This window comes from Streptomyces sp. NPDC002730 (assembly GCF_042888805.1).
In the GTDB taxonomy this organism is placed as follows: Bacteria; Actinomycetota; Actinomycetes; order Streptomycetales; family Streptomycetaceae; genus Streptomyces.
Window position 1 is genome coordinate 337545 of record NZ_JBIAQG010000010.1, and the last position, 57671, is coordinate 395215.

General features: G+C 70.5%; 43 protein-coding genes and 2 pseudogenes (2 of these 45 cut by a window edge). 18 read left to right on the plus strand and 27 right to left on the minus strand.

What is annotated here, in order from left to right; translation table 11 throughout:
- The 4 genes from ACFYXH_RS26340 to ACFYXH_RS26355 form a co-directional block, all read right to left on the minus strand.
- Nucleotides 1-396, minus strand: the 5' portion of a protein-coding gene (locus ACFYXH_RS26340) for an SDR family oxidoreductase (protein ID WP_389567588.1). The gene continues 366 nt to the left of window position 1, outside the view; 396 of the gene's 762 nt are visible here — the first part of the coding sequence; the start codon lies at nt 394-396; its stop codon lies off the left edge, out of view.
- Nucleotides 397-413: 17 nt separating this feature from the next.
- Nucleotides 414-1175, minus strand: coding sequence for a 3-oxoacyl-ACP reductase FabG (gene fabG, locus ACFYXH_RS26345; protein ID WP_389567590.1), 762 nt, complete (start codon nt 1173-1175; stop codon nt 414-416).
- Between the two features lie 187 nt (nt 1176-1362).
- Nucleotides 1363-1746, minus strand: a complete 384-nt coding sequence (locus ACFYXH_RS26350; RefSeq protein ID WP_327322141.1) for a DUF3037 domain-containing protein — start codon at nt 1744-1746, stop codon at nt 1363-1365.
- The gene (locus tag ACFYXH_RS26355; protein ID WP_389567593.1) at nt 1743-2594 is read right to left on the minus strand and encodes a HipA family kinase; all 852 of its coding nucleotides are present in this window, start codon (nt 2592-2594) and stop codon (nt 1743-1745) included. Before ACFYXH_RS26355 ends, ACFYXH_RS26350 begins: the two co-directional genes overlap by 4 nt.
- A gap of 555 nt (nt 2595-3149) precedes the next feature.
- Here ACFYXH_RS26355 and ACFYXH_RS26360 point away from each other — a divergent pair.
- The 5 genes from ACFYXH_RS26360 (at nt 3150) to ACFYXH_RS26380 (ending at nt 8130) form a co-directional block, all read left to right on the plus strand.
- Nucleotides 3150-3806, plus strand: a complete 657-nt coding sequence (locus tag ACFYXH_RS26360) for an isochorismatase family protein (RefSeq protein ID WP_389567596.1) — start codon at nt 3150-3152, stop codon at nt 3804-3806.
- A gap of 67 nt (nt 3807-3873) precedes the next feature.
- Nucleotides 3874-4908 carry an N-acetyl-gamma-glutamyl-phosphate reductase gene (gene argC, locus ACFYXH_RS26365; protein ID WP_389567598.1) on the plus strand — a complete coding sequence of 345 codons (1035 nt, stop codon included), beginning with the start codon at nt 3874-3876 and terminating at the stop codon, nt 4906-4908.
- Nucleotides 4905-6056: a bifunctional glutamate N-acetyltransferase/amino-acid acetyltransferase ArgJ gene (gene argJ / locus ACFYXH_RS26370; protein WP_389567600.1), complete on the plus strand. Its 1152-nt coding sequence runs from the start codon at nt 4905-4907 to the stop codon at nt 6054-6056. The genes argC and argJ overlap by 4 nt, the downstream gene beginning before the upstream one ends.
- A 29-nt stretch (nt 6057-6085) precedes the next feature.
- Nucleotides 6086-6949, plus strand: coding sequence for an acetylglutamate kinase (gene argB / locus ACFYXH_RS26375; protein WP_389567603.1), 864 nt, complete (start codon nt 6086-6088; stop codon nt 6947-6949).
- Nucleotides 6946-8130, plus strand: coding sequence for an acetylornithine transaminase (locus ACFYXH_RS26380; protein WP_389567605.1), 1185 nt, complete (start codon nt 6946-6948; stop codon nt 8128-8130). Before argB ends, ACFYXH_RS26380 begins: the two co-directional genes overlap by 4 nt.
- Nucleotides 8131-8194: 64 nt before the next feature.
- Here the strand turns inward: ACFYXH_RS26380 and ACFYXH_RS26385 are convergent, their stop codons facing one another.
- The 6 genes from ACFYXH_RS26385 to ACFYXH_RS26410 form a co-directional block, all read right to left on the minus strand.
- Nucleotides 8195-8719: a GNAT family N-acetyltransferase gene (locus ACFYXH_RS26385; RefSeq protein ID WP_389567607.1), complete on the minus strand. Its 525-nt coding sequence runs from the start codon at nt 8717-8719 to the stop codon at nt 8195-8197.
- Nucleotides 8720-9026: 307 nt separating this feature from the next.
- On the minus strand, nt 9027-9257 hold the full coding sequence (locus ACFYXH_RS26390; protein ID WP_389567610.1) for a hypothetical protein: 231 nt from the start codon (nt 9255-9257) through the stop codon (nt 9027-9029).
- Entirely contained in the window at nt 9254-10831 is a 1578-nt protein-coding gene (locus ACFYXH_RS26395) for an amidohydrolase (protein WP_389567613.1), read from the minus strand. The genes ACFYXH_RS26390 and ACFYXH_RS26395 overlap by 4 nt, the downstream gene beginning before the upstream one ends.
- 15 nt (nt 10832-10846) lie before the next feature.
- A complete protein-coding gene (locus tag ACFYXH_RS26400; RefSeq protein ID WP_389567616.1) occupies nt 10847-11695 on the minus strand; it encodes an ABC transporter ATP-binding protein in 849 nt (282 codons plus the stop codon).
- Complete coding sequence (locus tag ACFYXH_RS26405) at nt 11692-12681, minus strand: FecCD family ABC transporter permease (RefSeq protein WP_389567751.1); 990 nt, start codon at nt 12679-12681, stop codon at nt 11692-11694. Before ACFYXH_RS26405 ends, ACFYXH_RS26400 begins: the two co-directional genes overlap by 4 nt.
- Before the next feature lie 122 nt (nt 12682-12803).
- Complete coding sequence (locus ACFYXH_RS26410) at nt 12804-13877, minus strand: FecCD family ABC transporter permease (RefSeq protein ID WP_389567754.1); 1074 nt, start codon at nt 13875-13877, stop codon at nt 12804-12806.
- A gap of 271 nt (nt 13878-14148) precedes the next feature.
- On the opposite strand from ACFYXH_RS26410, the gene ACFYXH_RS26415 reads away from it, so the two are divergent.
- Together ACFYXH_RS26415 and ACFYXH_RS26420 are read left to right on the plus strand one after the other, a co-directional pair.
- On the plus strand, nt 14149-15846 hold the full coding sequence (locus ACFYXH_RS26415) for an ABC transporter ATP-binding protein (protein ID WP_389567619.1): 1698 nt from the start codon (nt 14149-14151) through the stop codon (nt 15844-15846).
- A gap of 41 nt (nt 15847-15887) precedes the next feature.
- Nucleotides 15888-17714: an ABC transporter ATP-binding protein gene (locus tag ACFYXH_RS26420; protein ID WP_389567621.1), complete on the plus strand. Its 1827-nt coding sequence runs from the start codon at nt 15888-15890 to the stop codon at nt 17712-17714.
- 224 nt (nt 17715-17938) lie between these two features.
- Here the strand turns inward: ACFYXH_RS26420 and ACFYXH_RS26425 are convergent.
- From ACFYXH_RS26425 to ACFYXH_RS26445, 5 genes and pseudogenes are all read right to left on the minus strand, one after another.
- Nucleotides 17939-18187, minus strand: a pseudogene (locus ACFYXH_RS26425) (amino acid permease); the annotation flags it as partial.
- Between the two features lie 161 nt (nt 18188-18348).
- The gene (locus ACFYXH_RS26430; protein WP_389567624.1) at nt 18349-18558 is read right to left on the minus strand and encodes an MbtH family protein; all 210 of its coding nucleotides are present in this window, start codon (nt 18556-18558) and stop codon (nt 18349-18351) included.
- Nucleotides 18555-32846 carry an amino acid adenylation domain-containing protein gene (locus tag ACFYXH_RS26435; protein WP_389567626.1) on the minus strand — a complete coding sequence of 4764 codons (14292 nt, stop codon included), beginning with the start codon at nt 32844-32846 and terminating at the stop codon, nt 18555-18557. The genes ACFYXH_RS26430 and ACFYXH_RS26435 overlap by 4 nt, the downstream gene beginning before the upstream one ends.
- Before the next feature lie 49 nt (nt 32847-32895).
- The gene (locus ACFYXH_RS26440) at nt 32896-33942 is read right to left on the minus strand and encodes an iron-siderophore ABC transporter substrate-binding protein (RefSeq protein ID WP_389567628.1); all 1047 of its coding nucleotides are present in this window, start codon (nt 33940-33942) and stop codon (nt 32896-32898) included.
- A 227-nt stretch (nt 33943-34169) separates the two neighbouring features.
- Nucleotides 34170-35522: a lysine N(6)-hydroxylase/L-ornithine N(5)-oxygenase family protein gene (locus ACFYXH_RS26445; RefSeq protein ID WP_389567630.1), complete on the minus strand. Its 1353-nt coding sequence runs from the start codon at nt 35520-35522 to the stop codon at nt 34170-34172.
- Nucleotides 35523-35772: 250 nt separating this feature from the next.
- Between ACFYXH_RS26445 and ACFYXH_RS26450 the strand changes: the two genes are divergently transcribed.
- Both ACFYXH_RS26450 and ACFYXH_RS26455 read left to right on the plus strand, forming a co-directional pair.
- A complete protein-coding gene (locus tag ACFYXH_RS26450; RefSeq protein ID WP_389567633.1) occupies nt 35773-36720 on the plus strand; it encodes a methionyl-tRNA formyltransferase in 948 nt (315 codons plus the stop codon).
- Nucleotides 36721-36742: 22 nt separating this feature from the next.
- Nucleotides 36743-36835: pseudogene (locus tag ACFYXH_RS26455) on the plus strand (amidinotransferase); the annotation flags it as partial.
- 323 nt (nt 36836-37158) lie between these two features.
- Here the strand turns inward: ACFYXH_RS26455 and ACFYXH_RS26460 are convergent.
- Both ACFYXH_RS26460 and ACFYXH_RS26465 read right to left on the minus strand, forming a co-directional pair.
- Nucleotides 37159-37401: a DUF2470 domain-containing protein gene (locus ACFYXH_RS26460; protein WP_389567635.1), complete on the minus strand. Its 243-nt coding sequence runs from the start codon at nt 37399-37401 to the stop codon at nt 37159-37161.
- Nucleotides 37314-37889: a hypothetical protein gene (locus ACFYXH_RS26465; protein WP_389567638.1), complete on the minus strand. Its 576-nt coding sequence runs from the start codon at nt 37887-37889 to the stop codon at nt 37314-37316. The genes ACFYXH_RS26460 and ACFYXH_RS26465 overlap by 88 nt, the downstream gene beginning before the upstream one ends.
- 205 nt (nt 37890-38094) lie before the next feature.
- Between ACFYXH_RS26465 and ACFYXH_RS26470 the strand changes: the two genes are divergently transcribed.
- Both ACFYXH_RS26470 and ACFYXH_RS26475 read left to right on the plus strand, forming a co-directional pair.
- Complete coding sequence (locus ACFYXH_RS26470) at nt 38095-40215, plus strand: prolyl oligopeptidase family serine peptidase (protein WP_389567640.1); 2121 nt, start codon at nt 38095-38097, stop codon at nt 40213-40215.
- Between the two features lie 71 nt (nt 40216-40286).
- Nucleotides 40287-40736, plus strand: coding sequence for a Rieske (2Fe-2S) protein (locus tag ACFYXH_RS26475; RefSeq protein WP_389567643.1), 450 nt, complete (start codon nt 40287-40289; stop codon nt 40734-40736).
- Here the strand turns inward: ACFYXH_RS26475 and ACFYXH_RS26480 are convergent.
- Nucleotides 40723-41373, minus strand: a complete 651-nt coding sequence (locus tag ACFYXH_RS26480) for a cysteine hydrolase (RefSeq protein WP_389567645.1) — start codon at nt 41371-41373, stop codon at nt 40723-40725. The two genes, ACFYXH_RS26475 and ACFYXH_RS26480, sit on opposite strands and share 14 nt — an antisense overlap.
- Nucleotides 41374-41505: 132 nt before the next feature.
- Between ACFYXH_RS26480 and ACFYXH_RS26485 the strand changes: the two genes are divergently transcribed.
- Nucleotides 41506-41973: a pyridoxamine 5'-phosphate oxidase family protein gene (locus ACFYXH_RS26485; protein ID WP_389567647.1), complete on the plus strand. Its 468-nt coding sequence runs from the start codon at nt 41506-41508 to the stop codon at nt 41971-41973.
- A gap of 52 nt (nt 41974-42025) precedes the next feature.
- Here ACFYXH_RS26485 and ACFYXH_RS26490 read toward each other — a convergent pair whose 3' ends face one another.
- A complete protein-coding gene (locus tag ACFYXH_RS26490; RefSeq protein WP_389567649.1) occupies nt 42026-42967 on the minus strand; it encodes a LysR family transcriptional regulator in 942 nt (313 codons plus the stop codon).
- A gap of 74 nt (nt 42968-43041) precedes the next feature.
- Here ACFYXH_RS26490 and ACFYXH_RS26495 point away from each other — a divergent pair, with 74 nt between their 5' ends.
- Nucleotides 43042-44010: a DMT family transporter gene (locus tag ACFYXH_RS26495; protein WP_389567757.1), complete on the plus strand. Its 969-nt coding sequence runs from the start codon at nt 43042-43044 to the stop codon at nt 44008-44010.
- Here ACFYXH_RS26495 and ACFYXH_RS26500 read toward each other — a convergent pair.
- Complete coding sequence (locus ACFYXH_RS26500) at nt 44001-45332, minus strand: aminotransferase class I/II-fold pyridoxal phosphate-dependent enzyme (protein ID WP_389567652.1); 1332 nt, start codon at nt 45330-45332, stop codon at nt 44001-44003. The two genes, ACFYXH_RS26495 and ACFYXH_RS26500, sit on opposite strands and share 10 nt — an antisense overlap.
- A 23-nt stretch (nt 45333-45355) precedes the next feature.
- Between ACFYXH_RS26500 and ACFYXH_RS26505 the strand changes: the two genes are divergently transcribed.
- Nucleotides 45356-46024 (plus strand): pyridoxamine 5'-phosphate oxidase family protein, encoded by a 669-nt coding sequence (locus tag ACFYXH_RS26505; protein ID WP_389567655.1) that lies wholly within the window; start codon nt 45356-45358, stop codon nt 46022-46024.
- 68 nt (nt 46025-46092) lie between these two features.
- Here ACFYXH_RS26505 and ACFYXH_RS26510 read toward each other — a convergent pair whose 3' ends face one another.
- From ACFYXH_RS26510 to ACFYXH_RS26520, 3 genes are all read right to left on the minus strand, one after another.
- Nucleotides 46093-47046 carry a DMT family transporter gene (locus ACFYXH_RS26510; protein WP_389567658.1) on the minus strand — a complete coding sequence of 318 codons (954 nt, stop codon included), beginning with the start codon at nt 47044-47046 and terminating at the stop codon, nt 46093-46095.
- 206 nt (nt 47047-47252) lie between these two features.
- Complete coding sequence (locus ACFYXH_RS26515) at nt 47253-48257, minus strand: DMT family transporter (protein WP_389567661.1); 1005 nt, start codon at nt 48255-48257, stop codon at nt 47253-47255.
- 31 nt (nt 48258-48288) lie between these two features.
- Nucleotides 48289-48834, minus strand: a complete 546-nt coding sequence (locus tag ACFYXH_RS26520) for a Clp protease N-terminal domain-containing protein (protein ID WP_389567664.1) — start codon at nt 48832-48834, stop codon at nt 48289-48291.
- Nucleotides 48835-49097: 263 nt separating this feature from the next.
- Between ACFYXH_RS26520 and ACFYXH_RS26525 the strand changes: the two genes are divergently transcribed.
- A complete protein-coding gene (locus ACFYXH_RS26525) occupies nt 49098-49526 on the plus strand; it encodes an SRPBCC family protein (RefSeq protein WP_389567667.1) in 429 nt (142 codons plus the stop codon).
- Nucleotides 49527-49583: 57 nt separating this feature from the next.
- Here the strand turns inward: ACFYXH_RS26525 and ACFYXH_RS26530 are convergent, their stop codons facing one another.
- On the minus strand, nt 49584-50192 hold the full coding sequence (locus ACFYXH_RS26530) for a PadR family transcriptional regulator (protein ID WP_389567669.1): 609 nt from the start codon (nt 50190-50192) through the stop codon (nt 49584-49586).
- A 138-nt stretch (nt 50193-50330) separates the two neighbouring features.
- Here ACFYXH_RS26530 and ACFYXH_RS26535 point away from each other — a divergent pair, with 138 nt between their 5' ends.
- On the plus strand, nt 50331-51152 hold the full coding sequence (locus ACFYXH_RS26535) for a PhzF family phenazine biosynthesis protein (protein WP_389567673.1): 822 nt from the start codon (nt 50331-50333) through the stop codon (nt 51150-51152).
- Between the two features lie 75 nt (nt 51153-51227).
- Here ACFYXH_RS26535 and ACFYXH_RS26540 read toward each other — a convergent pair whose 3' ends face one another.
- A complete protein-coding gene (locus tag ACFYXH_RS26540; RefSeq protein WP_389567759.1) occupies nt 51228-52028 on the minus strand; it encodes a CPBP family intramembrane glutamic endopeptidase in 801 nt (266 codons plus the stop codon).
- Between the two features lie 390 nt (nt 52029-52418).
- Nucleotides 52419-53930 (minus strand): glutamate-cysteine ligase family protein, encoded by a 1512-nt coding sequence (locus ACFYXH_RS26545; protein WP_385311500.1) that lies wholly within the window; start codon nt 53928-53930, stop codon nt 52419-52421.
- Between the two features lie 482 nt (nt 53931-54412).
- Here ACFYXH_RS26545 and ACFYXH_RS26550 point away from each other — a divergent pair, with 482 nt between their 5' ends.
- Together ACFYXH_RS26550 and ACFYXH_RS26555 are read left to right on the plus strand one after the other, a co-directional pair.
- Nucleotides 54413-55000: a hypothetical protein gene (locus tag ACFYXH_RS26550; protein WP_389567676.1), complete on the plus strand. Its 588-nt coding sequence runs from the start codon at nt 54413-54415 to the stop codon at nt 54998-55000.
- A gap of 286 nt (nt 55001-55286) precedes the next feature.
- Complete coding sequence (locus ACFYXH_RS26555) at nt 55287-55493, plus strand: DUF5999 family protein (protein WP_326648482.1); 207 nt, start codon at nt 55287-55289, stop codon at nt 55491-55493.
- A 72-nt stretch (nt 55494-55565) separates the two neighbouring features.
- Here ACFYXH_RS26555 and gcvP read toward each other — a convergent pair whose 3' ends face one another.
- Nucleotides 55566-57671 carry the 3' portion of an aminomethyl-transferring glycine dehydrogenase gene (gcvP, locus tag ACFYXH_RS26560; RefSeq protein WP_389567679.1) on the minus strand. Its footprint extends 780 nt past the window's final position, so only the last 2106 of its 2886 coding nucleotides appear in the window; its start codon lies off the right edge, out of view — the gene reads right to left on this strand; it ends in the stop codon at nt 55566-55568.

Consider the following 57671-nt stretch of genomic DNA (forward strand, 5'->3'; position numbering starts at 1 on the left):
CTGCCAGGCCTTCCAGGTCTGCTGCGCGAAGCCGAGCGCCGAGATCACATTGGTCTCGAAGACCTTGCGCGCCACATTCAGGTCGAGCTCGGCGATCGGGCCGAAGACCGGATTCGTGCCGGCGTTGTTGACCAGGAAGTCGACGCGGCCGAACGCCTCCATGGTGCGCGCGACGGCGGCCGCCTGGTGGGCCTCGTCATGGGCCTTGCCCGCGACGGCGATCACCCGGTCCGAGCCGAGCTGCTCCACGGCCTCCTTGAGCGCGTCCTCACCTCGGCCGGTGATGCACACCCGGTCGCCGCGGGCGACGAGCGCCTCCGCGATGCCGTAACCGATACCGCGGCTCGCGCCCGTGACCAGGGCGACCTTTCCGCTGTCCTGTACCTCTGCGGTCATGTTCGTCGTCTCCCGATTCAGTTGAGCGGTCCGCCGGCCACGTACATGACCTGGCCGGAGACAAAGCCGGCCTCCTCGCCCGTGAAGAAGGCGATGGCGTTGGCGATGTCCTCGGGCCATCCGACGCGCTGGACCGGGATCTGGGTGGCGGCGGCGGCCTGGAACTCCTCAAAGCCCATGCCGACGCGGGCGGCCGTCTGGGCCGTCATCTCGGTGACGATGAATCCGGGGGCGACGGCGTTGGCGGTGATGCCGAACTTGCCGAGCTCCTTGGCGAGGGTCTTGGTGAGGCCCTGCAGACCGGCCTTGACGGCGGAGTAGTTGGCCTGGCCGCGGTTGCCGAGCGCCGAGCTGGAGGAGAGCGAGACGATACGGCCGAATCCCGCGTCCACCATGTGCTTCTGACAGGCCTTGGCCATCAGGAACGCGCCCTTGAGGTGCACATTCATCACGATGTCCCAGTCGGACTCGCTCATCTTGAAGAGCAGGTTGTCGCGCAGCACCCCCGCGTTGTTGACGAGGATCGTGGGCGCGCCGAGCTCGGCGGCGACGCGCGCCACGGCGGCCTCCACCTGGGCGCTGTCGGACACGTCACAGCCGACCGCGAGGGCCTTGCCGCCCGCCGCGGTGATCTTCTCGACGGTGTCCTTGCAGGCCGCCTCGTCGAGGTCGAGCACGGCTACAGCGCGGCCTTCCGCCGCCAGCCGTACCGCGGTGGCGGCGCCAATCCCGCGCGCGCCCCCGGTCACGACGGCGACGCGCTGCTCGGTGGTGGACATGCTGGTTCTCCTCGCCCTGGAAACTCTGGAAACCCTCTGCCGTCGGCCCTCGATCGCTGAGCGACCGCTTAGTACCTTCAGCAGTCGAGACGCTAGAAGCCCTGGCACGCGGTGTCAACGGCACCGGGGACCAACGGCGCATGTCACATCCTGGCGAGCCGCCCCTCAGCACACCACTGGCACACCGTCAGCGCACCAGCAGGTCGAGCAGCCGCTCCACCTCGGCCTCTGGATCGGCCGTGAGTCCGGTGTGGACCGGGCCCGGCTGTACGACGGTGGAGCGCGGTGCGATCAGCCACCGGAATCGGCGTCCGGCATCGTCCCGCGCGGCCTGGCCCGCGTCCTCGCCGCCGCGGCAGACGCCCTCGACGGCGTGCAGCGCGGCACGCACACCGGTGACATCGGCGCGGGGGTCCAGCGCCTTGAGTTTCACCTCGTCCAGATGGGTACGGGCGGCCACGAAGGACTTGGCACGGCAGTAGACCACCACACCCGCGTTGAAGCATTCGCCGCGCTCGACGCGCGGCACCACGCGCAGCAGCGCGTACTCGAAGACATCGCGCTCACTCACTTGGCGCCGCCCCTGTCCTGCTTGGTGGCGTGCGGCCACGGCGTGAGGTGATCGGTCAGCCAGCCCGGGGCCTGCGAGGGCCTGTCCTTGGTCCGAGCATCCAGGCTGATGCGCGTGTGGATCGTCGCGGCGCGCGGCAGCAGCGCCTCGACATAGGCACGGCGCACCTCATCGGTGGACTCGAAGCCCGGCTCGTCGACCAGCCACTCGTCGGGGACGTCGGCGGCGACCTCGGTCAGCAGCTCCTCGGTGACGAGCGGAGCGAGCTCGGCGGCGGCCGTCGCGATATCGGGGCGGAAGGGAGCGAGGGCATGGTCCGAGGCGTCGTACGGCTTGGCGGCGGAGGCCTGGGCGCCCGGCCAGTTGTGATGCCAGATCATGGTGGCGCCGTGGTCGATGAGCCACAGGTCGCCGTGCCACACCAGCATGTTGGGATTGCGCCAGGAGCGGTCGACGTTGTTGATCAGCGCGTCGAACCAGACGACTCTGCCGGCCTCGGCCGCGTCCACCTCGTAGGCGAGCGGATCAAACCCGAGCGAACCGGGCAGGAAGTCCATCCCGAGGTTCAGCCCGCCGCTCGCCTTCAACAGCTCCTGCACCTCCTGGTCGGGCTCGCCGAGACCGATGACCGGGTCCAGCTGGATGCTGACCAGCTCGGGCACCCGCAGCCCGAGCCGACGCCCCAGCTGTCCGCAGATGACCTCGGCGACCAGCGTCTTGCGGCCCTGTCCCGCGCCGGTGAACTTCATGACGTAGGTGCCCAAATCGTCGGCCTCGACAATTCCAGGCAGTGATCCGCCCTCCCGTAGGGGTGTGACGTAGCGGGTCGCGGTGACTTCCGTGAGCATTTTCCCAGGTTATCGGGTCCAGCGCCCGGTCTTCACGAGTAACGGTGCGGGCCGCAGCCCACTCCGCCACCAGAACCTGGGATGAACAGTGGGGAGAATCCGGGGAGTTTCGGCTCCGAACCTCACTCTCCTGCTGCCCAGGGGACGTTCGATGGCCGGCACCCCCGGTTCCACGTCCAGCACGACCCGACGCCCAGCCCGCACACGGACGCACCACCTGAGTCAACACGGCAGGAGTCAGGCAGCTTTCATCTGCAGCGTGCGCAGTCGTACATGCCCCGGACACCGTGCAGCAATCGCGGGCGGGACATGGGTGACAGGGAGCGGTTGCGCGTGCTGGGTTACTGATGCGCGGCTTGACCGGGCAGTCAAGGCCGGCCCACGGAGGCTTAGGTTAGGCTAAGCTAACTGCCTGATCGGGGTGGATGGAGTCCTGCCTGGGGCCGCCGCGCCCTGCCCGCGCCAGGCCGCCGATTCAGGGGTTCGCATGGCACCGAGGCGACGCGCGCCCGTGGCCCGGACCAGGCGGACACGTCATCAGGGAGGAGATTGCCCATGGGCTTGCCGGTCATCGGCTCCTATCCCATGCCCGACCGCTCCGCGATCCCTCCGTCGTGCGTTCCCTGGACGATCGATCCGGCACGGGCCGCCTTGTTGGTCCATGACATGCAGAACCACTTCGTCCGGGCGTTTCCGGCGGGATGCTCCCCCGTGGTGGAGCTCGTCGACAACGTCGCCGCCCTGCGCGAACTCGCGGGCACGCTCGGCATGCCGGTCGTCTTCAGCGCCGAACCGGCTGCGCAGCCTCCCGACCAACGCGGACTGCTGACCGACATCTGGGGTCCGGGAATCGGCCCCGAGCCCGACGCCGCCGCGATCGTCCCGGCGCTGACTCCCCGGCCCGGCGAACATCTGCTGGCCAATGTGCGCCACAACGCCTTTCTCCGCAGCCATCTCGGCCGATTGCTGCGATCCACGGGCCGCGACCAGCTGATCGTCTGTGGTGTGTACGCGCATCTCGGCGTCCTGCTGACGGCGGCGGATGCCTTTATGAACGACATACAGCCCTTCGTCGTCGCCGACGCGGTGGCCGACATCTCCGCCGAGGAACACGCCATGGCGCTGCGGTGGGCCTCGCGCAGTGGCGTGGTGTCCACCACCGACGGACTGCTGCGCGACCTCCTGATCGGCAGGGCGGCACACGGCGCATGACGGTTCATCAGAATTCACGGCCGGGAATCGGCCGGGCGTCGAGCAGGCACGAGGAGAGACGGAGAACATGACGGTACGGGTCGCGGTGGCCGGAGCGAGCGGCTACGCAGGAGGGGAGATCCTGCGCCTGCTGGTGTCACATCCCGGCGTGGAGATCGGGGTGGTGGCCGCGCACAGCAGCGCGGGCCGCACGCTCGGAGAGGTACAGCCGCACCTGGCCGCGCTCGCGGACCGGCTACTCGTAGAGACCTCGGTCGCGTCGCTCGGCGGGCACGACGTGGTGTTCCTGGCCCTGCCACACGGCCAGTCGGCGGCGCTCGCGGAGCAGTTGGGCGCCGAAAAGCTGATCGTGGACTGCGGCGCGGACTTCCGGCTGCGCGATCCGGTCGACTGGGAGCGGTTCTACGGCTCCACCCATGCCGGCACCTGGCCTTACGGACTGCCCGAACTCCCGGGGGCGCGGGAAGAGCTGAAAGGCGCGACCCGGGTTGCCGTACCCGGCTGCTATCCGACCGCGGTGACCCTGGCGCTGTACCCGGCCTTCGCCGCGAGCCTCGTGGAGCCGGAGGCGGTGATCGTCGCGGCGAGCGGAGCCTCGGGAGCGGGCCGCGCGGCCAAACCCCATCTGCTCGGCTCCGAAGTGATGGGCGCGATGAGCCCGTACGGAGTCGGCGGCGGCCACCGGCACACACCGGAGTTGACGCAGAACCTGTCGCGAGTTGCGGGCGAGCGGGTGGCCGTGTCGTTCACGCCGACCCTGGCACCGATGGCCCGAGGCATCCTCGCCACCTGCTCGGCGCGCCTGCGTCCGGGAGCCGGCGCCGGTACCCGCGAGGTGCGGGCGGCGTACGAAGCCGCCTACGCCGACGAGCCGTTCGTCCGGCTGCTGCCGTCCGGGCAGTGGCCGTCGACCGCCGCCGTACTCGGCTCCAACACCACGCAGGTGCAGGTGGCGGTGGACGAGCAGACCGGTCGCCTGATCTCCGTGAGCGCGATCGACAACCTTACCAAGGGCACCGCGGGTGGCGCGGTGCAGAGCATGAATGTCGCCCTCGGCCTGCCGGAAGGGCTGGGCCTGCCCACGAATGGAGTGGCTCCGTGACCGTGACTGCTGCACAGGGATTCCTCGCGAGCGGTGTGGCCGCCGGGATCAAGGAGTCCGGTGATCCCGACCTGGCCCTGGTGGTGAACCGCGGTCCGTCGCGCGCGGCTGCCGGGGTGTTCACCTCCAACCGGGTCCAGGCCGCTCCGGTCCGCTGGTCCCGGCGGGTGCTGGCCGACGGCCGGATCTCCGGGGTCGTCCTCAACTCGGGTGGTGCCAACGCGTGTACGGGGCCTGCGGGCGCCGAGGACACGCGGGTGATGGCCGAGCACACAGCGCGGGCCGTGGGGGTGGGTCCGGACGAGATCGCGGTGTGTTCCACCGGACTCATCGGCGTCCCCCTGCCGATGGACCAGGTCACGGCGGGAATTGACGCTGCCGCCGGGCGGCTGTCGCCCGAGCGGGGCGTGGAGGCGGCCGTCGCGATCAGGACGACGGATTCGGTGCACAAGACGGCGGTGGTCGCCGGACCGGGCTGGACGGTGGGCGGTATGGCGAAGGGCGCCGGCATGCTCGCGCCCGGGCTGGCCACCATGCTCGTGGTGCTCACGACGGACGCCGATGTGACCGGGGCGGCGCTCGACTCCGCGCTGCGGGAGGCAGTCCGTACCACATTCGACCGGGTGGACTCGGACGGCTGCATGTCCACCAACGACACCGTGCTGCTGCTCGCGTCGGGCGCCTCCGGGGTCGCGCCCGATCCGGACGCCTTCGCCGAGGCGGTGCACAGCGTATGCCTGGATCTGGCACGGCAGTTGGTCGCGGACGCGGAGGGCGCCTCCAAGGAGATCGAGGTGGAGGTCATCGGCGCGGCGTCGGAGGGGGACGCCGTGACGGTGGGCCGGTCCGTGGCCAGGAACAATCTGCTCAAGTGCGCGCTGCACGGGGAGGACCCGAACTGGGGCCGGGTGCTGTCGGCGATCGGTACAACGTCCGCCGTGTTCGACCCCGACCGTCTGGATGTGGCCATCAACGGCGTCTGGGTGTGCCGGGACGGCGCGGCGGGCGAGTCCCGCGACAAGGTCGACCTGTCGGGGCGTCGGATCACGATCACGATCGATCTGCGCTCCGGTGACGCATCAGCGGTGATCTGGACCAATGACCTCACCGCCGAGTACGTCCACGAGAACAGCGCGTACAGCTCGTGAGCGGGGTCGCGGCAGAGGTCGCAGCACAGGTGAAGCCATGCGTCGCGCCCCACGCGCTGGAGGAGTTCCGGGGCCGGACGGTCGTGATCAAGTTCGGCGGCAACGCCATGGTGGACGAGGACCTGAAGCGGACCTTCGCCCAGGACATGGTGGCGCTGTGGCACGCGGGGCTGCGCCCTGTCGTCGTCCACGGCGGCGGGCCGCAGATCAGTGCGCTGCTGGGCCGGCTCGACCTGGAGGTCCGCTTCGAGGCGGGACTGCGGGTGACCACTCCGGAAATCATGGACGTGGTCCGGATGGTGCTGACGGGTCAGGTCCAGCGGGAGCTTGTCGGACTCATCAACAGCCATGGGCCGTTCGCGGTGGGGATGTCGGGCGAGGACGCGCACACCATGACGGCCGTGCGGCGGCCGGCCTGGGTGGACGGCGAGCCGGTGGACATCGGGCTGGTCGGCGACATCGTCGAGGTGAACCCGCACACCGTGCGGGCGCTGCTGGAGCAGGGCCGTATCCCGGTGGTCTCCCCCGTTGCGCGGGGCGCGGACGGCGAGGTCTACAACGTCAACGCCGATCTCGCGGCGGCGGCCATGGCGGTGGCCCTCGACGCAGAGAAGCTGCTGATGCTCACCGATGTCGAGGGGCTGTACGCGAACTGGCCGCACAGCACCGAGGTGATCGACCGCCTGACGGCGGATGAGCTGGAGAAAATGTTGCCGGAGCTGGCGGGCGGGATGCTCCCCAAGATGGAGGGATGCCTGCAGGCCGTTCGGGCGGGCGTGCCCATGGCACACGTGCTGGACGGCCGGGTGCCGCACACGCTGCTGCGGGGGGTCTTCACCGGCGACGACCACTCCGGCACCACCGTGGTTCCGGACGAGGAAGGCGACGCATGACCGCCGAGACAGCGGACCGCCCAGTTCTCACGGATCGCTGGCGTGCCGTGATGATGGACAACTACGGCACTCCGCCGCTGGCTCTGGTCAGGGGCGAGGGCAGCACCGTATGGGACGAGTCCGGGCGCGCGTACCTCGATTTCACCGGCGGGATCGCCGTGAACACGCTGGGACACGCCCACCCCACTGTGGTGTCGGCAGTGAGCGCCCAGATCGCCCGGCTGGGTCACGTCTCCAATCTGTACGTCTCCGAGCCTCCGGTCGCGCTGGCCGAACAGCTGTTGCGGCTGATGGGAAGGCCGGGACGGGTGTTCTTCTCGAACTCCGGGACGGAAGCGGTCGAGGCAGCGTTCAAGATCGCCCGACGGACGGGGCGGCCGCGTCTGGTCGCGACCCAGGGCGGCTTCCACGGCCGCACCATGGGCGCGCTCTCCCTCACGGGGCAACCCGCGAAACGTGGACCGTTCCTGCCGCTGCCGGGCGAGGTGTCCCATGTGCCGTTCGGTGACACGGCGGTGCTGCGGGCGGCGGTCACGCAGGAGACGGCGGCCGTCTTCATCGAGCCGGTGCAGGGTGAGGCCGGTGTGCTCCCGGCACCCGAGGGGTACCTGCGCGCGGCCCGAGAGATCACCCGGGCCACCGGCACGCTGCTCGTACTGGACGAGGTCCAGACCGGGATCGGTCGCACCGGTCGCTGGTTCGCACATCAGGCAGTGGAGGGCGCGGACCCGGATGTGGTGACGCTGGCCAAGGGGCTGGGCGGGGGGCTGCCGATCGGCGCCACGGTGGCGTTCGGCGCTGCGGCCGACCTGCTGACACCGGGTCAGCACGGCTCGACCTTCGGCGGCAACCCGGTGGCCTGCGCGGCCGGGATCGCCGTACTGGAGACCATCGAGACCGAGGGGCTCCTCGCCCATGTCGCGCGCGTGGGCGAGCGGCTGCGGTGCGGCGTCGAGGGTCTGAAGCATCCCCTGGTGAGCCATGTCCGGGGCGCGGGGCTGCTGCTCGGCGTTGTCCTCACCGAACCGGTCGCACCACGCGTACAGAAGGCGGCGCAGGACGCCGGCTTCCTCGTCAATGCCACCGGCCCCACGACGGTGCGGCTGGCTCCGGCGCTGACGGTCCGCGAGACGCAGGTGGACGAGCTGATCGCGGCGCTGCCGGGCATCCTCGACGCCTGAGAGCGCATCGGTCGGCGGGCTGCCGGACGCAGGTTTCCGGACCAGCCCGCCGGCCACAGTGCGGTCAGAGCATGCGGGCAAGGACCCGCGAATTACGGCGGGGGTCCAGGGAGTTCGCCCAGGCCGCTGGTGCGAGACCCGCAGAGGCGGGCGCGAAGCCGTACCGGAGGAAGAGGTCGCCACCGCCGGTCGTCGCGGTGAACAGGGCATACAGCGATTGGGCGGTCGCTTGGGCCAGCGCCGCGCGCAGGAGCTGAGCTCCCACCCCACAGCCCTGCCTGCGCGGCGAGACGCAGAAGTTGTACAGAACGCCCGTGGGCCCGCGGCCGCGGGCCGGATCGGCGGGGTGAACACGCAGGCCCAGACAGCCGTCCAGGGTTCCGCCGTGGGCCTCCACCACCAGGAAGTCGGTCGCGTCCGAGGCGTAGAGGGAAAGGGATCGCTCACGCAGCGCTCCCGAGCGTACGAACGGCCGGGACAGGGCCGCGAGGGCGACGGCGTCCCCGCGGCGTGCGGACCGTACACGGAGCGGGGCAGGCAGGGTGGTGCGTGACGGCACTGTGCCGAGGCGCGGGGTGGCCGTGATCAAGGGATTCCCTTCCTTCGGTCCCACCGTGCACGGAGGGCGACTCGTCCACCGCGGCACCCGGGGACAACAGGTCAACTAAGGTTAGCCTCACCTAAGTCCCCTGCCAAAACGAGTACGCCCTACCCTCCTTGCGGGTGCGTCACAACCGCTGCGCGGATCCGAACCACACGCAGGGGGACCGGCGTCCCAGCATCCGACGCGCCGCTGCTCGGGGCACGCGTGAGTATGCCGTGGGCGGTCATCGTTCCATCTCCTCAGGGCAGAGGCGTCAGTTCGGGGTGTGGAGTCAGGCGCGGCCGGAACCGTCCTACGCGCAAGGCCGGCCCGGATAGTCGTCGCTCTCCGGTACTCCTGCCTCACGCATTCTGCGCAGGACCTCACGCAAGGTCGCCTCGTCGTCGATGTACACCGGGCAGTTGATCTCCCTGTCGAAGACCATGCTTTCTCCGGCGGTGTTCCAGATGGCCCACTGATGCGGGTACGAGGATGCTTGCCACAGCTGGGCGTAGCGCTCGATGCCGTCCGCCTTCGTACTCACAGTGCCGACTTCTCGTTCTCGCGGCCATCGACGAACGCCGCGACCACTTCGATGTCACCGATGTGCGAGGTGCTGACGCGCCGTGGGTCATCTCCCAGCACCACCAGATCGGCGCGCTTTCCCGGGGCGAGACTGCCCGCGTTGTCGTCCCAGTGGCAGGCGAAGGCTCCGCCGACGGTGTAGGAGCGCAGGGCGTCGTCGACCGTGATGCCCTCGTCCGGGCCGATCACCTGGCCCGACTCGGAGGCACGCTCGACCATGAACTGGATGGCCCGCAGCGGCGAGCCGTCCGTGACGGGACGGTCGGAACTGCCCACCAGCGTGATGCCGTGGTCCAGGAACCCCTTGCCCCGGTACAGCCAAGGGGCCCTGTCCTCGCCCATGATCGACGCGTAGTCGTCGCCGAAGTAGCGCAGAAAGTTCGGCTGGATCACCGCGATCGCGCCGAGTCGCGCGAAGCGGGGGAGCTGGTCGGGCCGGATCAGGCCGGCGTGTTCGATGCGATGCCGTGCGTCCGGGCGCGGCCGGATGCGCTGTGCCCGCTCCAGAGCGTCCAGTGCGAGGTCGGCGGCGCGGTCCCCGATGGCGTGGACGGCGAGCTGCCATCCGGCGAGATGGCCGTCCACGATGGTGTCCGCGATGCGCTCCGGGTCGTCCTGGAACTGTCCGGTCTGGTCCATCCCGTGGTACGGGCTGGTGAGTGCGGCGGTACGGGCCATCATGCCGCCGTCGGTGTAGATCTTGAGCGCGCCCATGGAGAGCCAGTCGTCGCCGAACCCCGTGCGCAGGCCGAGGTCGAGGGCGCGGGGTATGCCGTCGGCGTCGTGCGAGGCGACGGGGCGCAGCGTGTCCGCGGCCGCCATGAGCTGCACCCGCAGGGGCAGTCGGCCCTGGTCCCTGAGGAGTTGATAGGCCCCGAGCTCGACCGGGCTGTGGCCCAGCAGGCCGCCGCCGATTCCCGCCTCCGCGCAGGCCGTCACCCCCTCCGCGAGACAGGTCTGGGCCGCACGCTCGATCGCGTCCGCGAGCTCCCCCTGGGAGTACGGCAGACGCAGTCGTCGTGCGGCGGTCATGGCGCTCTCGGCGAGAAAGCCGTCCTGATGTGGGACATCGGCGGGGAGCAGGTCCAGGACGGCGCTGTTGACCACGCAGGCGTGTCCCGAGTCGTGCATCAAGAACACCTTGCGCCCATTGCTGACCCGGTCGAGCTCGGCAGCGGTCAGATGGCGCCCCAGGGCCCGCTGGTCGTACCCGGCGATGTCCACCCAGGCGCCGCGCGAACACTTTCGGGAGACGGCCTCTTCCACGACCGCGAGCACGTCCTCGACCCGCCGGCAGGGTGCGACGCTCGGGGTACTCGCCCTCAAACCGGTCCAGGCCAGGTGCACATGGCTGTCGATGAAGCCGGGCAGTACGGTCGCGCCCTGGAGGTCGATCACCTCGCGTGCGGGAAGCGAGGTCACCGCGTCGTCCAGGCCCACGATCCGGCCGCGCCAGATGCCCAGGTCGTGGGCGACGGGGTGGTCCGGGTCCATGGTGACGATGTGGGCGTTGGTCAGCCTCGTGCAGAGCATGGGTCGTCCGTCCTTCTACAGTGTCTCTGCCGTGGCCATGCTTCTGGCCGTGGCAGGGCGCTTGCGGGCGGCGGGCACCACCAGCGGAGTGCCGGTCTCCGGATCGTCGATGATCCGGCAGGGCAGGCCGAAGACGTCTTCGACCAGCTCGGCGGTCATGACCGTCGCCGGGTCGCCTTCGGCGGCGATCTTGCCGCCGGCCCTCATCACCACCAGGTGGCTCGCATAGCGGCACGCCTGGTTGAGGTCGTGCAGCACCGCGACGATCGTGTGCCCCTTCTGCTCATGCAGATCGGCGCACAGGTCCAGCACCTCGACCTGGTGCGCGATGTCCAGGAAGGTCGTCGGTTCGTCCAGCAGCAGGATGGACGTCTGCTGCGCCAGCACCATGGACAGCCATACGCGTTGCCGCTGGCCGCCGGACAGGTCCTCGACGGGCCGATCGGCGAGTTCGAGTACCCCGGTCTGCCGCATCGCCTCGGCCACGGCGGCCTCGTCCTCGACGGACCACTGCTTCAGCATCCGCTGGTGCGGATAGCGGCCACGGGCCACCAGGTCCCCCACCGTGATCCCGGCCGGCGCGGTGGAGCTCTGCGGGAGCAGTCCCAGTCTGCGTGCGACCTCGCGTGGCCGGTACGAGGAGATGGCGGCGGCGTCCAGGTGTACCTCTCCCGCCCTCGGCCTGATCATCCGCGCGAGGGCCTTGAGCAGGGTCGATTTCCCGCACGCGTTCGGGCCGAGGATCACGGTGAATGAGCGGTCGGGGATGGTGACCGAGAGATCGGTGGCCACGGTCCGCTGGTCGTAGGAGAGCGTCAGGTGCTCTGCCCACAGCCGTGGCATCGGGTGCGTCGTTTCTGTCATGCGCGGCTCTTTCGCGACTCGGTGACCAGCAGCCAGATGAGGTAGAGACCGCCGATGGTGCCGGTCGCCGTGCCGACCGGGAGGATGGCGGGTGAGAAGATCCGCTGCACCGCGAGATCACTCGCGGCCAGCAGTACGGCGCCCATGAGGGCCGCCGGGACCAATCCGGGGCCGGACGACCGGATCAGCCTGCGGGCGAGCTGGGGGGCCGCCAGCGCGACGAACCAGATCGGCCCCGTCGCCGCTGTGGCGAACGCGGCCAGCGCGACGCTGACGACGAGCAGAACCAGTCGGCTGCGCTCCACGTCCACGCCGAGAGCCTGCGCCGTGTCGCCGCCCATCTCCAGCATCGACAGCCTGCGGGCGTAGCGGAAGGCGAGCGGAAGCAGGATCGCGACGGCGATCCCCGCCCCGGTCGCCTGGTCCCAACCGCGGTTGTTGAGGCTGCCGATCAGCCAGGTCTGCGCTTCCAGCGCCTCCTGCAGGCTGGCCCGGGTGATCAGATACGAGTTGAGGGCGAGCAGCATCGCGCTCACGCCGATCCCGACGACGACGAGGCGGAATCCCTGCAGGCCCCGGGTGAACACCAGCAGGTAGACCACCACGGCGGTGGCCAGCCCGCCGGCCAGCGCTCCGAGCGCGATCTGGGTCATGCTTCCGTGCAGCACGATGATGACCAGCAGCGCGCCGGTCGCCGAGCCGTTCGTGAAGCCGATGATGTCCGGGCTGCCGAGCGAGTTGCCCGAAAGGCTCTGCAGGATCGCCCCGCTGACCGCCAGGGCCGCTCCGACGAAGAGCGCGGTCAGCAGCCGCGGCAGTCGTACGGTGTTGACGATGAAGTCCGCGCCGCCCGACCCGTTGCCGGTCAGTGCCTGGAGTACTTCCGCGACGGACAGTTCGAAGTCCCCGGTGGTCAGGGTGATCCCCACGACCAAGGTGAACGTGAACAGCAGCGCCGCCGACACGGCGACCGCGCGGCCCTGGATCCGCAGCGAGAGCCACCCGCCTCGGGTCCGTACGACGAGACCGCTGACCGCGCGGACGTTCCGGCCGTTTTTGTCGTCGGTCGCAACGTCGGTCGGGTAAGGGATGACGTCCTTCGGGACGCTCACAGCATGACCAGCTTTCGGCGACGGCACAGCGCGATGAACAGCGGCGCGCCAAGGAAGGCGGTGACGATGCCGACCTGGACCTCGCCGGGGGCGCCGAGAACCCGGCCCAGGATGTCCGCGCCGAGCAGCAGGATCGGCGCCAACAGCGTTGAGTACGCGAGCACCCACCGCTGGTCGGGGCCGACGACGAACCGGGCCACGTGCGGCACCGCGAGGCCGACGAACCCGATCGGTCCCGCCGCGGCGGTGGCCGCGCCGCACAGCAGCATCACCGCGACCGCGCCGAGTGCCCGGGTTCGGCCGACGCGGACGCCGAGCGCCCGTCCGACCTGGTCACCCAGCGCCAGCGCGTTCAGCGGCCGGGCCAGAGCCAGAGTGATCACCAGGCCCACGGCGACGAAGGGCAGGATCACGTACACCACTTCGAAGTTCCGGCCGGCGAGCGTGCCCACCGTCCAGAACCGGAAGGAGTCGAATGCCTCGGGGTCGAGGAGCAGTACCGCCGAGTTGAACGCGTAGAGCACGGCGGTCAGCGCGGCTCCCGCGACGACGAGCCGTTCCGGCGTCGCCGGCGTACGCCCGGCCGAGCCGAGGAGGTAGACGGCCACCGACGCGAGCGCCGCGCCGAGGAAGGCGAACCACACATAGCCGAGGGCCGATCCCACACCGAGGAATGCGATGGCCACGACCACGCCGGTCGAGGCGCCCAGACTCACGCCGAGCAGACCGGGGTCGGCGAGCGGATTGCGCGTCAGTGCCTGCATCAGGGCGCCGGACAACCCCAGTGCCACGCCCACGAGGAGGCCGAGCAGGGTGCGGGGGATGCGGTAGTCGTGGATGATGACCGCGGCCTTCGACCCGTCGTGGTGCCACAGCACGTTCCACGTCGAGGTGAACGGGATTCCCCGTGTCCCCACCCACACACTGAGCAGGGCGATGACGACCAGCACGGCAATGGCGGCGAGCAGTCCCAGACCGCGCAGCGACGTCGCCGTTCCCCGGCGCGCCGACGGCGTCGGCGCGTCGCTGCCCACATCGCTCTCGGATGCCGCCTTCGCGTCGACCGACAACAAGGACTGCCCCCCACCTGACGGCCCCCACCTGAGGACACAGTGCGACATCGCGCGAAACATTTACTTAGGTGAGGCTAACCGAATACGTTACAGGGGGTCAACGCCCGAGGATGCCTCCACGCCGGTCACTGCGTAGCACCAGCGGAAGCCAACACCCTCTCTCCGCCTTGACCTTGGCGGCCGGCGACGGCTCGGCGTGCACGGTAGCTGGATACGCTAGTTAGAGTAGCCTTACCTAACTAATCCATGGTCTCTGCGGAGGTACCGAATGCTCGATGGAGGACCAACGGGGGGCGACGTCCTCCGGAGGGCGATCGGCGGCCAGCGTCGCCACGTTGTCGGGGCATCGCTCCTCGGCATGGCGCACCAGGGGTGCGAGGCGATGGTTCCTGTCGTCATCGGCGTGGTCATCGACGAGGCGGTGGCGACCGGTTCCTCGGGCGCCCTCCTGCGCTGGATGCTAGTACTCGCCGCCCTCTTCTTCATTCTGTCCACGTGCTACCGCACCGCGGCCAGGATCAGCGAGCGGGCCGGCGAACAGGCCGCACACCGGCTACGGCTCGACCTCGGCTCCAGGGTGCTCGACCCGCGCGGCGGAGCGGACGCGGGCCGACTCCCGGGCGTGCTGACCACCATCGCCACCGGCGACGCCAAACGGGTGGGCGCGGTCGCGGCCGTACTGCCGTTCGGGATAGCCGCAGTCGCCGGACTGGCCATCAGCGCGGTGGTACTGCTCCGGATCTCGGTACCGCTCGGCCTGCTCGTACTCCTCGGCATCCCGCCCCTGCTGTGGCTCGGTCACCGGATCAGCCGGCCGCTCGAACAGCGCAGTGAGGTCGAGCAGGAGCGCGCCGCTCATGCCTCCGGCGTCGCCGCCGACCTGGTCGCGGGGCTGCGGGTGCTCAAGGGGATCGGCGCCGAACCAGCCGCGGTGTCCCGGTACCGGCAGACCAGTCAGGACTCGCTGGCCGCAGCGCTACGCGCCGCCCGGAGCCGGGCCTGGCACGACGGCGCGATCCTCGCCCTGACCGGAATCTTCATCGTGGTCATCGGGCTGGTCGGCGCGCATCTGGCGATGCGCGGCACGATCAGCGTCGGTGACCTGGTGGCGGCTGTCGGACTCGCGCAGTTCCTCCTCGGGCCGTTCCAGCTCCTCACCTTCTTCAGCGGCGAGTTCGCCCAGGGCCGCGCGTCGGCCGGCCGGATCGCCGAGGTGCTGGCGTCGTCCCCCGCCGTGACGGCGGGATCGGCCACGCTTCCTGAGCCGGTCGCCGGAGGGCTCCGGCTGCGCGGCGTCACACACGGCGCGCTGCGCGGGGTCGACCTCGACATCGAACCCGGCAGCCTGGTCGGCGTCGTGGCCAAGGACCCGTCCGTGGCGGCCGACCTGCTGCTCTGCCTGGGCCGGGAACTCGACCCCGCCGAAGGGGCGATCGAGCTCGATGGCGTACCTCTGGCCGAACTCGGCCCCACCGACGTCCGCCGCGCGATCCTCACCGCCCACCACGACGCGGACCTGTTCGAGAGCAGCCTGCTCGACAACGTACGGGCCGGAACGGACAGCGACGCGGCGGACGTCGAGCCGGCACTGGCCGCCGCGGCGGCGGACGATGTGGCCCGCAACCTGCCCAACGGTGTGGACACCGTGCTCGCCGAGCGCGGGCGTTCGCTGTCCGGCGGACAGCGTCAGCGGGTCGCGCTCGCCCGGGCGCTCGCCGCCGATCAGCCGGTGCTGGTCGTCCACGACCCGACGACCGCCGTCGATACGGTCACCGAGTCCCTTATCGCCGCCCGGCTCAAGGATCTCCGCCGTGGCCGCACGACGATCCTGGTCACCACCAGCCCCGCTCTGCTGGCCACGACCGATCGCGTGGTGGTGCTCGACGGCGGCGCCGTGACCGCCGACGGCCGCCATCCCGACCTCGTCGCCACCGACGAGGCGTACCGCTCGGTGGTGCTGACATGACCGGTACTGACACGACCGAAGTGAACGACGAAGGACGGACGATGAGCGGAACCAGCACGCCGGATCGCACACTCCTGCCGATCGCCACCGGCGCCCAGACCCTCGCCGTCGTCCGCACGTTGCTGCGCCGCCACCGGATACTGGCGGTGTCCGCGGTGACCGTGCTGGTCATCGGAACGGGCATCGGGCTGCTGACCGCCCCGCTGCTCGGTCGCATCGTCGACCTGGTCGTCGAGCAGCGCGGTCCCGACTCGCTGACGCTGCCGATGGTCCTCCTCCTCGCGGTGGCCGTGGCGCGGGGCATCGCGACCGCGGTCGGCACCTCTCTCGTCGCGCGGCTCGGTGAGACCGTCCTCGCGAGCGTGCGTGAGCGGTTCATCGAGCGCGCGCTGCGCCTGCCGCTCGAACGCGTCGAACAGGCCGGCTCGGGCGATCTGACCTCCCGGGTGACCGGCGATGTGACCCTGATTACGAAGGGAGTACGCCAAGCGCTGCCGGAATTCAGCCGTGCCCTCCTCACCATCGCGCTGACGCTGGTCGGGCTCGCCGTGCTGGACTGGCGCTTCCTGCTCGCCGTCATGCTGGCCGTGCCGATCCACATCCTCACCGTGCGGTGGTACATCCCCCGCGCCACCCCTGTGTACGCCGAGCACCGCGTGGCGACCGGCGCCCTGCAGCACCAGCTTCTCGACAGCATCGGCGGCGTCCGGACCGTGCGCGCCTTCCGGCTGAACGACAGTCACACAGACCTGTTGGAGCAGCGCTCGCAGAAAGCCGTCGACATCGCGCTGCGCGGCATCCATCTGGTGACGGGGTTCTTCTCGCGGCTCAACCTCGCCGAGTTCGTCGGCCTGGCCTCCGTCCTGGCCACCGGATTCGTCCTGGTCGACAACGGCTCCGTGAGCATCGGCACGGCGACCGCGGCCGCACTCTATTTCCACAGCCTGTTCAATCCCATCAACGCCGCGCTCTTCCTGATCGACGACGCGCAGTCCGCCGGCGCGAGCCTGGCCCGCCTCGTCGGCGTGTCGAATCTGCCGCCCGAGCAGGAGCCCGACCAGCCCGCCGTGCCGGTGGACGGCTCGGTCAAGGTCGACTCGCTCAGCCACGAGTACGTCCCCGGGCACCCGGTGTTGCGCAAGGTGGACCTGGCGGTACGCAGTGGAGAACGGGTCGCCCTGGTCGGCGCGAGCGGGGCCGGGAAGACCACCCTGGCGAAACTGATCGCCGGCGTCCACCGCCCGACCGGCGGTGGCATCGCCCTCGGCGGCGTCGACACCGCGGAGCTCGGGCCCATCGGCATCCGCCGGACGGTGACGCTGATCAGCCAGGAGGTCCATGTGTTCGCCGGGCCGCTCGCCGACGACCTGCGCCTCGCGCGGCCGGAGGCGACCGACGAGGAGCTGCGCGCCGCGCTGGCCCGGGTCGACGCCCTCGCCTGGGTCGAGGCGCTGCCCGAGGGCATCGACACGGTGGTCGGCGAGGGCGGGCACCGGCTCACGGTGACCCAGGCCCAGCACCTGGCGCTGGCCCGACTCGTCCTCGCCGACGCGCCGGTTGCGATCCTGGACGAAGCCACCGCCGACGCCGGCAGCGCGGGCGCGCGTACGTTGGAGGCGGCGGCCGCCCGCGCGATGGACGGGCGTACGGGACTGGTGGTGGCCCACCGGCTGCCCCAGGCCGCGACCGCGGACCGCATCGTCGTCCTCGACGAGGGCCGGGTCGTCGAAACCGGTACCCACGACGCTCTGGTGGCCGCGGGCGGACGCTATGCGGCGCTCTGGGCCGCGTGGTCCGACAGCCGCCGCCATCCCCAGGACCCGGAATCGGAGCCGTATCCGGTTCCGCAGGGAGTTGCCACCTCCTGACGGGCGCGCCACCGCTCCCCCGGCGGTCGGCCACACCACGCGCGACCGTCCTCTTATGCCGAAGGCCCCCCGGACCGGGGGGCCTTCGGCATTCCGCTGCGGTTCCAACCGACAACCGAGCCCAGGATCGGTCGCGATATCGGTTTCGTCACTGCCGGTCGGCGTGGAGGTGGCAAGGGCTCGGGAGTTCCAGCGTGGTGCGGTGCGGTTGCACATCCTGCATCGTACGAGTCGACCGCGAGGGCCATGGCTGCGCAGGAGGCGGTCTTGCCGACCACGAACCCCCACCCGGCCAGGTAGCCCCCGAAGTCACCGAGCTGTTCACGGCCTTGGACGTAGGTGCCGCCGGAGGCCGGATAGCGGACGGCCGGCCGCGCGGACGAGGCAGCGTTGCAGTACGCGACCACGGCAGCGATCACCGCCGCGTCCGGTGCGCCCAGACGCCGCTGAAGCTCCGGGGGGGGGACGAGCAGAGTTGGCCGACTGCCGGCTCATGGCTCATTGCCTGATGGCGTGAACAGCGCCGGTTCTACGGTCCGTACGACTGAGCCGGGACGACGGAGAGGACCCCGGCGACCGCCGGGGTCCTCCCCTTTTCGAGATCGAGATTTCCGCTGCCGCGTCGGCTCGCCTGTCAGGCCTGCTGCGCGATGAGACTGGCCGGCCTCAGGTCGGTCCAGTTGGCCTCGACATGGGCCAGGCACGCCTCTCGCGTGTCCTCGCCGAAGACGGTCCGCCACCCCGCCGGCACCTCGGCGAATGCCGGCCACAGCGAGTGCTGGTTCTCGTCGTTGGCCAGGACAAGGAAGCGGCCCTGCGGGTCCTCGAACGGGTTGGTTGTCATACGTCGTCACTCCTCATGGACGTTACGGTGAACAGCTCCGAGAGCGGCTGTTCCGAGTCGGCTGCCGCATTGCGCAGCAGCACCTGAAGTTCGTCGGCCAGCTGCTCCGCCTTCGCCCGGCCGAGCAGCTCGGTCGCGTAGATCAGCGCGCAGTGCACCGGCCCGTCGCCGCGAGGCTCGTAGAAGCTGAGCGTCAGCTCCGCCTTCGCCGAGCCGGTCGGCACGGCGTCCAGCGAGCCCACGCCACCCTCGAGTTCCGCCAGTTGCGCTTGCTCATGGTGGATCACCATGACCTGCGGTCCGGCGGGCGGCAGGCCGGTCGCCCGTACGACGTCATCGAACGGGACGTCCTGCCGGTCCAGCGCGCTGAGCGTCGTCTCCCGCACCCGGGTGAGCAGCTCCGCGAAGGTCGGATCCCCCGCGGTGTCGGTGCGCAGCACCACGGTGTTGAAGAAGCAGCCGACCAGATCGGCCAGTTGGTCGTCGGTGCGGCCGGCGACCATCGTGCCGATCGGCAGGTCGGTGCCCGCACCGTGGGCGGTGAGCAGCGCCGACAGCGCCGAATACAGCACCATGAACATGCTGGTGCCGGTCGCCCGGGCGAGCTTGTCCACATCGGCGTGGAGCTGCTCGTCGAGGACGAATCCGACGTAGTCACCGCCCCCGCCTGTCGCCGCGGAAGCGGCGGGACGCAGCCGGTCCGTCGGCAGCGCCAGCTCTCGCGGTAGGTCCTTCAGCGTCTGCTGCCAGTACGCGAGCTGCCGCCCACCCGGACTGTCGGGGTCGGTGAGGTCGCCGAGCACCTCGTGCGCCCAGTGGGTGTAGTCGGCGTACGTCACCGGCAGCGGCTCCCACCCGGGCTCCCGGCCGTGCGTCCTGGCCTCGTACGCCCTGGTGAGGTCGCGGAACAGAGGCACCACCGACCACTCGTCCACCGCGAGGTAGTGCATGGTCAGCAGCACCGCCTGGGTGCCGTCCGCACCGGTGAGCAGCCGGGCCCGCAGGGGCGGTTCCTGCGACAGGTCCGGGGCCTGCGCGGCGAGTTCGGCGAGTCGGGCGTCCAAGTCGGCGCAGTGCTCCCGTTCCAGGGCCGGGGATTCGGCGGCCTGCTGGTAGACGGCTCCGTCCCGCTCTGCGAAGACGGTGCGCAGCGGCTCGTGCCGTGCCACCACATCACCCAGCGCGGCTGACAGCGCGTCGGCGTCCAGCCCCCCGGGCGAGCGCAGCACGAGCGCGTGGTCGAAGCCGGAGTACCGCTGGTACGACGACCACTGCCACCGCTGTACGGGCGCGACGGGCAGCCCGGCGCCGTCCGCGCGGTCCCCGGCCGGGCGCAGCGCCGGCCGGGCAGCCTCCGCTCCGTCGAGCTTGGCAGCGATACCGGCGACGGTCAGCGCGTCGAAGACGTCCCGGATGCTCAGCTCGACCCCGAACTCGGAGCGGATCCGGCCGAGCAGCCGCATCGAGGCCATCGAATGGCCGCCCAGCGCGAAGAAGTTGTCGTGGATGCCGACGTCTTCCAGCTTCAGGATCTCGCCGAACAACTCCGCCAGGCGGGCCTGCGTCTCCGTGGCCGGGCGGGCGTCACCAGTCATCCCGGACCAGTCGGGCGCGGGCAGTGCCTTGTGGTCCAGCTTGCCGTTGGGGGTCAGCGGCAGCGGGCCGTCGAGCGGCACGACGAGGGCGGGCACCATGTACTCGGGCAGCAGCCCGGACAAGTGGGCCCGGATCTCCTGCGGGTCGACGGTGCCGTCCTCCGGGACGACGTAGCCGACCAGCCGGACGATGTCGCCGTCGCGGTCGGGCACCACGGCGGTCTGACTGACGGCGGGGTGTCCGGCGAGCGCGGCCTCGATCTCGCCGAGTTCTATGCGGAAGCCGCGGATCTTGACCTGGTTGTCGACCCGACCGAGGAAGTCCAGGTTGCCGTCCCGGCGCCAGCGGGCGCGGTCTCCGGTCCGGTACATCCGGCTGCCGGGCGGGCCGTACGGATCGGCGACGAACCGCTCGGAGGTGAGCCCGGACCGGCCCAGGTAGCCGCGGGCCAGTCCGAGTCCGGAAACGTACAGCTCACCGACCACGCCCGGCGGGACGGGCGCGAGGCGGTCGTCCAGGACGTAGCAGACCGTGTTGGGGTCCGGTATGCCGATCGGCACGCGGCCACCCGGCCGGATGCCTGCCTGCCGGGACGGCCACAGCGTGGAGTTGACGGTGGCCTCGGTCAGACCGTACGCGCAGATCAGGTTGGCGGTGGCACCGAACCGCTCGAAGAGGTCCGGCGGCACGGTCTCGGTGCCGACCAGGATCGTCGACCCCTCGGGCAGTTCGCAGCCCGCGGGCAGGGCCGACACCAGGGACGGCGGCAGGATCATGTGGCTGATCTCGTGGTCCGCCAGGAAGTCGGTGAGCGCCGGTCCGGCGACGCGTGCCTCGTCCGATATGAGCACGAGTCGGCCACCGTGGCACAGCGCCATGGACACTTCGAAGACAAAGACGTCAAAGCCGATCGAGGCGAACTGCAGCACCCGGCTGTCGTGTTCGAGACCCATCCGGTCGACCGCCGTGGCGACCAGGCTGGAAATGCCCTCGTGCGGGAGGACGACGCCCTTGGGACGGCCGGTGGAGCCGGAGGTGTAGATGACGTACGCGGCCTGATTCAGGCTGACCGGTCGGCCGGCCGGCGCGGAATCGGACAGCCCGGCCAGATCCGTGACGGTCCCGGGGGCGTCGAGCAGGACGACGGGGACGCCCGCCACGTCGGGGATCTTCCCGGCCACTGGCTCGGTGCCGACCACCAGGGCCGCCCGGGAGTCCTCGATCATGTAGCTGAGCCGGTCCGCGGGGTGGACCAGGTCGAGCGGCAGGAAGGCGGCACCGAGCTTCAGGGCGGCCAGCACCGTGGCGATCATGTCGACCGACCGGGGGACGGCCACGCCGACCACGCTCTCGGCCCCGACCCCGCGCGCCGCCAGCAGCCGGGCGATCCGGTTGGACCGAGCGTCCAGCTGGGCGTAGCTGACCTCGGTGGACTGCTCCACAACGGCGATGGCGGCGGGCTGTTCGGCGACGAGCCGGCCGAACATTGCGGGCAGCGATGCCTCCTCGACCTCGCGGGCGGTGGCGTTGAAGCCCTCCAGGACCAGGTGCCGCTCGTCGGCGGCGAGTACGTGGGCCGCGGAGACGGGCCGTTCGGGTGCCGCAGAGACGGAGGCGACGAGGAGCCGCAGGCGCTCGCCGAGCCGCTCGGCGGTCTCCTGGTCGAACAGTTCGGTGGCGAACTCCAGGCGGCACACGAGGGAGCCGCTGTCGCGGTCGGCCGACGTCTGCTCGGTGAAGCTGAAGACGAGGTCGAACTTGGCCGAGCGGATCCGGAACGGCACGTACTCCACGCCCAGGCCCGCCAGGTCCAGTTCGCCCTCGGTGCGGTTGTGGTAGCCGACCATGACCTGGAACAGCGGGTTGCGGGCGAGCGAGCGGGTCGGGTTCAGCTTCTCCACGACGGACTCGAACGGCACGTCCGCATGGGAGAAGGCGGCCAGGTCGGTGTCGCGGACCCGGGCCAGCAGCTCGGTGAAGCTGGGGTCGCCGCTGAGGTCGGTCCGCAGCACGAGCGTGTTGACGAAGAACCCGACCAGGTCGTCAAGGGCTTCGTCGCCGCGTCCGGCGATGGGCGAGCCGAGGGGAATGTCCGTGCCGGCGCCCATGCGGTGGAGCAGGGTGGCGACGGCCGCGTGCACCACCATGAACATGCTGGCGCCGCTCTCCTTGGCCAGCCGCTTCAGGCCCTGGTAGGCCGGGGCGTCGAACTCGATGTCGAGTTCGGCCCCGGTGAAGGCCGGGCGGGCGGGCCGGGGACGGTCGGTGGGCAACTCCAGTTCCTCGGGCGCGCCGTCCAGGGTGGTGTGCCAGTACTGCAGCTGCTGGGCGGACAGGCTCTGCGGGTCGGCCGGGTCGCCGAGCAGTCGCTGCTGCCACAGCGCGTAGTCGGCGTACTGGACCGGCAGCGGCTCCCAGTGGGGTGCCGTGCCGGACCGGCGGGCGGCGTAGGCGGCGGCCAGGTCGCTCAGGAACGGCCGGTCCGACCATTCGTCGGTGGTGATGTGGTGCAGGAGCAGGACGACGACGTGCTCGTCGGGCGCCACCTCGATGACGGTCGCCCGGAGCGGCAGCTCGGCGGCCAGGTCGAAGGGGCGGTTGATGGCGGCGTCGACAAGACCGGCCACCTCGTCCTCGCCGGCGCGCAGGTGCTCCACCGGCGGGTGGGCCTGCCCGATGGGCAGGACGCGCTGGTACGCCTGGCCGTCGCGCTCGGTGAAGACCGTACGCAGGGCCTCATGACGGGACGTCACATCGGCGAGCGCCGCCCGCCACGCGTCCATGTCGAGCGTGCCGCGCAGCCTCATCACGAGCGGGAAGTTGTAGGCGGCCGAGGTGCACTCGATCTGCTGGATGACCCACAGCCGCTGCTGGGCGTGGGAGAGCGGCAGCTCGTCCGGCCGCTCTCCCACGGTCAGGGCCGGGCGCCGCGCGGCCTGCGATCCGGCCGCACGCTCAACGAGTTCGGCGACGGTCGGCGCCTCGAAGAGGTCGCGGATCGCCAGCTCCGCCGAGAGTGCGGTGCGGGCCCGGCTGATGAGCCGGGTGGCGAGCAACGAGTGTCCGCCGAGCTCGAAGAAGTCGCTGTCGATGCCGACGCTGCCCTCGGCGAGGCCGAGGACCTCGGCGAAGAGGGCGCAGAGGGTCTCCTCCTGCGGCGAGCGAGGCGGGCGGCTCGTGCTCGACCCGGCGAAGTCCGGGGCGGGCAGGGCCTTGACGTCGAGCTTGCCGTTGACGGTCAGCGGCAGCGTCTGCACCGCAACCAGCGCGGCCGGGACCATGTAGTCGGGCAGACCGGCCTTCAGATGCTCGCGCAGCCGCTGGACCAGGGCCTCCCCGGCCTCCGTACCTTCCTCGGGTACGACATAGCCGACCAGGCGCTTCGTCCCGGCGGTCTCCGCCACGACGACCGCGGCGTGCGCGACCTCGGGGTGCGCGGCCAAGGCCGTGGAGATCTCGCCGAGTTCGATCCGGTATCCGCGGATCTTGACTTGGTCGTCGGTACGGCCGAGGAAGTCGAGGAGGCCGTCCGGGCGCTGCCGGACAAGGTCGCCGGTACGGTACATCCGCTCGCCGGGGGCGCCGAACGGGTCGGCGACGAACCGCTCCGCCGTCAGGCCGGGCCGGTCGTGGTATCCACGGGCGAGGCCGGTGCCGGCGATGTACAGCTCGCCGGGGCAGCCCGGCGGGACAGGGCGCAGCATCGCGTCGAGCACATGGGCCCGCGTGTTGCGGATCGGCATGCCGACCGTCGGGGTCGGGCTGTCCGTGGTGGATCCGCCGAGCGTATTGATCGTGTACTCGGTCGGCCCGTACAGGTTGTAGCCGTATGTGCCCTCGGTGCGGCGCAGCCGCGTCCACACCGTGTCGGACACGGCTTCACCGCCGAGCAGGACCAGCGCGGGCCGGTGCTTACCGGCGTTCTCGTCCTGGTCGAGCAGGCCCTCCTCGATCAACAGCTGGGCGTAGGTGGGCGTCACATTGACCACGTCGACGCGGTGCCGGTCGCAGTAGGCCACGAGGGCTTCGGCGTCGCGGCGCAACTCCTCGTCGCAAACGTGCACCTCGTGCCCCTCTACGAGCCAGAGCAGCTCCTCCCAGGACATGTCGAAGGCGAAGGAGACGGTGTGCGCGATGCGCAGCCGCCGTCCGCCCGCCGAGGCGATCGCCGGGTCGAAGATCTCCTTCTGGTGGTTGAGCTGCATGTTCGTCAGACCGCGGTACGGGGTGACGACGCCCTTGGGCCTGCCGGTCGAGCCGGAGGTGTAGATGACGTAGGCGGGGTACTCCAGCCGGTTCTCCACACCGTGCGCGAACGCGGGCCGCTCGGCGTCGGTGACCTCACCCGAGGGGTGGCCGGCGAGTTCCGCGGCGATGGCAGCGTCGTCCATCAGGACCTCGGGCGCCAGGGCACCGGCAGCTCCGCGCAGCGTCGGCGCGACGGCCGTCGTGGACAGCAGGCACATCGGCCCGGTGTCCTCGACCATCAGTCGCAGCCGGTCGGCCGGGTGGTCGAGGTCGAGCGGCAGGTAGGCGGCGCCGGTACGCAGCACTGCGAACAGCGCCACGACCATCTCGATCGAGCGCGGCAGCGCCAGGGCGACGACCTTCTCCGGTCCCGCACCGCGCGCCAGCAGCAGCCGGGCCAGCCGGTTGATCTCCGCGTCCAGTTCGGCGTAGGTCAGGGTGCGGTCCCCGAAGACCAGCGCCACCGTGTCCGGTGTACTGGCCGTCTGGACGGCGAGCAGGTCGGCGATGGTCTCGTCGGCCACCGGGTTGCGGGTGTCCGCCCAGTCGGCGGCCAGGGCGGCGCGCTCGTCCGGCAGCAACAGGTCGACGCCGCAGGTCCGGGCGGCGATACCGGCCGGGGCGTGCCCCGCCGAGGCGGAGAGGGCCTCGGTCAGCCGTTCCAGGACGGTCGTGTACCGGGTGAGGATCGTGGTCGCGTCCTCGGTGTCGAACAGGTCGGGACGGGCCGCCAGGGTCACCCGCAGCCGGGTTTCGGGTGTGACGATCAGAGTGAGCGGGAAGTGGGTGCCATCCACATTCGACACGTCGACGATGCCGTGCCGCTGCTTCAGCGCGGCCGCCCGGTCCTCGCCGTCGGCCGAGCGGAGGACGAACAGGGTGTCGAACAACCGGCGGTGGCCGGTCTCCTGCTGCAGCGCCCCGAGGCCGACGTACTCGTACGGCATGACCGCCGCACGCTCGGACTGCATCCGCCGCAGCAGGTCGAGGAGAGACTCGCCCGGGTTGAAGGCGATCCGCGTCGGGACCGTGTTGAGGAACATGCCGATGATGCCGGCCACGTTGGGGATGTCCGTGGGCCGCCCGGCCACCGCCGTGCCGAACGCGACGTCGCTCCGGCCCACCACCGCCGACAGCACCAGGCCCCAGGCGGCGTTGAGCACCGTGTTGAGGGTGAGCCCGTGGCGGCGGGCGAGCGCGCGCAGCCGGTCGCTGGTCTCCTGCGACAGCACCGCGTCGAAGTCCGCCGGGATCACCGGGTCGCCGTCGCGGCCGGCCGGCGCGACCAGGGTCGGCTCGTCGAAGCCGGCGAGCGCCCTGCCCCACGCCGCGAGCGCGGTCCCGTTGTCCTGCTCGTCCAGCCAGGCCAGGTAGTCGCGATAGGAACCGGCGGGCGGGAGCCCGGTGTCGTCACCGGCCTGCTCGTACAGCGTGAACAGCTCCTCCAGGAACAGCCACGCGGACCACCCGTCCCACAGGATGAGGTGGTGGGTGACGACGAGCCGGTCCCTGCCGTCGGCCAGCCGGATCAGCAACAGCCGGCAGAGCGGCGGTGCGGCGAGGTCGAAGCGCTTCTGGCGGTCGGCCGCCAGGAGTTCGTCGACGCGCGCCTGCTGGTCCTCGGCGGGCACCCCGGAGAGGTCGACCTCCACCAGCGAGATCTCCGCGCCGTCGACGATGAACTGCACCGGTCCTGGCAGGCCGTCGCTGGTGAACCCGGCACGAAGGCCGGCGTTGCGCGCCAGGAGCGTCCGGCAGGCCGCCCGCAGGCGGTCGGCGTCGACGCGGCGGTCGAAGTCCAGGGTCTCCTGGGACAGATAGACGTCGAGTGCCCCCACGTCGTAGCTGGCGTGGAAGTACATGCCCTCCTGCAGCGGCGAGAGGGGCCAGATGTCGGCGACCGACAGCCCGGCCACGGCCTCCACGCGGGCGGTCTCGTCCGGGGAGAGCACGAGCCCGCCCAGCGGAGCCGTGGCCTCCCCAGGGACGCCGGACGCGGCGACCAGCTGGTCCAGCAGCGCCTGCAGGGCGGGGTCGACCGCGGCTCCGGACTGCTGAGCCAGCACGGCCTGGAGGGCGGCGGCGGCCTGCCCGGCCTCCGCGGCGGCCACCGTCACGCCCGGCCGGTCGGCGGGGGCCTGGGCTTCGGCGGCGGGCCCGGGGGCCGCGTCGCGCCCGGCGACCGCGGCGAGCGCGGCCGGGGTACGGCCTTCGAACACATCGCGCGTGCTGATCGTCAGTCCTCTCTCACGGGCCCGGGTGGCCACGGCGATGGAAGTGAGGCTGTCACCGCCCAGTACGAAGAAGTCGTCCTCCGCGCCGACCCCGGGCACCCCGAGGACGCCGGCGAAGATCTCGCAGAATGCGCGCTCGCGCTCGTCGCGCGGCTCCCGTCCGCCGGCCCCGGCGGCCACGACGGGCGCGGGCAGGGCGTTCTGGTCGAGCTTGCCGCTGGGCGTCAGGGGCAGCTCGTCGAGGACCACGACGGCACCGGGCACCATCGTTGCGGGCAGCGCGTCGCTCAGCGCCGAACGCAGGGCGTCGGCGTCCAGAGCATCGGCGCCGAGGGCGTCCGCACCCGGCGCGGGCACGGCGTAGCCGACGAGTGCGCCGTCACGGACGATCACGGCAGCGCCGGCGACACCGGGCTGCGCCGACAACGCGGCCTCGATCTCGCCGAGTTCGATGCGGTTGCCGCGGATCTTGACCTGCCGGTCGGTGCGCCCGAGGTACTCGACGGCCCCGTCCGCGCGCCGCCGCACCAGGTCCCCGGTCCGGTACATCCGCTCACCCGGCGCGCCGTACGGATCGGCCACGAACCGTTCGGCGGTCAGGCCGGGCCGGTCGTGGTAGCCCCGGGCCAGCTGGACCCCGGCGAGATACAGCTCACCGGGCACCCCGTCGGGAACCTGACGCAGGAAGGGGTCCAGCACATGCAGGCGCGTGTTCCACACCGGCCGACCGATCGGGACGGACAACTCGGCGCCGCCCTCGTAGGGGAACCAGGTCACATCCACGGCCGCCTCCGTGGGCCCGTAGAGGTTGTGCAGCGGCACCGGGCCGCGCCCGGAGCGGGAGGTCAGCTCCCACCAGCGCCGAGCGGCCTCGCCGGTGAGTGCCTCCCCACTGGCGAAGACGCGGCGCAGGCTCGCCGCCCAGTGCGGAGCGCCCGTCCGGGCCTCCATGGCCTGGACGAACGCGGTCAGCATCGAGGGCACGAAGTGCAGCGTCGTGATGCGTTCGGCCCGGATCAGCTCGGCCAGGTAGGCGGGGTCCCGGTGACCGTCCGGCCGGGCGAGGACGACCGTGGCCCCTTCGACGAGCGCCCAGAAGAACTCCCACACCGATACGTCGAAACTCGACGGCGTCTTCTGCATCACCCGGTCGCCGGCGTCGAGTCCGTACTGGCCCTGCATCCAGGCGAGCCGGTTGACGATCGCCCGGTGCGTGACCGCGACGCCCTTGGGACGCCCGGTGGAGCCGGAGGTGTAGATCAGGTACGCGGGGTGGTCGAGGTCCGCCTGTACGACGGGCAGGTCCGGGACGTCCTCGACCTCCTCGGCGTCCGCTTGCTCGACGCCTTCGAGGACGAGCCGCTCAAGACCGGCGACCTCGGGCAGCTGCCCGCCCACCGCGGCGGTGGTCACGACGGTGCGCGCGCCCGAGTCGGCAAGCATGAACGCCACCCGGTCGGCGGGGTAGTCCGGATCGACGGGCAGGTAGGCGGCGCCCGACTTGAGGACGCCCAGCAGCGCGACGATCAGTTCGGCCGAGCGCGGAACGGCGACCGCGACGAACCGCTCCGGGCCCGCGCCCCTGGCCCGCAGCCGTCGGGCAAGGAGTTCGGCGCGCCGGTCGAGCTCCGCGTACGACAGCGCGGTGTCCTCGAAGACCACGGCGGTGGCCTGCGGCGTCCGCGCCGCCTGCTCAGCGAAGAGGGAGGCGAGTGTGGCGTCGGGCACCGTGCGGGCGGTCGCGTTGAGCGAGCCCAGGTGCTCGTGCTCCTGCACGGACAGCAGGTCGACACGGGCGAGCGTCCGGTCGGGGTCGGTCACCACGGTCCGCAGCAGCGACTCGAACCGGCCGGCAAGCGTGGCCACCGCCAACTGGTCGAGGCGTGCGGCATCGTGCTTGAACCGCAGTGCGAGCCGGTCGCCAGGATGGACGATCAGCGCCAGCGGGTAGTGCACAGCGTCGAACACCTCGACGCCGGTGATGTGCGGCGCGTCCGCGCCCGGGTCGGCGGACAGACCCTCGGTCGGGTAGTTCTCGAACACCACGAGAGTGTCGAACAGTTCCCCGCCACCGGCGATCCGCTGGATGTCGACGAGACCGAGGTGCTGGTGGTCCAGCAGCCCGGCGTGCTCGTCCTGCACCCGCAGCAGCAGTTCGGTGAGCGAATCCTCGGGCCGCGTGCGCACCCGCGCGGGGACCGTATTGATGAACAGGCCGACGGCGGAGCCGAGGCCGTCGACCTCGGTGGTGCGTCCGGAGACCGTGGTGCCGAACACCACGTCCGAGCTGCCGGTGAGCCCGCTCAGCAGCAGACCCCAGACGCCGTGCAGCACGCTGCTGAGGGTGAGGCCGTGCGTACGGGCGTAGGCGGTCAGGTCCGCGGTGAGCCCTTCGGGCAGCCGGACGTCGATGTGCTCCGGGCGAGCCGGCGACGTGCCGTCGCTCGCGGCGGTGTCCGGTGCGATCAGCCGGGTGGGTCCCGCCAGGCCGGACAGCGCCGCCTGCCACGCTCCGCGGGCCGCGTCGCGGTCCCGGCCTGCCAGCCAGGCCAGGTACGCGTGCGGGGCGAGGGGGGCCGGAAGTTCCTCCCCCCGGTAGGCCGCGACCAGTTCGCGCAGCAGAACAGTCACCGACCAGCCGTCGGCGATGATGTGGTGCAGGGTCAGCAGCAGCCGGCAGCGATGCCCGTCCCGGATCAGGGTGGCCCGCATCAGCGGCGACCGCGCGAGGTCGAACCGCTCGGCCCGGTCCGCCCGGAGCAGCTCGGCCAGTCCGGTCTCGGGTACGTTGGCCTCCCGCCACGGCAGCGTGACGTCGTCGGCCAGTTGCTGGACGACCTGTCCTCCGGGAAGCTGGCGGAACGACGCGCGCAGCAGCGGATGCCGGTCGAGGAGCTCCTGCAGGGCACCCCGCAGCCGGTCGGCGTCGACGGGGCCCGCGAGATCGAGGAGTTCCTGGACCAGGTAGAGGTCGGCCGCCTGCTCGTCGAACTGCGCGTGGAAGAAGAAGCCCTCCTGCAGCGGGGACACCGGCAGCGCCCTCTCGTCCAGCGCCGTCGCATCCGGTGCTGCCCGGCCTTGACCGGTGGTGACCGCGCCCGCCGCGGCGGCGAGCGCCGCGACCGTGCGGCGCCGGAAGACGTCGCGGGGGGTGATCGCGAGGCCGGCCGCGCGGGCTCGGTTCACCAGCTGAATCGCGACGATGCTGTCGCCGCCGAGTTCGAAGAAGCTGTCGTGGACACCCACCGCAGGCAGGTGGAGGACCTCGGCGAACAGCTCGGCGAGAGCGGCTTCCGTCGGCGTCGTCGGCGCGGAGCCGCCGCCCGTCGCGGTCCACTGGGGCTCGGGGAGCGCCCGCGTGTCGAGCTTTCCGTTGGGGGTCAGCGGAAGGGGTCCGTCCAGGACGACGACGGCCGACGGCGTCATGTAGTCGGGCAGCGTGCCCGCCACCTGCGCCCGCGCCGCCGAAGCGGTCGCATCCGTGTTCCCACCGCCTCCGCCGTCCTCGCCGACCAGGTAGGCGACGAGACGCTTCGCTCCGCGGTGGTCCTCCCGTACGAGGACGGCGGCCTGGGCGATGCCCGGGCAGGCCATCAACGCGCTCTCGATCTCGCCCGGTTCGATCCGGTGGCCGCGGATCTTGAGCTGGCCGTCGGCGCGGCCGAGGAACTCCAGGTTGCCGTCGGCGCGCCAGCGGACGCGGTCGCCGGTGCGGTACATCCGCTCCCCCGGTCCGCCGAACGGGTCGGCGACGAACCGCTCCGAGGTCAGCCCCGGACGACCGAGGTAACCGCGGGCCAGCCCGCGCCCGGAGACATACAGCTCGCCCTCGACGCCGACGCCGACCGGACTCAGCGCCGCGTCGAGCACATAGCAACGGGTGTTGGGGTCAGGGCGGCCGATCGGCACGGGTCCCTGCCAGTCGGGGTCCGCGGTCCACAGCGTGGAGTTGACCGTGGCTTCAGTCAGTCCGTACGCGACGACGACCCGCAGGCGCCCGGCCCAGCGGACGATCAGTTCGTTCGGCACCGCCTCGGTGCCCACGACGAGCACCGCGCCCTCGGGCAGCTCGCAGTCCTGCGGAAGCGCCGCGACCAGCGACGGCGGCAGGATCATATGGGTGGCCAGGTGCTCCTCGATGTAGTCCGTCAGGACAGGCCCGGCGACCCTGCGCTCGGCGGGGACCACGACGACCCGGCCGCCGACGCACAGCGACATGATCAGGTCCCAGACCGTCACGTCGAAGCCGACCGAGGCGAACTGCACGACGCGGCTGTCCGCGTCGATACCGATCCGGTCCGTGGCCGTCGCGATCAGGCTGCCGACGCCGTCGTGCGTGACCACCACGCCCTTCGGGCGGCCCGTGGAGCCCGAGGTGTAGATGACGTATGCGGCCTGGTCGAGGACGACCGGCACTCCCGGGTCCGAGCCGTCGGCAGCGTCGAACTCGGCGACGGTGGATTCCTCGTCGAGCAGTACGTGGGCGACCGTGTCCATCTGCGGCAGCTCACCGGCGAGTTCGCGCGTCGTGACGACGGTACGCGCACCGGCGTCGGAGAGCATGTACGCGATGCGGTCCTGGGGGTGGTCCGCGTCCAGTGGCAGATACGCCGCTCCCGCCTTCATCACCGCCAGCAGGGACACCACCAACTCGGGCGAGCGCGCCACGGCGACGGCGACGACGTCTTCACGGCGTACGCCTCGCGCGATCAGGATGCGTGCCAGCCGGTTCGCGGCGGCGTTGAGCTCCGCGTACGACAGCTCCCGGTCCTCGCACACGAGTGCGACGGCGTCCGGCGAGCGGCGCACCTGCCGCTCGAACGCGGCGGGCCAGGACAGTTCGGGAACCTCGCGGGGAGCGGCTCCGAACTCTTCGAGCAGCAGGGCCCGTTCCGCGCCGGCCACCAGCTCGATGTGGGCGATGGGGCGGTCCATGCCCGCCGCCATCGCGTCCAGCAGCAGGAGGAACCGGCGTTCGTGGTCGGCCAGCGTCCGCGGGTCGCACGCGTCGGCGTCCGCGTCGAAGTCGATACGGACGCTGTCGCCCGCGTGTGACTCGCTGAAGGTGACGGCCAGATCGCTGACCGGGCCGAGCCACACCGGGTGGATGTCGGCCTCGTGGTCGCCGAAGCGCAGGCCCTCGCTGCGGGGCAGGATGTTGACCGTCGGCCCCACCAGCTCGGGCACGCCGTCGACCAGGCCCAGGTCCCTGGCCAGGTCCTCGGCGCGGTAGCGCCCGTGCACGACGGCCCCGGAGATCTCCTGGCCCACTGCCTCCACGAGGTCGGCCGAGGTCATGTCCCCGCGGACGGCGACGCGCAGCGGGAGTACGTTGGACGCCATGCCGGGGACGTCCCTGGACTCGGCATCCAGCCGGGCGGCGACCGGCAGGCCGAGTACGAGATCCTGCTCGCCGGTGACCCGGTGCAGATAGGCGGCCACGGCCGCGACCATCAGCCGGGACAGGCGAACGCCCGCGCCGCGCGAGGCTTCGCGCAGCCGACTGGTGCGCTGCAGCGACAGCTCCGCCGTACGCCGCAGCCGCCGTGTCATCGGCGCCGACGAGCGCTCGACCAGGCGGACGGGCTCCGGGCGGTCGGCCAGCCTGTTCAGCCAGTACGCGCGGTCGGTCCGGAACAGCTCGGACTCGCGGTACGCGAGGTCGGAGTCCACCAGGCGGGACAGCGCCCAGTCGGTCGTAACGGCCGCCTCGCCCGCCGTGTAGATGTCGCCGGCCCGCCGGGAGATCAGCGCGACTCCCGTGCCGTCGAGAACGATGTGGTGGTACCGCTGGTACCACAGGACGCGGTCCTGGCCGAGGCGGAGCAGCGCTTGGGCGAACAGTGGACTGTCGGCGAGGTCGACGGGCCGACTGCGGTCGGCGTCCATCCAGGCCGATGCCGCGGCGTCGGGATCCAGCTCGCCGCGCAGGTCGACCAGGGTGACGTCGACGGGCAACGGGGAGGGTGTCTGGCGCGCTCCTCCGCCCTCGGGGCTGATGCGCACATGCAGGCACTCCGCCTCCTCGATCGCCCGCCGCACGGAGGCGGCCAGGCGGTCGAGGTCGGTGTCGCCCCGCAGTTCCAGGAAGAAGGCGATGTTGTAGGCCGAGCTGTCGGGCTCGATCTGCTGGGCCAGCCAGACGCCGGTTTGGGCACCGGTCACGGGTATCCCGGTCGCGGGTGTCCGGTCGGACTCGGCATCAAACATGGTCGAATCGCCTTCCCTGGTCATGCGTCGTTCGTCAGCAGTGGAGCGGTTACTTGATGGCCGTCAGCAGCGGCTCGATCTCGTCGATCGCGTAAGGGATCGACAGGACCGTGTTGAAGGAGAACGCCGCGCCGACGTCCGGGTCCTGGTAGGGGACGAACAGGTCGCGCTTCTCCTGGGAAACGTTCAGCTTCTTGTAGAACGCCTCGGCCTTGATCCGCTTGTTGGCCTCGGTGCTGGAGGTGACCCAGACGAGCCGGTCGACGTCGAGTACGTCCAGCTTCTCGGCGCTCAGCTCGGCGACGTTCCAGCCCGGCTTGGCCAGCGTGTCGATCTCGGGCTTCAGCTTGAACCCGAGCTCGTTGAAGAAGATCGACTTGGGGTCGGTCTTGGTGAACGCCGAGTACTTGCCCGCCTCGAAGCTGTCGGCCACGGCCAGGGTCTTCGTCGCGAACTCGGGGTGCTTGTCACGGACGGCCTTGAAACGCGCGTCGATGTCCGCGATCTTCTTCTCGGCCTCGGCCTCCTTGCCCAGCGCCTTACCGATCTGCTTGGTCATGACCTGCCACGGCGCCGCATAGTCCGGGTGACCCTTCGGCTGGGCGACGACCTTGGCGATCTTGGAGAGCGTGTCGTACTGCTCCTTCTTCATCCCCGAGTACTGAGCGATGATCAGATCGGGCTTGAGAGCCGCGATCTTCTCCACGTTGTACTCGTCACGCTCACCGACGATCTGCGGCTTCGTGGAGCCCCACAGCTCCTTGGTCCACGGCCACTTGCCGTACGGCGTCTCCTTGAACCAGTCGACCGAGCCGACCGGCTTGACGCCGAGCGCCAGCACCGCGTCCTGGTCGGACAGGCCGAGGGTGACGACCTTCTTCGGCTCCTCGCTGATCTCCGTGCTGCCGTACTTGTGCTCGACGGTGACGGGGAAGGCGCCGGTGGCGGCGCCCGTCTTGTCGGCCGACGTCGTGTCGTCCTTCTTGGCGTCGTTGCTGCCGCAGGCGGTCAGAGCCAGTGCGGCGGCGACGGCGACGGCCGCGCTCGGCAGCCTTCTGACGAATCCATGCAGCAGGGGACGTGATCCAGCGGACACGGTGGTTCCTTTCACGGGGGTTTCACAGAGCGAGTCGCCGCCCGCCCCGGGGACTTCCGGCGGAACGGGAGGGACGGGGGTGCGGGGGGTGGGTCAGAGGGCGTGCTGATCTCGTCGACGACGTGGCCGTTACTTGATGGCCTCGAGCATCGGCACCACCTGATCGATGGCTGCCCACCCGGCGGGAGGCGGCCACCGGGCAGGCGCATGATGAGGGGAGGCCGTGGCTAGAGGGGCGTGCCGATCTCGTCGGCGGTCTGCCGGGCCTGGCCGGAGGCGGGCTCCTGGCTCCGGTCCACGATCGACTCCAGGATCTCGCCGACCCTGATCGCGGTGTTCGACAGCAGGGACGACGTGATGCCATGCGTGTGCTCGGTGCCGCCCTGCAGGTAGATTCCGCACCGCAGTTCGGCATCGGTCGCGACGCGGTAGTCGCGCTCGACGCGGACACGTCCGTCGTCGTCCCGGTGGCAGTGCTCCCCGAGCTCGCCGAGGAGCCCAAGGGCGTCGGCGGGCCGGTAGCCGGTGGCGTAGACCACCACATCGGCGTCCAGTGGAGTCTTCTCTCCGGTGACCAGCGACTCGACCGTCGTACGAACCTTGTCCGGGGTCTCGACGACGTCGGTGAGCCGGGACACGTTGAGGAACCGAAGACGCTCGGTGCCCAGGACCTTCTCCTGATACGCCTGGCGGTACAGGTCGTCGATCAAGTCGATGTCCACCACGGCGTAGTTGGTGTTGCCGTGGTAGTTCATCAGCTTGTGCTTGATCTCGTCAGGGGCCGTGAAGTACTCGTCGACCGCTTCGGGGTCGAAGATCCGGTTGGCGAAGCTGCTGTCGTCGGCGGGGCTGTAGCCGTAGCGGGAGAAGACGGCGCAGACCTCCGCCTCGGGGAAGCGGCGGTGCAGGAAGGCCACATTCTCCGCGGCGCTCTGGCCGGCCCCGACCACGATGAAGCGGGACGGCTGGGCGTCATCCAGGCCGTCCACCCGTGCCAGCAGGTCGGAGTTGTGCCAGATCCGGTCCGTCCGGTCGACGCCCTGAGGCATCTGCGGCCGCAGACCCGTGCCGATCACGAGGTTGCGTGCCCGGTGGACCACCACCTCCGACCCCGAACGGGCCGTCACATCGACGTACTCCACCACTCCGTCGCGTACGACGGGCCGCACGGCGACGACCTCGTGCCCATAGGACACCATGTCGTCCACCTGGGCCGCGGCCCACTCGAAGTAGTCATGGAACTCCACCCGCAGCGGGAAGAGGCTCTTGCCGTTGACGAAGTCGACCAGCCGTCCCTTGCTCTGCAGGTAGCACAGGAAGCTGAACTCACTCGACGGGTTCCGAAGCGTCACCAGGTCCTTGAGGAAGGACACTTGCATGGTCGCGTCGTCGATCAGCATGCCGCGGTGCCAGCCGAAGCGCGGCTGCCGCTCGAAGAAGTGAGCAGTGACCGCCTCCTGCCTGCCGACGCGTGCGTTGTGCTCGCTGAGCGCTATCGCCATGGCCACATTGGACGGCCCGAAGCCGATTCCTATGAGGTCGTGGATCGGTGGTGCGTCGTCAGGAAGAGCCTGTGACATGTCACTCCCATCGTGCGGGGCAGCCGCTTGTCAGGCGTTTGGGGAAGCGGGAGCAGGGCACACCGACGGAGCGGCGGCCGAGCGGAACTTAGGTAAAGCTAACCTCATCTGACGGACCTGTCGACAGGGCAAAACGGACAAGCGGTGGGTCATGGATGCAAACACAGCCCAAAATCTTGCCTCGTTGCGCGCTTAGGTAAGGCTTGCTTTACTTATGCGCCGGTCCATCGCCACTCTGAGGAGGAACCCCATGCGGGTCGTCATGTTCGGTTATCAGACCTGGGGGCACCGCACCCTGCAAGCTCTCCTGGACTCCGAGCACGACGTGGTGATGGTCGTGACGCACCCCAAGAGTGAGCACGCATACGAGAAGATCTGGAGCGACTCCGTCGCCGACCTCGCCGAACAGCACGGCGTTCCCGTACTGATCCGCAACCGCCCTGATGACGAGGAGCTGTTCGCCGCCCTCAAGGAGGCCGCCCCCGACATCATCGTGGCGAACAACTGGCGGACGTGGATCCCTCCGCGCATCTTCGACCTCCCCCGCCACGGCACGCTGAACGTGCACGACTCGCTGCTGCCCAAGTACGCGGGCTTCTCCCCGCTGATCTGGGCTCTGATCAACGGCGAGCGTGAAGTGGGCGTCACCGCGCACATGATGGACGACGAGCTCGACGCCGGCGACATCGTGGTTCAGCGCGCTGTGGCGGTCGAGCCGACGGACACGGCCACCGACCTGTTCCACAAGACGGTCGACCTCATCGCCCCGGTCACGGTCGGCGCACTCGGCCGCATCGCCGCCGGCGAGACCGAGTTCACCAAGCAGGACCGGTCGCGGGCCAGCTTCTTCCACAAGCGGTCCGCCGAGGACATCCGCATCGACTGGAGCTGGCCGGCCGAAGACCTCGAACGTCTCGTGCGCGCCCAGTCCGCTCCGTATCCCAGCGCCTTCACCTACCACAAGGGCAAGCGCCTCGAGATCCTTGCGGCGGTCGTGTCCGAAGGCCGCTACGGCGGCACGCCCGGCCGCATCTTCTACCGCGAGGGCGACGGCGTGGTGATCGTCGCCGGAGCCGACGCCCGCCACGGCCGCAACCACGGCCTGGCCATCACGCGCGTGCGCACCGAGGACGGCGAGGAGATACCCGCGACCGACTACTTCCGCTCCATGGGTGGCTACCTCACCAGCCGTCCTTGAGACCAGGGGATCAACCAGGGCCTTGCGCAGCCGGGGCTTCAACCCGATCGGCGTCGATCTGGCGGAACTTCTCAAGGCCGGCGGAAGCGTGAAGTGCTGCACGTTGGAGCTGCGTTCGGCCGACCCGTCCGCCAGTGGGCCCCGCAACGGTCCCCGGGGCCGAACGGTCATCGCCGCCGCATGGATCATCCGGTCCACGCGGCGGCGATATGTTCGTCGGCGTATCCAACATGCCGACCGACTGGGCTCAGATCTTCCGTGCCGTCGCGAACGGCGACCTGAACGTCGAGATGTTGGCGGAGGGGAGCCACGATGCCGCGCGTGCCGCACACACCGCGTCGAGCCCCCAGGGGGCGTTGAACGGAGGCAGCGGCCAAGCCAAGGTCTCCGGCCGCTCGCTCGTGGGAACCGGCTGCGGCCCTCCGGGCGGCGCCGAGGTCATGGCCGACTCGGCGACCCGAGCCGACGAGGGCGGAAGCGCGCAGCGGCGAGCAGTGCCTGGACCTGGTCGCCGGCCTCTGCGGCGTCGCTCAGTGGAGCGGGGAAGGGCAGTCGTACGTCGTGGTGCGTGTTGGCGTGTTCGAGCCGCAGTGTTATCCCGTACCGGTCCAGTGACACCGGAAGGACGCGCCGTACTCCCTGCACGAGCTGCGGGTCCACGAGTCGAGCGAGCAGGGCCACGACGTCGCTGTGCCGTCGACGAGGTGGGTGAGCATGTCGGCCTCGTAGGCGGCCAACGGATCGGCGCAGGCCAGGGTGAGTTCGTCGAGTCCGACGGTGACCGTTCCTCCCGCCGTATCGAGTTCGGCGTGCGCGAAGTCCAGACGCAGTTCGACGCCGGGCTCCTGAGGGCTGCCGCTGACCGGAGCGAACCAGCCGGTGAGCGTCACGCGGGCGCGCACACGATCGCGCACCGCGGTGGGTGCGATATCGGTGAACTTCAGCACTGCGCCCACGATGCCGCGTGGCGCGAGGGCGACCTCGGCAGCCAGTGCGCAATCGTCCGGCACTCGCAGCAGCAGCCGACCCCTGTCATCCAGGGTGTGCAGACCGGCCAGCTCGCAGGAGTGCCTGTCCGTGACCACCATCAGCGACCCCGCAGCGGCCACCACAGTGCGGACTCGCTCGCCGTTGGTCGGCTGGGCCGTGCGCACGTCCACAGCACTCATCCTGACTCCTCCTCATAGATTAAGTTAGGCTTACCTAAGTTAACCTATGACAGACCTCGGCGACCAGTCCACGGTGGGGCGCGCCAGTCGCCGGTGAAGTCGCTGTGACTTCGGAAAGCATTGCCCCACAGCACTTCGGGCGGGCTCGGGTGATCACTCCGATATTCGCTTGTCATGGCCTTTGCGGGGATGGCAAGGATGCCCCATGGATGACCACCTGAACGCCCAAGGATTCCCCCGCCAATTCGCCCGCACCAGGCGCTTCTCGCTCGGTGTCCCGCAGCGGTTCACGGTCTCGCCGGACGGTGCGCGCGTGCTGTTCGTACGCAGCACGGGCGGCGCGGACCCGGTGAGCCGACTGTGGCTGTACGAGGCGGGCGAGGAGCGGATACTCGCCGACCCGCCAACGCTCGGCGGCTCCACGGAGGAGGAGATTCCGGAGGCGGAGAAGGTCCGCAGGGAACGCGCCAGGGAGATGTCGTCGGGTGTGGTGGCGTACGCGACCGACCGGGAGGCCCGGGTCGTCGCCTTCGCGCTGGGCGGTGAGCTCTGGGTCGTCCGCACGGACGGCGGAGAACCGCGCAGGATCGCGGCCGCCGGACCGGTGGTGGACCCGCGCCCCGCCCCGGACGGTGCCTCGATCGCTTACGTCACCGGCGGCGCCCTCCATGTCGTACGGACCGACGGGACGGACGACCGGCTGCTGGCAGCGCCGGAGGGGCCCGAGGTGACCTACGGGCTCTCCGACCATGTCTCGGCGGAGTCGATCGGACGGTCGCGAGGCTACTGGTGGTCGCCGGGCGGCGACGCGTTGCTGGTCGCGCGGGTCGACAACTCGCCGGTGCAGCGCCGGTACATCGCGGACCCGGCGAATCCGACCAAGCCGCCGAGGTCGATGCCGTATCCGGCGGCGGGGACGGCGAACGCGAAGGTGTCACTGCACATCGTCCGGCTGAACGGCGAGCGGGCTGAGGTAAAGATCCCGGCCGCCGCGAACGAGCACCACTTCCCCGCGGCGTGGACCGACCCCGCCTTCGAGTACGTCACCACAGCAGGCTGGGACAGCCACGGCCCCCTGATCTCCGTGCAGACCCGCGACCAGCGCTCGGAGTACATCCTGACCGTGGACCCCGAAACCGGGGCGACGGAACTGCAGCACCACGCCCGCGACCACATCTGGCTGTCGCTGCTGCCCGGCACCCCGGTTCGCCTCCCGTCGGGCACGCCCGTCATCCCGTGGTGCCGGGACGATACGCAGGGCCTGCGTATCGGGAGCACCCCCACCCCCGCCGGACTCCAGGTCCGTGAGGTCCTCGGCGCGGTCGGGGAGCGGGTCTTCTTCACCGCCTGCGAGGAGCCGACCGAGACCCACGTCTGGTCGTACGACTCCGCCGCCGGCTTCGTCCGCGTCAGCGAGGGGCCGGGCGTCCACACCGCCGCGGTCGGCGGCGACACGGTCGTGCTGAACAGCAGGACGGACGACGGGCAGACCGTGACCGTGCTGCACGGCGGAGTGCCGGCCGGGCAGATCGCCGTGCTCGCCGAGGAGCCCCGGATCGTGCCGCGCCCGGTCTTCCTCACGCTCGGCGGGCGTCAGTTGCGCAGCCAGTTGTATCTCCCGTCCTGGTACGAGCCCGGCTCCGGCAAGCTGCCGGTACTCCTCAATCCGTACTCCGGGCACGGGATCCAGCTGGTGGTCCGGGCACGCGGCTGGTGGACGGCCGTCTCCCAGTGGTTCGCCGAGCAGGGCTTCGCCGTGCTGGTCACGGACGGCCGCGGCACTCCCGGCCGCGGCCGCGAGTGGGAGAAGTCCGTGTACGGCGACCGGCTGACTCCCGTCCTCGAGGACCAGATCGACGCGCTGCGCGAGGCCGCCGCCCACCACTCCGAGCTGAATCTGGACGCGGTGGCGATCCGCGGCTGGTCGTACGGCGGCTATCTCGCGGCCGGTGCCGTGCTGCGCCACCCCGAGGTCTTCCACGCGGCGATCGCCGGCGGCGCCCCGACCGACCGCCGGCTCTACGACACGCACTGGGAGGAGCGGTTCCTCGGCCACCCGGACGTGACGCCCGAGACCTACGAACGCTGCTCACTCGTCGCACACGCCCACAAGTTGACCCGCCCGCTGCTGCTGGTGCACGGCATCGCCGACGACAATGTGACTGTCGCCCATATGCTGCGCTTCTCCTCCGCGCTGCTCGCCGCGGGCCGCCCGCACAGTGTGCTCCCGCTCTCCGGAGCGACCCATATGGTCACCCAGGAAGACACAGCCAGCAATCTGCTGTCACTCGAGGTCGACTTCCTCAAGAAATCCTTGAGAATTTGAACGTCTCGCCTCCGCTCCCCGTACCTCGTCACGAACCGGCCGACGAGGCCGGCCGTTGAAAGGGAGCCAGCATGACCGGATCGCAGAGGCCCGCGCGGACCGTCGCCCGCCGTACCGTCGTCACCGCGGTGGGCGGAGCCGGTCTCGCCGTCGCGCTGACCGCGTGCGGCGGCTCGGACGACGGCGGGCAGACGGTTGGCGAGAAGCCGGCCGGCGGCGAAGCAGGCGGGGACGTCGCCGGCAAGGTTCTCGCCAAGACCACGGACATCCCCGAGGGCGGCGGCAAGGTCATCGGCGATGTGGTGGTCACTCAGCCGAAGCCGGGCGAGTTCAAGGCGTTCTCGTCCAAGTGCACCCATCAGGGCTGCGCGGTGAAGGACATCTCCAACGGCACTATCCACTGCCCGTGCCACGGCAGCCAGTTCGACGCGGCGGACGGCAGCGTCAAGACCGGGCCGGCCACTTCTCCGCTGCCCGCCGCGTCGATCACCGTCGACGGAGGCTCGATCAAGCTCGTGTGATGCGGCGCGACCGTTTCCAGCAGGCGAGCACATCGTCGGTGGTGGTGATCGTGGCAACCAGTGCGAGCGTGTTACGGATCATCGCGAGGGTGTAGTCGGAGGGGACCCCCGCGATGGCGTCGCCCGGAACGACCGCCTTATAGCCGAGGTTGACGGCGTCGAAGACGGCGTTGGGGATGGCGATGTTCGCCGAGACTCCTGTGATCAGCAGGCTGCGGCAGCCGAGGTTGCGCAGCAGGGCGTCGACGTCGGTGCCGGCGAGGGGCGACAGGCCGTGCAGTCTGCGTACGACGAGGTCCTCGTCCGCGACTTCTATCGGCGCCGCGATACGGACGGCCGTCGTGCCGGAGTGCTGCTGGACGGGCAGCCGCCCGGCAGCCCGGAAAAGCCGAGCGTTGTGGTTGGCGCCTCGCCCGTCGGGCCGCCGCTCGGCGACGGCATGCAGCACCTGTACACCGGCTTCATGAGCGCCCGCGACCAGACGTGACACGTTGAGGAGCGCACCGGACGAGCGGGCCACGGCGGCGAGTTCGGGCAGGGCGCTGTCCTTGCCGACGACACCCTGCTGGCACTCGACGGTGAGCAGCGCCGTGCTGGTCGGGTCCAGCTGTTCCGCTAGCTGTTCGAAGGACGGCACAGCTCCCCCTCATGTCACTGGGACCGGGACTGTCACTGGGACTGGGCGCGCGACAGTAACGGCCATTGCGTGATGAAGGAAGAGCCCCCCGTGATTTCTGACACTTAGTCAGCCATAGGGAGGGGGCCGCTCATGGCCGTCACACAGCGCCGGGGCCGTCGCATCATGATGACGCCCGGCGAGCTTGACGAGTTCCTGGCCGAGCAGCGCACCTGCCGGGTGGCCACCGTCTCCGCGGACGGCCGTCCGCATGTGGGCGCACTGTGGTTCGCCTGGGACGGGACCTCACTGTGGCTGTACTCCATCACACGCAGCCGCCGCTGGGCCGAACTGCGGCACAACCCAAGGCTCGCCGTCGTCGTCGACGACGGCGAGGAGTACAGCGAGCTGCGCGGCGTCGAGCTCTCCGGCACCGCCGTCTTCGTCGGCGAGGCCCCGCGTACGGGTGAGCCGTGCCCCGAACTGGACGTGCCGGAAAGGCTGTTCGCACGGAAGAACTTCGACATGGACGAGATGCCGCACGACGGCAGGCACGCCTGGCTGCGGCTGACTCCCGACGCGATCGCGTCCTGGGACTTCAGGAAGCTGTCGGCCCTCTGATCTGCCTCACGCAGCCGATGCGTCGAACCTCGGATCCGTCCGATCAGACCGATCAGGTAGACGCGTCGGATCCAGCCGCACCGTCGGACCCCTCCGCAGCCGAAACGGCAGCCTCGCGCAGCGCCTCGACCGCCGCCCGGATCGACGGGCGGCGGTCCGCGTCGGCCCGCCACACCGCGTAGATATGCCTGCGCATCCGCTGTCGCACGGGTACCAGCCGCACGCCCTCAGGCACCCAGCCGCGCCCGAGCCTGGGCGTGACGCACACCCCGAGCCCCGCCTCGATGAGCGCCAGCTGAGTATGGTGCTCCTCCGCCATATGCGCGATCCGCGGTTCGAAGCCCTTCGAGCGCAGGGTGAACATCAGCCAGTCGTAACAGAATTCGCCTTCCGGCCAGGACACCCAGTCGTCGTCGGCGAACTCCTCGAGATCCACCTCCGCCCGGCCCGCCAGAGGATGATCCGCGGGCATGGCCACATCGGGGACGTCATCGAGGAGATGGACCTGCGCGAGCCCGCCCGACACGGGCAGCCGCCTATTGCTCCAGTCGAGCACGACCGCGAGGTCGAGGTCACCCCTGATCACCTCTCTGATCGCCCGCTCGGGCTCCAACTCGCGTGAGCGGACGCGCAGTTCGGGGTGGGCTGCGCGCAAAGACGTCATTGCCGCCGGGAAGAGCCCGCGGGCGGCGGTCGGGAAGGCGCCCACTCTCACCTCGCCGACCGCCTCACCTCGCTGCGCCTCGATATCGGACTGCGCAAGCTCGACCTGGGACAGGATGCGCGCGGCATGGTCGGCGAGCAGCCGGCCGGCGTCGGTGAGGCGAACGCCGCGCCCGTTCTTCGCCAGCAGCTGCTGGCCCACCTCCCGCTCGAGCTTCGCCATCTGCTGGGAGACCGCCGAGGTCGTCACATGCAAGCCGTCGGCCGCTCCGCTCACCGAGCCGTGGCGGGCCAGCGCATCGAGGGTCCGCAGGCGCTCCAGATTCAACATGTAAGCGATGCTACGCGAACAGCTCAAACAATTCTCGCTTGTCCTACGAGGTTGAAGCCGCGATGGTGGACGGCATGAGCACCGCCGTCCCCTCCCGGACCTCCTCGGCCCCCGCGCGCACACCCGTCGGCCCCGTACGCAGAGGGCGAACCCTCGACTGGCGCATCAGGTTCGCGGTGCTCTCGACCGTCTGGGGCTTCAGCTTCCTGCTCATCAAGGTCGGCACCGGGGCGTACGCGCCCTTTCAGGTCACCTTCGGCCGGCTCCTCTTCGGTACGGCGGTGCTGGCCGTCGCCATGGTGGTGCGACGGGAGCGGCTGCCGCGCGGGATCCGCACCTGGATGCATCTCGCCGTCGCCGCGTTCCTCCTCAACGCCCTGCCGTTCTCACTCTTCGCCTACTCCGAGCTGACGATCCCCTCGACGCTGGCCGGCATCTGCAACGCCACCTCACCGCTGTGGGGCATGGCCCTGTCCATGGTCGCGCTCTCCGAGGACCGGCCCACCCGTCGCCGGGTCGCCGGACTCGGCATCGGCTTCCTCGGCGTGCTGACCGTACTCGGCGCCTGGCAGGGCTTCTCCGGGCTCGACCTCACCGGCACGGCGATGGCCCTGCTCGCCTCGCTGAGCTATCCGATCGGCTGGATCTATGTGCGCCGCACCCTGGCCGGCAGCAGCAACTCCAACCTCTCGCTGACCGGCGCCCAGCTGTTCCTCGCGACGGTCCAACTCGCGGTGGTCACGCCGCTGTTCACCACGTTGCCGACGTCCGTCCCGTTCGTCCCGCTGCTCGCGGTGATCGCACTCGGTGCGCTGGGCACCGGCTTCGCGCTGCTCCTCCAGTACGGCCTGGTCGCCGAGGTCGGCCCGACGACCGCACAGATGGTCACCTACTTCATCCCGGTCATCGCCACCGCGGCGGGCGTCGCGGTCCTGGACGAGCAGTTGGGCTGGAACACCCCGGTGGGCGCGCTGATAGTCCTCGCGGGCGCGGCGCTCACCCAGAGCCGCCCGAAGGCGCCCGCACCTGCCGTTCAGCCGTAACTGCGTGCGGGCGCCGGGCCGGTCGCCGACGCCACCGCGTCGGCGACCGGCCCGATGTCGTCCATCGCCAGGTCCGAGACGGTGATCCGCACAGCGGGAGGCGCCGCCATCCTGAACCGCGCCCCCGGCGCGACGGCCCAGCCGGCGTGCAACAGACGCGCCACCGCTCCCGTCTCGTCCGGGACCGGCACCCAGACATTCATCCCGCTGCGTCCATGAGCCTCGATCCCCCGCTCCGCCAGCGCCCGTACGAGCGCGTCGCGCCGTTCCCCGTACGAGCGCGCGACGGCCCGCGGATCCACCGCGTCCGACGTCCACAGGTGCACGACCGCGCGCTGCAGCAGCCTGCTGACCCAGCCGGGTCCGAGCCGCTGCCGTCCCATGACCCGGTCGACGGTGACGGCATCCCCGGTCAGCACGGCGACGCGCAGATCAGGCCCGTACGCCTTGGCCGTGGAGCGTACGAGGGCCCAGCTGTCCGTCACTCCGGCAAGGGGGTGCAGCGGCAGATCGACGATGGCGTGACCGTGGTCGTCCTCGATGAGCAGAGTGTGGGGGAACCGGGCCAGTACGGCCCGCAGTTCACGCGCCCGCGCCTCGCTCACCACGGCGCCGGTCGGGTTCTGCGCCCGGCCGGTGACGATCAGCGCCCTGGCACCTGCGGTCAACGCCTTCTCCACCGCGCTCGCCAGCGGCCCGTCGTCGTCGAGTGCCACCGGCACGGGCTTCAGCCCCAGCGCCGGCACCAGGTCCAGCAGGCTTCCCCAGCCGGGGTCCTCGACGGCGACCGCGTCACCGGGCTTGAGATGCGCGGCGAGGACACGCTCGATGGCGTCCAGCGATCCGGAGGTGACGGCGACCGGGCCGTCGGGCACGCCGTCGTCGTCCATTCCGGCGCGCGCGAGCCGAGCGAACTCCGCGTCGACGGGCGCCTGTCCGTACAGTCCGGGCTCCTCCGCATTGCGCCGGGCCGCGGCGGCGAGCGCATCCTGCAGCGGTGGCAGCAGTGCGGGGTCCGGGTTCCCCTGACCCAGGTCCCGTACGCCCGGTGGCGCCTCGACCCGGATGGTTCCGCGCGCGGTGCTGGCCGGCCGCGGGCGCACCCGACTGCCCTTGCGCCCCGAGGTCTCGATCACTCCGCGGTCGCGCAGGGTCCGGTACGCGGACGCGACGGTGTTCGGGTTGACGCCAAGCTCGGTCGCCAACTCCCTCATGGGTGGCAGCAGTTGACCCGGTTCCAGCTCACCCGCGCCGACCGCGCGCTCAACGCTCGCGGCAATCTCCGATGCACGCCGTCCGGCGATCCGATACTCTCCTAGCACAAACAGGATTATGCACTAGTGCAATGGAGTACGCAATGCCGGACGCCTACGAGCCGACCGATCGCACCGTCCCCACCCGCGCCCGGGAACGCGCCGCGTACGACCGCGAGCAGGTCCACTCGATACTCGACGAGGCGTACGTCTGCCATCTCGGCTTCGTACGCGACGGCGCGCCCGTCGTCCTGCCGACGCTCTACGCCCGGGTCGACGATCACCTGTACGTGCACGGCTCGACTGGTTCGCGCCCGCTGCGCATGGCGGGCGAGGCCGACCCGGGCCTCGCCGTCTGCCTCACGGTCACCCATGTCGACGGCCTGGTCCTGGCCCGCTCCGCCTTCCACCACTCGCTCAACTACCGCTCGGTCGTCGTCCACGGTACGGCCCATCAGGTCACCGACCCCGAGGAGAAGCGCTCGGCTCTGGACGCCCTGGTGGACCATGTCGTGGCGGGCCGCTCACGCGACTCGCGCCCGGCGAACGCGAAGGAGCTGGCGGCGACGGCGGTCCTGCGCCTGGACCTGACGGAGGTCTCCGCCAAGATCCGCACCGGCGGCCCGAACGACGACCCGGAGGACGCAACGCTGCCTTACTGGACGGGAGTGGTCCCGCTGCACACTGCGTACGGCACCCCGATCCCGGCGCAGGATCTCGACAGCTCGATCGCGGTCCCGGAGTACCTTTCGGCACGCTGACGGGCACGCCTGGTCGGTGTGCGCGGTGCAGGGTGCGGGGCCTTTGCCCCCGCACCCTGCACCGGCCGCTACGCCGGCGTCGCCGCCCTTCTCCGTACCGCCGCGACCCGCGCCTCCGCCACCGCGAGCCCCGCCACCGCCGCCAGCAGCAACAACGTCCCCACCACTGTCGCCGCCGTCAGCCGCTCGTCCAGCGCCGTCACCGCGATGGCGGCCGCGCTCACCGGCTCCAGCAGCATGATCACCGAGACCGTCGCGGCCCGGACGACGGCCGCCCCCGCGAAGTAGAGCGCGTACGCGAGAGCCGTCGGCACCGCCGCCACGTACACCAGCAGCCAGATCACACGCCCGAGTTCGGCCGTGTGCGGCAGCAGCCCCTCTCCGATCGCCATCGGCAGCAGCCCCACCGACCCGATCGCGAACGCCCACGCCGTCGTGGAGAGCGAATCGCCGCCGCCGTCACGACCGAGCCAACGCGTCAGCAGCGTGATCGCCGCATACCCGGCCGCGGAGAGCACCGCGAGCGCGATCCCGACCGGTCGCACCGTCCCGCCCCCGCCGCCCAGCACCAGGACCATCAGACCCACCAGCGCCCCGGTGACGGCGATGACGCCGCCCCGCCCGAGCCGCTCCCCCATCGTCAGCCGCGCGCCCACCGCGATGAGCACAGGGCCCGCGCCCAACGTGACGACCGTGCCCACCGCGAGGCCGGTGGCCTGGACAGCCGCGAAGTAGGCGCTCTGGAAGACGGTGAGCCCGATCCCCGTAGCGAGAATCCGCAGCAGCCGCCGGCGCCGCGGTTCCGCAGGACTCCCGGAAGCGCCATCCGCCGTAGCCTGCCGCGCCCGCCACACCAGCGCGCCCAGCAGTAGTACGAGTCCGCCCGCGCAGCGCCAGAACGACAGCGCCAGCGGACCCATGTCGCTCACCTGGAAGACCAGCGAGGCGGCCGCGCCCGCGGTCCCCCACGCCACTCCGGCGACGATCAGATACAAGAGGCTCCGCCCGACGGGCAATGACACGCCGACAGCAGGAGCGGAAGAGAGAGGGGTGGAAAGATCCGACACGTGACTTCTCCGTGTGAAGAACGGGATGGTGGTCGCTTCGCTCCGTCACGCGGGCAGCGACAAACCGCTCGGGGACACCCCGAGCCCGGTCTTCGTCAGAGAACTGCCGCCCGCGCTAGGCGGCAGGAGGCGGAAGTACGGTCGAATGCATGATCGCCACCTTACGGCGCCGCCTGCGGGACCGACAACTCCGCCCGTGACCCGGCCGACTCGGCCGGCCCGCCCTCCGGCCCACCGCCCGCCACCGGCCCGGACGGCGCCTTCGGTGCCTGCGACTGCGCGATGAATGCTCCCATCAGAACCATCGCGCCGCCGAAGATCTGCGGCGCCGACAGATGCTCCCGCAGCAGCACCCACGCCAGTACGGTCGCGATGACGGCCTCCAGGCACGCCACCACGCCCGCCACCTGTGGCGACAGCTTGCGCACCGAGACAACTCCGGTGACGTACGCGACCACTGTGGCGATCAGCACGACCCAGCCGAGCAGCAGCGCCGCGGGCAACTGCGTACCGCCCAGGTCCGCACTGCCGCCCAGCAGGGACCAGTCCATGCCCCACGGGCGCGCCACCACGGTCAGCACCACCGTGCCGATGAGCAGTCCGTACGCGATCACACCCAGCGGATCCGCCGGGTCGTCCCCGTCGCTGCCCTGGTCGGCCAGGACGAAATAGCCAACCTGGCAGCATGCCGCGCCCAGTGCGAGCATCAGCCCGAAGGCGTCGAAGCTGAGCCCCGCCCACACCTCCACAACGCAGGCGAGACCGCCGACGGCGAGCACCACACCGACCGCCGCGGCCCGGGTGACGGGCCTGCGCTGGACGAAGCGGACCCAGCCGAGGAGGAGCGCGGGCCCGAGGTATTCGACGAGCAGCGCGACACCGACCGGGATCCGGGAGATCGCCGCGAAGTAGCAGGCCTGTACGCCCGCGACGGCGAGAAGCCCGAAGCCGACCAGCAGTGCGGGCCTGCGCAGCACCAGGTCACGGTGGCGCCAGGCAACCGGCAGCATGACGAGCGCGGAACCGGCCACTCGCAGCCACACCACATGCAGCGGGTCGAGACCCGCTTCGATCAGCGGCTTGGCCGCGACACCTGATCCACCGAATGCGAACGCCGAGCCCAGGGCGAGTCCCAGGCCGGCGCTCCTTCCCTGAGACGCGTGCATCGGCACATCATGTCAGCGGGAGTCAGGACCGTCACCCCTGTGACACATGTCGAGACACCTCGGCAATCCGCCCGGCCAGCAGCGCCGCGTCCACCCCGGCCCGCCCGAGCACCTCAACCGCCCGGCTCTCGCGATCCACAGCGAGGCAGGCGAGCAGATCAATGCCGCGGGCCCGTGCGTCGCCGCGCAGCTCTGCCCGCTGCAGCGCGCCCTCCATGGCGGTGACCGCCGACGGCGACCACCGCGAGGCATCCGCATCCGCCTCCCGCACAACGGGAACCGTGCCGGAATCCTCCACCGAACCCTGCCAGCGCAGGCCGTATCCGATGCTGCGCTGCACGAGATAGCCGAGCACCCGCGCGACCTGAGGCCCGTCGCCGACGACGGTCCGCACCTCGGGGTCCGACTCGATCAGCGAGTGCAGCAGATGAGCCGTGTCGATCTGCCGGTCGCCGTCGCGCAGCGCCCTTCTGCGCGCACCCGCGACCACCGAAGCCAGCTCCACGGTGAGCCTGTCGTCGAGTTCTGTACGGGTGGCGGCGGGCTGCTGAGGCACCCGCGGGGTAGGGCTTTGCACATCTCCCACCCCATCAGTTCGCCAAGGCCCGAGCGTCCCCGCCTGGTCCCATTTCCGCATCCCGCGGAAGTTGGGCACGCACGACCGGTTTCTCCTCCTTACGGATGAGATCCCGCCAGTTCTCCCCGAGGGGCGCGCGCCGCCTTGCCATCCGATTCCACGGTCACAACATCGACCGGATCTGACTGTTCATCAGTATTGAATGTTCGGACTGGTACGGCTACGTTCCGCGACACCGTAACCCGACGAGAAGGGGTGGTCGTATGGCCGAAGTCAGTGCCGAGGCCCGTATCGAAGCGCCGGCCGAGAAGGTCTGGGCCCAGCTGACGGACTTCACCACCTACGGCCAGTGGAACGCCACCCACACCAGCTTCCCCAAGGGCGGCCCGGGGACGCTGGAACTGGGAGCCACATACGAGGAGAACATGAAGCTCATGGGCTTTCCCGCCGAAGTGGCCTGGACCGTGGACGAGTTCGAGGCCGGCCGGGTGCTGGGAATCAAGGGCAAGGGCCCGATGGGCGTCAGCGTCGGCAACCGCTACACACTCACCCCTGACGGTAACGCGACGCGGGTCCGGATCGACGGAGAGTTCACCGGCGCCGCCGTGTCGCTGATGGCCGGCAAGCTCAAGGACTCGGCGACCGCCGCGCTGAACGAATCGCTGCGCAAGCTGGGCGGGCTGATCGCCTGACGCCAGACACACGAGAAGGCCCCGCACGGCTGTGCGGGGCCCTCATCGCGCCACGAGTCAGTGCTCGCCGGCAAGGATCAGATAGAGCTTCTTACGGGCTTCATTGATGACGGCGACGGCCTTCTGCCGCTGCTCGGTGGTACCGGTCTTCCAGACCTGGCCGAACGCCTCCATCAGGCCGAACCCGGCCTGCCGGATCTCGTTGACCGTCTCCCAGTCGACTCCACGCCCGGCCTCTTCCCACGGAGCCTCCGGCCCCGATTCGGCCTCGGTACGCCCCGAGTCGGTGAGCGTGAACAGCTTCTTGCCGCCCTCGCTCTCACTGGTGATCAGACCTTCGTCCTCGAGCAGTTGGAGCGTCGGGTAGACCGAGCCGGGGCTGGGCCGCCAGGCCCCGCCGCTGCGCTCGCCGATCTCCTGGATCATCTCGTAACCGTGCATCGGCCGGTCCTTCAGCAGCGCCAGGATCGAGGCACGCACATCGCCGCGCCGCGCCCTCCCCCTGCCGCCGCCACGACCGCGTCCGCCCCCGAAAGGCCCACCGAACGGCGGTCCGAACGGACCGAATGCCGCGCGTCGCCCCTCGAAGTCGCCCCGACCCTGATGGCCGGGCCCGCAGTGCCCATGCCCGTGTTCGTGTCCTTGACCGTGTTCATGTGAACGCATCGCTACGCTCCTTCCATCGTTGATCTGTCGCGATGCGTCAACGATATATCGGAATGCATCGCCTGGCAACGCTCAATCGGTCCAGCGACCCCGAATTGGCCTTGGCCTGCGGCTTTGCCCCGCCCGTACGGTCACGGCATGCGGATTCGAATCGTCGACGCCTTCACCGACCGTCCCTTCGCCGGCAACCCCGCCGGAGTCCTGCTGCTGGACTCCGACCGCTTCCCCGACGACTCCTGGCTCCAGCAGGTGGCGACGGAGGTGAACCTTTCGGAGACCGCCTTCGCCCATCCCCTCCCCTCCGGCGGCGAGGCCGACTGGGCGCTGCGCTGGTTCACACCGACCACCGAGGTCGACATGTGCGGCCACGCCACGCTGGCCACCGCACACGTCCTGCACACCACGGGCACCGCGAGCGGCACGGTGCGCTTCGCCGCACGCTGCGGCATCCTGACCGCCACCGCCCACGAGGACGGCACGCTCACCCTCGACTTCCCCACGTCCCCGCTCACCGCGGTCGACATCCCGGACGGCGTCGCCGACGCACTGGGCGCGAAGGTGGTCTCGGTCCATGACACGGGCGCGCACATCGGCGATCTGCTGGTCGAGCTGGCCGACGAGCGGACCGTACGCGCGCTGACGCCGGACTTTCCCGCCCTCGTGGCGCACTCGGAGCGCGGCATCATCGTCACGGCCGCCGCCGGAGACCCGGTCTCCGGCTACGACTACGTCTCGCGCGGCTTCTTCCCGCGGGTCGGCATCGACGAGGACCCGGTGACGGGCAGCGCGCACACGGCCCTCGCGCCGTTCTGGTCGGCGCGCATCGGCCGCAGCGAACTGACCGGGCTTCAGGCCTCCGCCCGGTCCGGCCTGGTCCGCACCTCCTTGCGCGGCGAGCGCACCCTGCTGACCGGCCGGGCCGTGACCGTCATCGACGGCGAGCTGCTCACCGCACCCTGACAACGGGAAACGCCAGGCCGCACACACCAAGGGGCGTACGGCACCCGCCGTACGCCCCTCTATGCCCACCGCCAGTCACGGAGTGGGCAGCCACCCCACCTTCCCGGCCAGCAGCGCGTAGCCGACGAAGGCCACGATGTCGAGCAGCGCATGCGCCACCACCAGTGGCCCGACCCGACCCCACCGCCGGTAGAGCAGCACAAACACCACACCCATCACCATGTTGCCGACGAAGCCGCCGATGCCCTGGTAAAGGTGGTACGAGCCGCGCAGCACCGAACTCGCCACCAGCGCGGCCATCGGCGTCCAGCCCAACTGCCCGAGTCTGCGCAGTAGATACCCGACGACGATCACTTCCTCCAGTACGGAGTTCTGGATCGCCGAGAGGATCAGTACCGGGTGCTTCCACCACACCTCGGGCAGCGCTTCGGGCACCACGGTGAGGTTGAACCCGGCGGCGCGCGCCACAAGGTAGAAGGCCAGCCCGGCGCCGCCGATGCCCGCCGCGATCAGCGCGCCCCTCCCCAGATCGGACCAGGGTCTGGTCCGGTCGAAGCCGATCGACCGCAGACCGGCGCCCTCCCGCAGCAGCAGATGCGCGACGAGCAGGACAGGCACCAGCGCCATCGCGATATCGAAGAGCTGCCAGGCGAGATCGAGCCACGGCCGCCCGGGGGCGTACGACTTGTTCAGCGTCGCCGCCTGGTCCTTGAGACCACCCGGTTTCGTCACCGAACCAACAAAGCTGATCAGCGCCGACACTCCGCTCGCGCCCAGCGAGAGCGCCAGTACGAGGAGCGTCTCGGACCGCAAGATCCTTCGCGACATGACCTCTCGAGGAAGAGAATCAGCCACGCGTCCCGCCTCCGCCTGCACACCTGCCTCCAGTTGAGTAATCCGCCTCGTCCCCATCCTCGCCCCGCCAGGGTCTCGAATGCAGGCACGAAATCGCGCGCGAGAGGCTGGGGACGAGCGTCACTGCGATGACGCCGGTCTCCTTTTCCTCACTCATCGTTCAACGAGGGGCACCACCGCATGGGACGTCACAGCTTGCCCGACGACGACCCGACGGACGCAGGCAGGTCCCGGCCGCGCGTGCGCGGGCGCACGGTCGCCATCGCCACGACGCCGACCAGCAGGAGGTCGACCGGATCGCCAAGGCCACGGGCGGCGCCGGGTACCAGGTGCGCGACCCCGCCGAGATCCAGGCCGTGATCCTCGAAGTGATCACGGCGGTCGGGCAGACGGGCAGACGGGGCAAGCCGCTCAGGAGTGCGGGCCGGGGAAGCCGACCGGCCAGGTGTGCACCGGCTCGCCCTCGTGCATCAGCTCGCAGTAGCGGCGGGTGGTGGCCGCGAGGGCGGCGTCCCGCTCCAGTCCGGCCTCCAGCGCCCGGTGGTAGGTCTCCGCCTGCCACGAAGCCCCGTTCACACGCCGTCTGCACCGCTCCTCGATCACTCCGAGGTAGAAGTCGCGGTCCGCGGGCTCGACATGCCACGCATCGAGCCCCGCCGCGGCCAGGGGCAGCAGTTCGTCGCGTACGAGCTTGACGGCCGGCACCTGCGTGATACCGCCGGCCCGGCCGGGCCGCGGCCACAGAAGCTCTGCGTCGATGCCGTGCCGGCACGCGGTGTCGAAGTTCTCGGCCGCGGCGGCGAAGGGCAGCCGGGTCCACACCGGCCTGGCCTCCTCGGCGAGCGCGCGCACGAGCCCGTAGTAGAAGGCGACATTGGCGATCACATCGGTGACCGTGGGGCCGGCGGGCAGCACGCGGTTCTCCACGCGCAGATGCGGTACGCCGTCGGCGACTCCGTACACCGGCCGGTTCCAGCGGTAGACCGTGCCGTTGTGCAGGACGAGCTCCTGCAGTCCGGGCACACCGCCGTCGTCGAGCACCCGCAGCGGGTCCTCGTCGTCGCAGATCGGCAGCAGGGCCGGAAAGTAGCGCAGGTTCTCCGCGAAGAGGTCGTACGCCGAGTCCACCCACCGCTCGCCGAACCAGGTCCGCGGCCGTACGCCCTGGGCCTGGAGCTCGGGCGGGCGGGTGTCGGTGGCCTGCTGGAACAGCGGTGGCCGCGATTCGCGCCACAGCTCCTTGCCGAACAGGAAGGGCGAGTTGGCGCCGACCGCGATCTGTACGGCGGCCACCGCCTGCGCGGCGTTCCACACATCCGCGAAGCGTCCGGGCGTCACCTGGAGGTGCAACTGCACGGAGGTGCAGGCGGCTTCGGGAACGATCGACGTCGAGGTGCAGCTCAGCCGCTCCACGCCCTCGATGTCGAGCGCGAAGTCCTCGCCCCGTGCGGCGACGATCTGCTCGTTGAGCAGCTTGTAGCGGTCGACGTCCGAGAGGTTCGCGGAGACCAGGTCGTGCTGGGCGAGCGTCGGAAGAATTCCGATCATCACGATCCCCGCGCCGACCTCGTTCGCTTTGCGGTGGGCATATCCGAGGCCCGTGCGCAACTCCTCGGCAAGTTGATCGAGTACGCGCCCGCCCAGCCGGTGCGGAACGATATTTACTTCCAGGTTGAACATGCCGAGCTCGGTCTGGAAATCATGGCTCGCGATGCGCTCCAGCACTTCCTTATTCATCATCCGCGGCAGCCCGTCGGCACCTGCGAGATTCAGCTCGATCTCCAGCCCCATGAGATTTTTGGGCCGGTCGAACCTCTTCTCGGCCAGCAGTCGGCCCAGTCCCGCGAGGCACTGCTGCAACTTCCTCCGGTACCTTTGCCGATCGGACAGGTCGGATCCGCCTGCCACGACCTTCTCTCCCATCGAAGCGTCCTTCCTCGAGTGGGCACCACGCAGCATCGACCGCTCGCGTCTCGGACGATAATGCCCAGACCGACTGATCCATAACGCCCCACGCGCAGCGCGCGACCGGTAGTGTGGACAGAGTCTCCAGTGGCACATTCCTTAGGCATGGTGCAGTACGCAGTTACCACTGCCCGATGCCTCGTAAAAAACACCGACTGGTTTCAGCCGTCCGCGCCGCAGGTAGAATCCCAGGCCGCAGCCCTGCCTTCACGAAATGTCGACAGAAAGGCTGCCGGAGAAGGACCTGATACCGCCTTGCCGGAAATACGTGGGACCGCTAGCAGAAACACTGTGAGAACACGTGTCGTATAAACTCTGCAAACGAGGTAGAGAGTTGGCGCCCGGTGGCCTTTCCGGCCCCCCTCTGGCCCCGCACGCTGACAGTGCCGTCCGCACCTGCCCACGCTCCAACGTGTCTCCGAAGTGAGAGGCGACCCACCATGCCGCTGCATGTCCCCCCGGCTCCCGCGCCTGCCCTGCGCACCGTCCTCATGGCACTCGGTTCTCCCACAGCCGTCCGCGAGGCTCGCACACCAGCTCTCAGGTCCGCCCAGGGCCCGCTGAACCCCGAACTGCCGCTACCTGTCCACGTACTGGACCAGATCGTGCCGAGCGGCGGTGCCCCCTACACCCGCCTCACCGGCTGGCGCTTCCTGATCCGCAGCGGCGAACGAGCCGTGGCCGCGGCGGAGACGATGCTCACCGCCGACGGCTGGACCTTCTCGCACTTCTTCGAAGGCCCCTACCTCAGCTCCACCGAACGGGCTCTGCGCCAGGCCGAGTCGATGCACACTCCCTTCCAGCCGCGCCTGCTCTCCATTCCCGAGCTCTACATGCTCACGCTCTGGCTGCACGGGGACACGGACGCCGACGCCTCATCCGGCACACCCCTGCCAACGGACGTACTGGTGCCGCTGGCCCCCGCGCCACCCGGCATCGCGGCGCACCGTCCGCACCGCGTCGCCGATCTGCTGCCGGTGATGACGCTGCGGCTTTCGCCTGCCCCGCTGCTCGGCTCACCCGCCTGAAAAACCGCACGTCGCGCCCCGTGACCGCCCGGTCGCGGGGCGCACTCCTGCCCCATCCGGACTAGCCCATACCGGCCCCCTCGAACCACCCGAAAGGACAATGGAGTTGAGCTGAACCGTCCGCCTGGGTGATACGTCATTAACCAGTAAGAAGAGCTGCCGCGAAATCCCTGCGGAATGACGCCCGTGGGGCAACACTGGGAGCGACCGACAGATACGGGGGGCGGCCATGAACACCTCATCAAGCCGCAGGACACTCACTACAACGCAGCGAGAGAACCCACCCATGTGCCAGCACCAGCCACTCTGCCCTACATCCGACTCAGCCGACCGGGAAGCAGCCCGTCTCGTGGCACACCACCCGGAACAGGGCTGGAGCCTGCTGTGCAACGGCGTCCTGCTCTTCGAGGACACCGGTGAGCTGCTGCCGGACGGGCAGATCATCGCTCCGCACCGGGCGCGGGAGACCGGGCAGGTGATGACGGCCGCCTGAGGCGCCGTCGGTACGACAAGGGGGCCGGCCGGAGACTTCTCCGTACCGGCCCCGATGCATGTGCTCCGCGCGTCAGTTGTCGTACTCGTCCAGCGGCGGGCAGGAGCAGACGAGGTTACGGTCGCCGAACGCACCGTCGATCCTGCGCACCGGCGGCCAGTACTTGTCCGCGGCGCTCACCCCGGCCGGGAAGACGGCCTCGTCCCGGCTGTAGGCGTGCTCCCACTCCCCGCCGAGCGCGGCCGCCGTGTGCGGGGCGTTGCGCAGCGGGTTGTCCTCCGCGGGCCACTCGCCCGAGGCGACCTTCTCGATCTCGCCGCGGATCGCGATCATCGTGTCGCAGAAGCGGTCGATCTCGTTCAGGTCCTCGCTCTCGGTGGGCTCGATCATCAGCGTGCCGGCCACCGGGAAGGACATCGTCGGCGCGTGGAAGCCGTAGTCGATCAGGCGCTTGGCGATGTCGTCGACGCTGACGCCGGTCGCCTTCGACAGCGGCCGCAGGTCCACGATGCACTCGTGCGCAACCAGTCCGGCCGGGCCCGTGTAGAGCACCGGGTAGTGCGGCTCCAGGCGCTTGGCGATGTAGTTGGCCGCGAGCACGGCGACCTGTGTCGCGCGCTTGAGGCCCTCGCCACCCATCAGACGTACGTACGCCCAGGAGATCGGCAGGATCCCTGCCGAGCCCCACGGGGCGGCCGAGATCGGTCCTACGCCGGTCTCCGGTCCCGCGGTCGGCTGGAGCGGGTGGTTCGGGAGGTACGGGGCGAGGTGCGCCCGTACACCGACCGGGCCGACGCCCGGACCGCCGCCGCCGTGCGGGATGCAGAAGGTCTTGTGCAGATTGAGGTGCGAGACGTCGCCGCCGAACTTGCCCGGCTTGGCGAGGCCCACCAGCGCGTTGAGGTTGGCGCCGTCGACGTACACCTGGCCGCCGGCGTCGTGCACCTGCGCGCAGATGTCGGCGACGTGCTCCTCGAACACACCGTGCGTGGACGGGTAGGTGATCATCAGCACGGACAGCTCGTCGCGGTACTGCTCGATCTTGGCGCGGAGGTCCTCGATGTCCACCTCGCCGTCGTCGGCGGTCTTCACCACGACGACCTTCATGCCCGCCATCACGGCGCTGGCGGCGTTGGTGCCGTGCGCGGAGGACGGGATGAGGCAGATGGTGCGCTGGGTGTCGCCGTTGGCACGGTGGTACGCGCGTACGGCGAGCAGGCCCGCGAGCTCGCCCTGCGAACCGGCGTTGGGCTGGATGGACACCGCGTCGTACCCGGTGACCTCGGCGAGGCGCTCCTCCAGCTCGCGGATGAGCGTGAGGTAGCCGGCGGCCTGCTCGACCGGCGCGAAGGGGTGCATCTGCGCGAACTCCGGCCAGGTCACCGGCTCCATCTCGGTGGTCGCGTTCAGCTTCATGGTGCAGGAGCCGAGCGGGATCATGCCGCGGTCCAGCGCGTAGTCACGGTCGGCGAGCCTGCGCAGGTAGCGCAGCATCGCGGTCTCGGAACGGTGCTGGTGGAAGACGGGGTGCGTGAGGTAGTCGTCGGTCCGCAGCAGAGCCTGGGGCAACGTTTCCGCAGTGGTCGCGTCGAGCGCCTCGATGTCGCCCTCGACGCCGAAGGCGGACCAGACGGCGGACAACTGCGCACGTCCGGTGGTCTCGTCGCAGGAGATGGAGACCTGGTCACCGTCGACGAGGTGGAGGTTGACCCCGCCCTCGCGTGCGGCGGCGACGACCTCGGCGGCCTTGCCCGGCACCCGGACGGTCACCGTGTCGAAGTAGGAACCGTGCACGACCTCCACACCGCCGGCCTGCAGTCCCGCCTCGAGCAGCGCCGCATAGCGGTGGGTGCGCTGTGCGATCGACCGCAGGCCCTCCGGGCCGTGGTAGACCGCGTACATCCCCGCCATGACGGCGAGCAGCACCTGGGCGGTGCAGATGTTGCTGGTGGCCTTCTCCCGGCGGATGTGCTGCTCACGGGTCTGCAGCGCGAGCCGGTAGGCCTTGTTGCCGTCCGCGTCCAGGGAGACGCCGACGAGTCGGCCCGGCAGGCTGCGGGCGAACTTGTCGCGTACGGCCATGTAGCCGGCGTGCGGACCGCCGAAGCCCATCGGGACACCGAAGCGCTGAGTGGTGCCGACGGCGATGTCGGCGCCCAGCTCGCCGGGCGAGGTGAG

What these genes read in the sequence shown, in the direction of transcription:
- argC (WP_389567598.1), top strand. Translation starts at nt 3,874, where the DNA reads ATGACGGTACGGGTCGCGGTGGCCGGAGCGAGCGGCTACGCAGGAGGG.
- ACFYXH_RS26450 (WP_389567633.1), top strand. Translation starts at nt 35,773, where the DNA reads ATGCGGGTCGTCATGTTCGGTTATCAGACCTGGGGGCACCGCACCCTG.
- ACFYXH_RS26400 (WP_389567616.1), bottom strand. Translation starts at nt 11,695, where the DNA reads ATGACAGAAACGACGCACCCGATGCCACGGCTGTGGGCAGAGCACCTG.
- ACFYXH_RS26505 (WP_389567655.1), top strand. Translation starts at nt 45,356, where the DNA reads ATGGAGTACGCAATGCCGGACGCCTACGAGCCGACCGATCGCACCGTC.
- ACFYXH_RS26525 (WP_389567667.1), top strand. Translation starts at nt 49,098, where the DNA reads ATGGCCGAAGTCAGTGCCGAGGCCCGTATCGAAGCGCCGGCCGAGAAG.
- ACFYXH_RS26545 (WP_385311500.1), bottom strand. Translation starts at nt 53,930, where the DNA reads ATGGGAGAGAAGGTCGTGGCAGGCGGATCCGACCTGTCCGATCGGCAA.
- fabG (WP_389567590.1), bottom strand. Translation starts at nt 1,175, where the DNA reads ATGTCCACCACCGAGCAGCGCGTCGCCGTCGTGACCGGGGGCGCGCGC.
- ACFYXH_RS26535 (WP_389567673.1), top strand. Translation starts at nt 50,331, where the DNA reads ATGCGGATTCGAATCGTCGACGCCTTCACCGACCGTCCCTTCGCCGGC.
- ACFYXH_RS26550 (WP_389567676.1), top strand. Translation starts at nt 54,413, where the DNA reads ATGCCGCTGCATGTCCCCCCGGCTCCCGCGCCTGCCCTGCGCACCGTC.
- ACFYXH_RS26435 (WP_389567626.1), bottom strand. Translation starts at nt 32,846, where the DNA reads ATGTTTGATGCCGAGTCCGACCGGACACCCGCGACCGGGATACCCGTG.
- ACFYXH_RS26445 (WP_389567630.1), bottom strand. Translation starts at nt 35,522, where the DNA reads ATGTCACAGGCTCTTCCTGACGACGCACCACCGATCCACGACCTCATA.
- ACFYXH_RS26465 (WP_389567638.1), bottom strand. Translation starts at nt 37,889, where the DNA reads ATGAGTGCTGTGGACGTGCGCACGGCCCAGCCGACCAACGGCGAGCGA.
- ACFYXH_RS26490 (WP_389567649.1), bottom strand. Translation starts at nt 42,967, where the DNA reads ATGTTGAATCTGGAGCGCCTGCGGACCCTCGATGCGCTGGCCCGCCAC.
- ACFYXH_RS26395 (WP_389567613.1), bottom strand. Translation starts at nt 10,831, where the DNA reads ATGCTCTGCACGAGGCTGACCAACGCCCACATCGTCACCATGGACCCG.
- ACFYXH_RS26420 (WP_389567621.1), top strand. Translation starts at nt 15,888, where the DNA reads ATGAGCGGAACCAGCACGCCGGATCGCACACTCCTGCCGATCGCCACC.
- ACFYXH_RS26355 (WP_389567593.1), bottom strand. Translation starts at nt 2,594, where the DNA reads ATGCTCACGGAAGTCACCGCGACCCGCTACGTCACACCCCTACGGGAG.
- ACFYXH_RS26475 (WP_389567643.1), top strand. Translation starts at nt 40,287, where the DNA reads ATGACCGGATCGCAGAGGCCCGCGCGGACCGTCGCCCGCCGTACCGTC.
- ACFYXH_RS26380 (WP_389567605.1), top strand. Translation starts at nt 6,946, where the DNA reads ATGACCGCCGAGACAGCGGACCGCCCAGTTCTCACGGATCGCTGGCGT.
- ACFYXH_RS26485 (WP_389567647.1), top strand. Translation starts at nt 41,506, where the DNA reads ATGGCCGTCACACAGCGCCGGGGCCGTCGCATCATGATGACGCCCGGC.
- ACFYXH_RS26470 (WP_389567640.1), top strand. Translation starts at nt 38,095, where the DNA reads ATGGATGACCACCTGAACGCCCAAGGATTCCCCCGCCAATTCGCCCGC.
- ACFYXH_RS26515 (WP_389567661.1), bottom strand. Translation starts at nt 48,257, where the DNA reads ATGCACGCGTCTCAGGGAAGGAGCGCCGGCCTGGGACTCGCCCTGGGC.
- ACFYXH_RS26530 (WP_389567669.1), bottom strand. Translation starts at nt 50,192, where the DNA reads ATGCGTTCACATGAACACGGTCAAGGACACGAACACGGGCATGGGCAC.
- ACFYXH_RS26495 (WP_389567757.1), top strand. Translation starts at nt 43,042, where the DNA reads ATGAGCACCGCCGTCCCCTCCCGGACCTCCTCGGCCCCCGCGCGCACA.
- ACFYXH_RS26415 (WP_389567619.1), top strand. Translation starts at nt 14,149, where the DNA reads ATGCTCGATGGAGGACCAACGGGGGGCGACGTCCTCCGGAGGGCGATC.
- ACFYXH_RS26555 (WP_326648482.1), top strand. Translation starts at nt 55,287, where the DNA reads ATGTGCCAGCACCAGCCACTCTGCCCTACATCCGACTCAGCCGACCGG.
- ACFYXH_RS26430 (WP_389567624.1), bottom strand. Translation starts at nt 18,558, where the DNA reads ATGACAACCAACCCGTTCGAGGACCCGCAGGGCCGCTTCCTTGTCCTG.
- ACFYXH_RS26360 (WP_389567596.1), top strand. Translation starts at nt 3,150, where the DNA reads ATGGGCTTGCCGGTCATCGGCTCCTATCCCATGCCCGACCGCTCCGCG.